This is a genomic window from Niallia nealsonii, from assembly GCF_002835805.1.
In the GTDB taxonomy this organism is placed as follows: Bacteria; Bacillota; Bacilli; order Bacillales; family Cytobacillaceae; genus Niallia; species Niallia nealsonii.
The window spans coordinates 57,672-115,342 of record NZ_PISE01000004.1 but is presented as its reverse complement, the minus strand read 5'-3'; the positions used below and the strand labels follow the sequence as shown (position 1 = coordinate 115,342).

The following is a 57,671-nucleotide window of genomic DNA, read 5'->3' as shown; positions in this document are numbered from 1 at the left end:
AATTAGAATCAGTTGTTATACCAATTATTATAGGAAGCTTGCATGTATAAAAAACATTCTGATTCATATAATACATGCTTTAAAGATAGGAGATACTGTGTAGACGATGGAGAAAGCAAAAATTAGTGTCATCCAACTATTTTCAATGATGTTTATATTTGAGTTGGGAACTGCTTTAGTTATTAGCTATGGCATAACAGCTGGAAAGGATGCCTGGCTTGCTACTCTTTTATCGATGGGAGGCGGCATGGTCTTATTTTTTATCTACTATTTATTATTTCGACAGTATCCAAAGCTTCCTCTCACAGGCTATATAAGAAAAATTCTAGGCAAGTATCTAGGGTGGATGATAGGTTTTCTATATGTTTTATACTTCTTGTATATTGCTGCTAGAAACATTCGGGATATCAGTGCTTTACTTGCAGCAACAACTTTAACTCAAACACCATTATTAGCCATCGCCATTCCCTTAGTCCTTGCAATCTGCTATGTACTGTATATGGGAGTAGAAGTGCTTGCAAGGACCTCTGAAGTATTTATTGTTATTTTGGTCTTCTTTGGACTGGCAGGGAATTTTTTTGTCTTGGTTTCAGGAAATGTAGAATTTCATAATTTGCTTCCTTTTCTTGAAAATGGATGGAAACCAGTTTTAACCACTGTTTTCCCTGAGACAATTATTTTTCCATTTGGAGAAATGATCGCATTTACAATACTTCTCCCTTTATTAAATAAACCAAAATACGTAAAAAAGGTCTGGCTTTCAGCTTTAGTATCAAGTGGAATTACCTTAAGTTGGACTGTTAGTTTAAATATTGCTGTTCTTGGAGTAGAAGGAATGAAAAATGCTACATTTCCCACTTTAGCAACAGTCGGTAAGGTTAATTTGCTGGATTTTATACAAAGGCTTGATGCTCTTGTGGTGTTTACTCTATTGATTACCGTGTTTTTTAAAGCATCTATTTTTATATATGTTGCAATTATTGGAATTACAGACTTATTTAAACTAAAAAGCCACCATCGAATTTTACTGCCAGTCGGGACCATTGTCATCTATTTATCGCTAAACATGGCTTCTAATTTTGTAGAACATTTAAATGAAGGAAAGCAAATGATCTATTCTATGCATATACCAATGATACTAATTATTCCTTTAATCCTATTGCTCGTTTCCTTTCTACGCAAAAGATTCACAAAAAATTCTAGTTAGAACGATTCGATTTACTTTTTATAATCATTACAATTTGATGGCTAATAACAATTAGAAAAAGTCCTGTCAACATCACATATTCTCCTGCATCCATTACCCGGAATGGATTTATTAGATGAGATAAAGATTGTGAGAGGCTAAAGTTCATGGAAAGATCTAATAATATGACTAGTGATACGGAACAAAATAGAATCATAAGAAAGATGCCTAATATTTTCATCTTTTATCCCTCCTTTGCTAAGCAATTTACTTTTATAGTATGGATAAAATGGAATGAAATAATCTAGGAATGAAAAGAATAAAAGTTTTCGTTTGCAGCTGCCACCGATTTGACCACCATCGTTCCCAATTTTTCTGCCGTACATCTGTACATCATTGCACATTAGTTAATACATAATAAAAAAGACTAGACAAATGCCTAGTCTCCTTCCATCACTTATATAAATAATCCAACAACTGTCGCCGTCAAAACGGAAGCTAATGTTGCTGTCAGAAGCATTTTTAAACCAAATTTTGCAACAATGTCAGCCTTTTCTCCATTAATGGCTTGAATGGAACCAGAGATAATGCCAATGCTTGCGAAATTAGCGAATGATACTAAAAAGGTAGAAACAATGCCGATTGTTTTTTCTGACAAGCTTGGAATAAGCTCTTGGAACTGGAGCATTGCCACAAATTCATTTGCTGCAAGTTTTGTCCCCATTACCGAACCCGCTGTAACCATCTCATTTGCAGGAATTCCCATAATCCAAGCAATTGGTGCAAAAAGATAGCCAAGCATTTCCGTAAACCCAATACCAAAAATACTATTAAAAAATCCATTAATTAATGCAAGCAGCCCAACATATGCTACAAGCATTGCCGCAACAATTAAAGCTACTTTTCCACCATCTAAGGCTCCTGCCGAAATAGCTCCAAAAACAGAATTCGAATTGGATACCTCTTTAATATTAATTGTTTCATCTTCATTCTTTTTAATAGGAGCGACTAATGTTGCCATAATAAGAGAAGATAAAGAATTTAAAAGCATCGCAACCAGCACATATTTTGCCGGAATCATATTTATATATGCTCCCATTATGGATGCCGAAACAGATGCCATTGCAGAAGTGCAGACGACAAATAATTTATTTGCATTCATTGTATCTAGATGTGATTTGACCGCAAGCAATGATTCTGATTGGCCAAAAAAGATAGAATTTATGCTGTTAAACGTAACAACCTTGGAAAGACCAGTTATTTTTGCCAAAGTTCCTCCAATATATTTAATCGCCAAAGGCAATACTCTTATATAGGTCAATAAAGATAATAGAGTAGATGTAAAAATAATAAGCATTAATACATTGATAAAGAAAACGCTAGAACCTTCTGGAACTAGTCCACCTGTTACAAAATTAACCCCTTCATATCCATAGTTTAATACATTAGAAACACCATTCGATACAGATTCAATTATTTTAAGACCTACTGTTGTTTTAAACATAATAATCGTAACAACAAACTCAAGCACCATTAGAATAATAATGGCTTTGTAGTTGATATTCTTACGATCATTTGAAAGAATAAATCCAACTGCTAATGTAATAAAAATCCCAATAATCCCAATAAATATTGACAAAACTAAAACTCCTCCTGGTTGTATTTTCGTGTGCAAGTATTTTATTCCCTACAAGTGGGAGCATCCAGTCGAATTCAAAGCAAATATACACAAAATATATTATTTTCAAATATTAATTATCTTAAATAATAAATTTATTACTTTATAATCCATTTAATATTCAATCAAATACATATCCAAATCAACTAAATCAATCCATTTAAAAATTATTTCACACAAGTTTTTATCATACTAAAGAAGAAGATGATTGTCATCTATTTAACCCAAAAAATAAAAAGAAAATAGCGGCATCTAACGCTCTCAAAAAGATAGCGTTTCACTCCTTATTGTCAGATTCCACAAACTAGAAAAACTCTAATTATATCCAACAAAAAAAGGCCTTAAAAAGCCCCTTCCTTATTTCCCTATTTTCTTCAGCGCTTCTTTTACTGAAGAATAAAATGCAATAGAGATATTTGCAAAGTTTTCTTTTTGTATACTGTTTTGAGCCATTTCTGTTTTCATGCCGGTTATAATCAGTTCTGTACCCATTAGGCTCAATAAATGAGATAACTTTATAATTCCTTGATGCATTGCTTCATCTTTATACTCTTTCTTTTCCCCCTAGCTAAAATTTTTACTTCCATTAAATATTACTTTCTCTAAAAAACCCTATATACTAATCTATATAAAGTGAAACTTCAATCAGTGGGGGTTTTCTTCATCCCCCACTGATTGTTAGTTGAACCAATCAGGCTTTTACAGGCAGTTATCCCCCACCTAGATTTCTCGTTTTCTCTTATAATCTTGAGGTGGGGGTCTTACTGCCCGTTAATGCGTGATAAATAAGTTTAGCTATTAAAAGTAGAGGACGAGTGCAGATGAAAAAAATTATGGGATTATTTTTTTTCGTATTATTATTTATTTTTTCATCAAATGTATCTGCAGAGGAAATGAAAGTAGAAAGCAAAATTTCTAAATTTAATACAAAAGAATTATTTAATGCAAAAAAAGACTTTAACGCAAAAGAATTGGTCATTAAATTTAAAGAAAATGTAAGTGAAAAAAAGAGATGGGAAATATTATTGGCTGCCCGTCTAAAGGAAGATTCCTATATAAAAGGATTTTCTCTCATTAAAACCACATCAGATGAAGATTTAAAACTATTGGCAGACACACTGCTAAAAAAGAAAGAAATTGAGTTTATAGAACCAAACTATAAAATTAAAGCTTCCTATACACCTAAAGATTCTAATTACAGCAAACAATGGTATTTAAAAAAGATTACCACCGAAAAAGCTTGGAATACAACAAAAGGATCTTCTGCTATTACGGTTGCTGTACTTGATGCTGGCGTGCAGACGGGACACTCTGAATTCAAAGGCAGAATTACAAATCCCTATAATGCAGTAACCGGCGGCAATTCTCTCACTGCAAGCAGCCATGGAACACATGTGGCAGGTATTATTGCAGCTGCTAATAATAACAAAGGAACAGTTGGATTAGCTCCAAATGTTAAAATTATGCCTATTGATATTTTTGATGGCGAATTTGCAGATACATATGATGAAGCAACTGGACTAATCTATGCAGCAGACAAGGGAGCAAATATCATCAATATGAGTTTTGGAAGTGAATACTATGCCTATGCAGAAGCATACGCTATTCAATATGCTGCATCAAAAGGAGTTGTATTAATAGCAGCTGCTGGAAATGATGCAAGTTTAGAAAACTATTATCCGGCTGGATATGATTCAGTTATCTCAGTAGCTGCTACAGATGAAAACGACCGCAGCTCTGATTATTCCAATTATGGAAGTTCCATTGATATTTCAGCTCCTGGTGATGATATTTATTCCACTGTTCCTAACAATAAATATGGATATATGTCCGGAACCTCTATGGCAACACCCATTGTATCTGGGACAGCAGCACTTGTATTATCGAAAAATCCGCTTTTATCTGCAACAGATGTAAAGAATATTTTGATTAAATCTACAAAAGACCTTGGGGCTAATGGATGGGATTATTTATTTGGATATGGCCGCATTGATGCTGAAAAAGCAGTCAAAAACACTCCAGCTCCTTTTGGTACTTTATCGGTAAACACCACATATAAAATAAAAGGAAATAATAAGCTGAATTTCTCTGTTCCTATTTATAAAGGAACAAAAGTAACGGTCAGAATCGAAAATTCACAGAAAAAAACGATTCGAACAATTATTTCCAATAAAAATTGGAATGGCGGGAAATTATCTAGTTCATGGGACGGAAAAGATAATAAGAATAATTTTGTAGCTGACGGCAAATATACGCTCATTGTAAAAGCTACAAATGGAAAAGAAACAGTCTATCAAACAAAGGATATCAAAGCAAGCCAGGAAATCAAACCTATTGTTACCATTAGCGAGAGTTCATCTATTAGTTTTTCACCGGCACTAAAAAGAAAAGGCACTGCTAGTTTCAGCTTAAATAAAGGGTCAAAAGTAGATGCCAAAATAATAGACGGCAACGGCCAAACAGTAAAAACCCTCCTATCTCAGAAATCACTTGCCACAGGAAAACACACTTTAACCTGGGATGGGAAAAGCAATAGCAATAAATTAGTAAAAGACGGCACTTATCAACTTGTCTTATCTGCTGTCGACGTTAACAAACGGAAGGCTGACCCTAAAAAGCTGAAAATGATTGTTGATACAAAAGGTCCTATTGTAAAAGAAAAACTTGCTTCTACCATTTTTAAACTAGACGGCCAAAAACAGCAAACAGCTACTATTGAATGGACAGAACAAGCAGAAGCTAGTGTCTTTATCAAAACAGAAAAAGGCACCACCGTAAAAAAACTAACCACTAGCAAAGTGGTCAAAGCAGGAAAAACTTTATTTTACTGGAATGGCCAAACAGATAAAAATACCATTGTTTCTGAAGGAAAATATTATTATTATTACGAAGCAAAAGATAAAGTTGGAAATATTACCAAGAAAAAGGGTGGCCTATTTACGATTCAAAATTGGCAAAAACCTATAATAACGACTAACTCCACTTTTTACTATAAAACAAACGGAAATCTATCTATTCCATTTACTGCTTCTAAAGAAGGTAATGCTATAGTCGATGTCTATAATAGCAGCACATTAGTTAAATCCTTGCAAAAACAGGTGGAAAAAGGGGAACAGTCTATTAGTTGGGATGGAAAAGATAAAAACGGGAAAATCTTGAACGATGGAACCTATCAGCTGAAATTCACATTAGTAGATAAATATAAACAAACAATAACTAAAACAGCCCAATTAATTGTTGGTCTTACACTATCACAATAGAGACACCCGATACTGTTCATAATAAAGTACGACAACGGCCAATGTAGATATTATATTGGAACTGGCTGTTTATAATTATTGGGATAAGACCAAACTAGATGATAAAAAATTGAATCTAACAAAAGGCACACAAACTATTACAAAAAACTAAATGAATCAAATTATTATCGCTATAAGCTAAACTATACAATGCTCTTGGAAATAATATGTTACTGAATATACGGATTTTCACTAAAGAATTGAGTTCACCTAACAATCAGTGGGGAACCTGTCCCTCCCCACTGATTGAATTTGAGCTTTATTCCGTCATACCCCTCCTCAAAAATCCTCTTCTATTTTACTCATTTTTTCTATTCCAAAGGAACTTCCATCAAGTTTTAAAAAGATTATGTTCATTTCCCTACAATTCCTTGTCCAAAGTTGCTGTTTCGTCTTTCGCTGCTCCTTGCTTTTTCTTGTATGTTAAATCTACCTAGGAATAAAAAAGAAAAGTGCTTTTCTAAAAGGACAAAAGCATGCGTGAAAACCAGTTGGAAAGTTTAATAGAACAATTCACTCCAATGATCCACCATATGATCCGCAAACTATCTATTTATAAAAACAAAGAAGAGTTTTTTCAAATAGGTTTAATCAGCATTTGGGAGACTACTCATACCTTTTTACCAGAGAAAGGAGAATACAAAAGCTATCTCTACCAACATATGCGAGGGAGGTTTTTAGATGAACTAAAGAAGAGCAATCTAGATCAAGCACGTATCGTTCACCCCGAAGAAGAATTCTGGACCCTTCTTGCATCCCCTCCCCTTTATAAAGAAGAAGAATATGCCATCCGCCAACTATGCAAACCGCTGACAGATTGCCAAACAAAATGGGTTATTTATACAATGGTTCATCAGTGGACAATAAAAGAAATTGCGGAAAAAGAAAAGGTATCTCTATCTGCCGTAAAAGGGTGGAAAAAGGGAGCTCTTGAGAAGCTTAGGGGGATATTAGGTTAAATTTGCTGAAGTTTTTTCCGTATCGTTCTGATTTTTATCTATGTTACTGCAGGTTTTTTCTAAATAGCTATTTTTCGACAAAAAACAACAGTACTCTTCTTCCTATTCTGGTAAAATTATAGATTAATAATAAAAGGAGGGTTTACCTATGGAAAAGTCTCCAGAAGAATTACAACAAGAAATAGCTGCTGGCAAAAAACATTACTCTGATGAAAAATTTTGGGCTAAATTAAAAAGATATGCAAAAAAAGCGGGCTCTGCTGTGGTATATGCCGTATTACTTTTGTACTTCACCTTGCAAAAACCAGAAGTTCCAGCAAAAACAAAAGCAATAATTATTGGCGCATTAGGTTATTTTATTCTGCCTCTCGACCTTATTCCTGATGTTGCTGCAGGTTTTGGCTTTACAGATGATTTAGGCGTACTCGGAATTGCCCTCCTGCAAGCAGCCATGTATATAGATGATGATATAAAGTCAAAGGCGAAAACAAAATTAGAAGAATGGTTCGGGAGCAATGTAGATACATCGGAGATTGATAACAAAATATAGCAAGAAGAGCTATTCTCCCTCTATATTTATCTCTAAATAAGGAGAATGTCCTATTGAAAGGAGTTCTCTCTACTGTTTCTATTCATCAGAAAGAAATCTATTTTACAAAATCCCTTAATGTTTATTAAAACAATAAAAGGCCTAAACCCTACCACTGCATTATGTTATTACAGTGGGGGTGGGCCATTATTTCTTACTTCCTAATGATCCTTAAAGTCATAATATTTCTTTAAATTTGTTACGATGCAAATACTAGCCTCTTTCTAAATCCCCAACAAACTTACCATTTTTAACAATAGTTTTCATAGTGAATTCCCCCTGTAGTTTATTATTTTTATTACCTTTGGACATATGAACCCACCTCAAAAACCTCGTTATATCCTATTCAGCTTTTAATAGCCCCTTTGTAAACAAACAAAGAGGCTAACTTTTTCATCAAATAATGATTTCTAGTTTTAATCCACTAAATTCTTAGTCTAGTAATTCAAATACTAAATCCTGTGCACCTTCCCATCGAACTTTTCTTCCAAATTCCGCTAACTGCTCTGCCCCTTCTTCAATTGTTAAAAAGTGATTTCCTGCCAACTGCCCTCTTGGACAAGCAAACCTATTGCCGCCATATGGCATATAAATCTCTCCTGAGTTTCCTTTTTCATCACCCGGATATAATAAAATATGTCCTGGTGAAGGATAGCTAGTTGCATTTTCAAAAGGAACGTCTATAGCAATATAATTAAGATCTGTAAATACAGCAGATCCACTCCAAGCTCCTTGAATCATTTGTACTGTAAGAGGCAATTGTTCCAATAGCCATTTGCATGATTCCGGAGTATTGCCTTCTTCCGTTCTTACAATAAATTCAAAATTTCCTGAAGTCATTTTTAAAAGTGTCATATAAAATCCTCCTATATAATATAAATATTTTTTAACACAAAATATAAGTTTAATTAATAAACTAAATAGTTATTATTCCTTTGCCATCTTTTACTTCAATTTCCGTACCAAAGGATGATGATAGGTGTTGAAGTTCACTAATAATTCTTTCACTTGCCTCTTTTTCAGCAATTTCAGGCGTTCCTTTTTTAGACCTAGGTTGGTCAAATCCCAAAGTAATGGGGTATAAAACAATATTATTTACATGGTTATCCGAAATATCAAAAGTTGCTATGATAGATTCATAGGTTTTGGGATTTGTTTCATTATTCATTACGCCTCCCGATTTCAATCGAAAATCATACCCATCCGCAGTACAATGTTCTTCATTAAAATTTCCGTATTTCTCGTAAAACTCAGTTGGTTGTCTTTCTATTAATTCAGCCTGGTAAAAAAAGTCACCCAGTCCATGAAAGATTGGTCGCTTTTTATAAATTTCAATCCCTCTTAAAACATGTGGACCATGGCCAATATACGCATGGGCACCTTCATCAATAACCATATGAGCAAATTCTCTTTGGAAATCAGTCAATTGTTCTTTTTGCAAACCTCTCATTTCATGTGAGTGACAACTTACAAGAACAATATCAGCTTGACGCAATGCCTCTGAAATTGATTTTTTTATGCGCTTTGCGTCAATTGGATCTACTACTGTATAAGTCCCGGGATCACCTGTTTCAAAGAAATAATCTCCAAATTGAAATATACCATCTTTATTATTCGAATTACGTTTATTAATCTCTGTTTGCTCTGCCACACTTTTTAAAACATTTAATTGTTCCTCATCTACTTTATGAATGGTTCTAAAGTGAAGAGGATTAATTCCAGGTCTACCAATAAAATCTCTTCTCTGTTCTCCAGCTGGATGCCAGTCACGGAAGGTTGTATTGACAGCAATAATCGCAACCCTTCCTTTAGAAGTTTCTAAATATCTTGGACGCGAAGCCTCGGCAAGATTTCTACCAATGCCGGCATAAACAACTTGTTCACGATTTAAATTTTCTATAGTTCTCAATAGACCATTATGTGACCAATCCAAACTATGATTGCTAGGGCAAGACATGATATTAAAACCAAGCCAACTTAAATCTGATAATACAGCAGGTTCAGCATTTATCCAATCACCCCCACTATGTTTTGAGGGGTAAATATCGTTCTCATAACTATGTATGGAAGTCTCTAAATTTGTAAATCTTACATCAGTCATCCCTAATATTTCCTTTAGAGCTATAAGTCTTTCATCTTCCCTAGGCAATCTCTGTGTGACTAAGGCATCACCAGTTACAGCAATAGATAACTTATCCATTTCTTCCCACCGTCCTTATAACAATATGTAGACTTTGGTTTACCATTTCAAACCAGTCTACTTTAGAAAAAAAAGTGACCTACCTTCCCCTGCCTATTTATCAAATTAGGTTAGTTTTGAAAATTTATTTTCCGATAAATAATCTGTAATTCCCATAACATCCTGTTCCCCTAAACCAGCTTCCAACGCTAAACGGAAAGCTTCCTCTACAGCTTTTGCTAATGGTGAAACCGTACCTGTATTTTTTACAAGACCTAAATCCTTTGTCATATGCTTAAGAGGAAAAGCTGCAGGATATTCATTTTTTAATATATTTTCAGTTTTGATTTGAGATATATCTGTCCCTACAGCACTTTCATTAATTATTGTCATCATCTCTTCTCTTGTTATTCCATGTTTCTCTGCAAAGAGAATAGATTCTGCTATGCCTTGAATAGTAATTCCTAATAATAGATTTATAGCTAATTTAGCAATACTCCCAGAACCGTTATCACCTAAATAGAGGGATTTTTTTCCTAGGATATTAAATACTGGCACTACCTTTTCATACACATCTTTTTTTCCACCAACCATGATTACAAGATTGCCTTCTTTCGCTGGCTTTACACTTCCAGATACAGGAGCATCTAAAAAATATGCACCCATTTTTTCACACTTGTCTGCTATAGATTTGGAAGTTTCAGGAGAGACGGTACTCATATCAATAAATAATTTTCCTTGAGCATTACCATTCTCAAATAATCCTCCTTCAGAACTATATATCGACTTTACTGCATCATCATCAGAAACCATTGTGATAATAACATCACTTAAGTAGACTACTTTACTTGGATCTTCACAAAAAGTAGCGCCAATATTCACAAGTGACTCAGCCTTTATTTTTGTTCGATTATATATAAATAATCGATGATCTGCTTTCACTAAATTCTCCGCCATTACTCTTCCCATATTGCCTAATCCTATCCAACCTATATTCAATATAATCCCCTTCTCTTTCAACGTATTTTATTACTTTACCAAAACAGCTAAATCAAGAAGCGTATGATAAAGGACATTAGTTCCGATTACACAATCCTCAGGTGAACTCCACTCTGCTGGATGATGACTTACACCATCCTTAGAGCGAACAAAAATCATACCCATTGGACAAAATCCATCAAAATTCCCTGAATCATGTCCTGCTCCACTAGGAAGACTAAAAACATCAACACTAGATTTTAAACAAGCATCTTTAATAATATTTTGGATTGACTCTGAACATAGCTTGGATTCTCCTTTTCTCCACACTAAAACTTCCATATTAATTCCTGATTCCTGACATATTTCCTTTGCTCTTAACAACACTTTTTCTTCAACAGTATCCCGTACATTCCCATTCAAGTCCCTTATATCAACTGAAAACTCTACCCTATCAGGTATTACATTGGCTCCCCCTGGAAAGACCTCTAATTTGCCCACAGTCCCTACAGTTGTTAAGGTTTTATTAGCTTCTTCATTTATCATTTGTATGATTTTTGCAGCAGCAACTAGAGGATCCCTTCTTAGATTCATAGGAGTAGTTCCTGCATGGCCAGCTTCCCCTCTTAATAGGATCCTTCCTCTGGATGACCCACATATACCTGACACAATTCCAACCGACTGCTGTTTTTGTTCTAAAACTTTGCCTTGTTCAATATGAAGTTCCACATGAGCTTTTACCGACTTCCTTGATCGTTGAGCCTCATGAACTTTATTTGGATCAAACCCATTTAACTTCAATACATCTCTAATTGTCATTCCATTACTGTCCATATAGTTAAGCGTTTCACTATTCCATTTGCCTGTCATCGCTCTGCTGCCAGAATAACCTGCTTTAAATCGACATCCTTCTTCATCTCTATAAGCAATGACCTCAATTGGATGTTCCGTTATAATACCTTGCTCTTTCATTACTTGTAATACTTCAATTCCACCTATGATTCCTAAGCTACCATCAAATTTTCCCCCTTCATAGACCGTGTCACTATGTGAACCAGTAAGAACGACAGGAGCACTAGGATTTTCTCCTTCCTTTCGCCCTATTAAATTTCCCGCGAAATCATATCTAACACATAATCCTGCTTCTTTCATATATGACTCTATTAGTTCTAGTCCTCTTTTGTCCTCCTCGGAAAAGGCAATGCGGGAAACACCACCAGAAATTCCTTTTCCTATATTACCCAGTTCTATCAAACGGCTGAAGAGACGGTCTTTATTAATCTTGATATTTATACTATCTTTAATCATAAGAACCTCCTATTTATTGTGTACAATATCACAAATTAAAATATATATTCCTGCATATGTTGATTTACTAGAAATATAGCAGGGCAGCACAATCTATACCGCCCTTTATATTTTGAAATTTCAGATAATAAATCCAATGACTAAAGTAATAATTATTCTTTCTTCTTCATGTCTTCCACTAGTATGTCTTTGTTTATTGGCGGGTTAAATTCTACTTTTTCATTTACAGCATTATAGTATTGTTCTTGATAAAGATAAATGTATGGTAATTCCTCGGCTACAATTTGCTGAATTTCCTTATATTGTTCCATTCTTTCTGCTGTATTTAAATTCGAAATGGCACTGTCTAAAAGTTTATCAACTTTTTGGTTCTTATAACCTAGACGTTCTGGATATCTTTCTGAATGGAAGGAATCCAAAGGTAAATATGGATCAAACATACTATTACCATAACCAACAAGCATTAAAGCATCATTTTTTCCACTATTTCTAATCTCTACATATTTACTATTTTCTAGTATTTGAATGTTAACTTTTATACCAGCCTCTTCAAGCATTCCAGCTATTATTTGACCTAGTTCAGCATCCATTAAATAACGTCCCTGTGGTACTTGAAATGTCAATTCAAGTGGGTTTCCCTTATCATATCCAGCCTCTTTTAATAACTGTTTTGATTTTTCCAAGTCATAACGGTAAGTATTATATAAGTCTTCATTTAGACCAGCAGTACCTGGAACAATAGAGGTTCTTGTAGGAGTTCCATTTCCTTGAAATAAATTTTCTACTATCGCTTTATTATCAATTGCATAATCTATTGCTTGGCGTACTTTTGGATCAGAAGTTGGAAATTGTTTATTTTGGTTTACTATAAGTGACATTACTTGGCTGGAGTCAGCTTCAATAACTTTAGTGCCTTTATTATCATTTATTCTTGTCCATTCAGCAGGTGGAACTTCTTGTATAAAATCAACGCCTCCAGTTAATAATTCATTCACACGGGTTGCAGCCTCTGGAAGTATTCTAAGTACCGCTTCATCCCAATTGGATACATCCCCTCTAAAATAATCATTAAACTTTTGTAAAGTTAGTTGATTATCTACAAGATATTCTTTAATTTGATATGGACCTGATCCTATTGGATGCTGTAAGAAGTAATCTATGCCATTTTTATCAATATAATCCTTAGGCAGAATACTAGCCCCCATCATTCCCAAGCGATTTAACAATGTTGGATCTGGTTCATTCGTTATGATTTCAAAATTAAAATCATCTTTGACTTTTACTTCCTTTATAGTAACAAACCTACTATTTTCTAATAAGGATTCATCGTTCATAACACGATCTAGGGTAAACTTGACATCCTCTGATGTTAATTCTTCTCCATTATGGAATTTTATACCATGGTTTAGAGTGAATTCCCATGTTGTATCATTAGTCCTTTTATACTCTGACACTAAATGGGGCAAAAATTCTCCCTTATCATTCATTCTGAAAAGAGTATCGTAAATATTCATGATGGGTGAACCGAGACTGCCATTATTTTGTGGATCAAATGTCAAAATTGTCCCTGATAAACCTACTTTGATAGTTTTAGAAGAACCATCTGCTTCTTCATTATTATCTACTTTAGTTGAGCTATTGCTGCTACAAGCAGTTATGAATAACATTGTCATCATCGCTATTAGGATTAAAAATGAACGTGTATTACTTAGCCTTATTTTCAAAAATATAACCACCTTATTTTAGTATTAGTGAATAATATAGGAACTTACAATTAAAGAACCTTTGCATGAGACTCCTTATTTAGAAAAGCTTATAGATTAATTATTTAATAGTTTAAGAGAACAGGGAGATTTAAGTTATCGCCTCAAGCGTTAATTCTCTATTTTTATTTTGTAAAATAGGGTAATGACAAGCTACAGAATGTTGACTATCATGCTCAATAAAGACCGGTTCTTCCATTTTACATTTCTCATTTGCATAGGGGCATCTTGTGTGAAATCGACAACCTATTGGTGGATTCGCTGGATTAGGCAACTCACCTTCTAATATAATTTGTTCCTTTTTGTCCCTATACGTAGGATCAGGTATTGGCACTGCTGATAGTAATGCTTTTGTGTACGGATGAAGAGGACTTTGAAACAATTGCTCCTTTGTTCCTAATTCCACTACTTTCCCAAGATACATCACAGCAACTCGGTCACTTATATGTTTAATTGCTGGCAAACCATGTGCAATAAATACATAAGTTAGGTTATAATCTCTTTGTAATTTAGTAAGGAGATTTAATATTTGTGCCTGTATTGATACATCTAATGCAGACACCGGTTCATCACATATAATAAGCTTCGGATTTAATGCCAGTGCTCTTGCAATGCCAATTCTTTGTCTTTGTCCCCCGCTAAATTCATGTGGATATCTATATGCGTAGCTTGGACTTAAACCAACAACGTCCATTAACTCTTCTACACGCTTTTTGAGTTCCTTTCCCTTAGCAATCTTATGTGAAATTAAGGGCTCAGAAATAATATCAAATACCTTCATTCTTGGATTTAAAGAAGAAAATGGATCTTGAAATATCATTTGGATATCTTTCCTCTGTTCCCTCATTTCTTTCTCCGATAAATCTCTTAAATTTTTTCCTTCAAATAAAATTTCTCCTTCAGTTGCTTCTATTAATCTTAAAATTGCATTCCCTGTAGTTGATTTTCCACAGCCTGATTCTCCTACAATTCCAAGTGTTTCTCCTGTATACACTTTTAAATTAATCCCATCTACAGCTTTTAAATACTGTCTTTCTTTGCTAAACCATTTTTTTGTAATATCATAATATTTTTTTAAACCTTTAATCTCTAGTAATGGCTGTTCTTTCTTCAAGCTCATTTAAAACCACCTCTCCTTCTTCGTGCAGCCAGCAACGAACTTGATAATTTACTTTTAATTCACGAAGATTTGGTTCCTGCTGAATACATTTTTTCATCGCATAAGGACATCTTGGATGAAACCGGCAACCTTTTGGCATATCAGACGGAGTTGGGACAGTGCCTCTAATAGCTTGCAATTCTTCCTTTAATTCATTAATTTTAGGTGTACTTTTCATTAGTCCCTTTGTATAGGGGTGCTTAGGATCAGCAAATAATTCGAACACTCCCCCCTGCTCCACAACTTGTCCTGCATACATTACGATTACTCTATCCACCATCTCTGCAACAACCCCTAAGTCATGGGTAATTAAGATTATTGCAGTATCTAATTCATCCCTGAGCTTTTTCATTAACTGAAGTATCTGTGCTTGAATGGTTACATCCAAAGCAGTAGTCGGTTCATCTGCAATAAGAAGCTTAGGATTACAGGATAGTGCCATCGCAATCATCACACGTTGTCGCATACCACCACTTAATTCATGTGGATAAGAATCATACACTTTTTCTTCTCTTGGTATACCCACTTTTCTTAACATCTCTATTCCTTTATTGCGTGCTTCTTTTCTTCCAACCTTTTGATGTAGTTTAATCGCTTCGCTAATTTGGAACCCAACAGTGAACAATGGATTTAATGAGGATAATGGTTCTTGAAATATCATGGAAATTTCATTACCACGCAATTTTCTTATTTCCTTATTTTTCATTTTAGTAAGGTCATGATTTCCAAATAAAATTTCACCATCTACTATCTTACCTGGTGCCTTTACAAGTCCCATGATAGAGAAAGAAGTTATACTTTTTCCACAACCTGATTCACCAACAATGGCTACTACTTCCCCTTTATTTACTTGAAATGACACACCGTCTACTGCTGGTATTTTCCCACTTTCAGTATAAAAGTAAGTTTTTAATCCTTTTACATCTAATAAAAGATTCATATAGCAGGTACCTCCCTAAAAGAATTCATTAAGATCGACCTCCTTGTTGAAATGGATCCATTACATCTCGTAGCCAATCTCCTAAGAAAGTAATCCCTATAACAGTAATCGTGATAGCTATACCTGGAAAAGTAGCAATCCACCAACTAGTAGATAAATATGCTTGCCCTTCACTTAACATATATCCCCAAGAAACGGTTGGCGGTTGTATCCCTAGACCAAGAAAGCTTAGTGAAGATTCTGATATTATTGCTGATGCCACATTCAAAGTTGATATTACAATAAAGGTTGAAAAAACATTTGGCAGTAAATGCTTTGTCATGATTGAACTTTTTTTCGTTCCTATTGAATGAGCAGCCCTTATAAAATCTCTTTCCTTCAGACTTAAAACTTCTCCACGTACAAGTCTTGTATAAGAAACCCAATCTGTAAATCCCATCACAAGAATTAATGTTGTTAAACTAGGTCCAAATACTCCGATAAGTACTAACATTATTAAGATACTTGGCAAGGCTAAGAATGCATCTGTAATTCTCATAATTAATGCATCAACCCAGCCACCAAGGAAACCAGAAATTATTCCTAAGAATGCCCCAATAGCTCCTGATACTATTACAGCACATATGCCAACAAGCAAGGATACTCTTGATCCATAAATGATTCGACTAAGAACATCCCTCCCTAGATTATCTGTTCCTAGAATAAATTCTAATGATCCGCCTTCCATCCAAAATGGAGGTTTCAAAATATTGGCTGAATTAACTTTAGCAGGATCATGCGGCGAAATAGCTGGAGCAAATATAGCCAATAAGATAACAAGTAATACTATGATTAATCCAGCCAAACCTGTTCTGCTTTTTAGCAAGAGCTTTGACCATCTTTTAATCGGACTAATTTTTTTTTCAATTTCATACGATACTTGTACTGGAGAGCTAATTTTCTGTGTATTAATAGTCAATATTTCTTACCTCCTTCTTATTCATATTTAATCCTTGGGTCAACGATTCGGTATAAAATGTCGCCAACCATATTCATAACAATTACTAATATCGATATTATAAAAACGCCAGCCTGGACAATAGACATGTCACGGGAGTTAACTGCTTGGACAAGCAGTTGACCTATACCTGGATAAGCAAAAACAGTTTCCGTTATTAAAGATCCTCCAATGAGAAAAGGTAATTGAACCGTCATAATAGTGATAATTGGAATTAAACAATTTTTAAATGCATGGCGATATATAACAACAGAATTTCTTAACCCCTTGCCAATTGCTGTACGGACATAATCTTGATTTAGCGCTTCAAGCATATTTGACCGGATTAATCTTGTCATTTCTGCTGCAGTTCCTCCACCTAGAGTCAATGCTGGTAAAATCATATGCCAAAACGTTCCGCTTCCAGAAACAGGAAATACAGGAAAGACTACAGCAAGTAATAGAATAAGCATCAGTCCTTGCCAGAAATTCGGCATTGCTTTTCCTAATACAGATGTACCTGTAATAAAAAGATCAACAAAAGAGTTTTTTCTAGTGGAAGACCAAACACCAAGTGGTATGGCAATAATTATTGCGATTAACATTGCTAATCCACCCAATTGTGCAGATGCTGGAAGCCTGTCCAGCACAATATCTAAAGCATCCATATTATAACGGAATGATTCGCCAAAATTCCCAGTCATCATGTTTTTAAGAAATATCCAATACTGCATTAAAAAGGGTTGGTTTAAACCTAAAGCTTCTCTTAAAGTAGCTACTTCTTCCTCCGTAGCAGTATCTGGTAACATTAGAGATACTGGATCTCCAGCTAAATAAACAAGTCCAAATACGATAAAAGAAATAATAAAAAGAACCGGTATAATCTGAAATAAATATTTACTTAAATACCTTCTCAATTGAACACCTCCAGGAAAACTAAATAATCAGAATTTGCATTTTTTAATAACAGTATTTATATCACCTCTCCACACTTGCATGTTGTTCTCTCTTTTGGATAATTCACTTACTCTGATTAAGTTGTGACCTAATTTTTTTTGAAGAAATTAATACTTCATCTTATTCTTCTATATATCATTAAACATTTTCCTATATAAGGAAATTAAGAAACTATTTTTTATATCTAAGATAATTCGCATCTTTTTTCTATTAAAATTATTATTCTATATAAATCCATTTTAATTTTTCGACATGGTTAAAACAGGTTGATTGGAGTGGAAGGTGCGAGACTCCTGTGGGATTAGCGGGACAGGTGAGACCCCGCAAGGCTGCTTCCTTTAGGAGGCTCACCGCCCGCCCCACGGAAAGCGAGCATCCTGAAACGGAAATCATCCTACTCCTTTAAAAGCAACAAAGTTTACGAAAATAGCCTATAAAAAAGAATGTCTGTTTCGATTTATTAAATTTGATATATATATTCCCTTTCTCAATGTTGTTAAAGTATTCTACCACTCTCCTAAAATAGTGACTAAAAATAGTACTAGTACTAATACTCCCTAAAATATCAGGATAAAAAATATAGTCATAACAGGAATCACTTTTGTTATTTTACCTCACTCCATAATGTTAATTTTTATTACCCGCTTGATTAATACTTATTATAGATAGCCTTACCGATAAATAAAAGAACTTATAATTCATAATATTCATAACTATTAGTTATAATACAGTAATAATCATGTTTTATGTAATTACCTTGTTAGGTTTCCTTACAGAAAAATTTATATTTATTATTTTTTATGTACAATAAGTTTATTAAAATTTGCTAGTAGAAGGGAGTAATAATGGAGCTTCGACAAATAGAATATTTTGCAGAAGTAGTTAAACACTCAAGTTTCACCAAAGCTTCAGAGTATCTTAATGTATCTCAACCTGCTATCAGTAAGGCAATTCGCAAACTAGAAGCAGAACTTAATGTCATGTTATTTAAAAGAACCTCTAAAGGTTTAGCATTAACTGATGCAGGAAAAATTGTTCTCAAAAACACTAGTTTTATCTTAGATTCTTTCAGCAATATAAAGCTAGAGTTGGAAGATACAATTAATTTAAAAAATGGGGAACTAAATATTGGTATTCCACCTATCATTGGGACAACATATTTCACTGAATATATTTCAAAGTATTTAACTCTATATCCAGAAGTAAACTTAAATCTATTTGAAATAGGCACAAATAGTATAAAGGCAGAATTGGAAGAGGGAAACTTAGATATTGGACTAATATGCAGCCAAATTCATTCAGAAAATAACTTAGTCATAAAAAAAATTATGAAGGATCCTCTAAGATTAGTTGTACACTCAGATCATCCGCTTGCTGCTAAGAATATAGTCTCTATTAATGAACTAAAAGATGAACCATTTATTATGTTAAGAAAAGATTTTTCATTACACACTAAAATAATTGAATACTGTTCTTTTTATAATTTTCAACCTAAAATTGTTTTAGAAAGTTCCCAAAAGGAATTTATGCTTGAAATGGTTAATTCTAAACTAGGAATATCTATACTTCCAGAAAAAACGTGCAATAATATAAACCAATTAGCAATTACTACACTCCCGTTAACAACAAGCAATTTAAATCTAGAGTTAGGAATTGCTTGGAAAAAGACCGAATATATGCCTTATGCATTAAGAGCATTTATTTCCTTATTTAACTAACGATATTTAAGATAGTCTATCTGCACTTTAGAATTATACTCACAAACCATCTTAATAACTATTTCAGTATAATTACAACTAAAAAAATTAGATATAATTTCCTAAAGTGTGTTTAATATTCTTTATTTAGATTCAGCAAATTATATGGCTTATTCACTTATATATAAATAAAATATCCTCTCGAGTAAAGGATATGGTTATTTCCATATAATTACTCAAGAGGATATTTATACATGCAATATTTATGATGCTTTCTGTTGTGTTACTTCCGTTTGCACTGCTTTTCTTTGGAAGCTTGGCACCATATTAAATAATATATTTAACACAATAGCTGTTAAGCTTCCTGCTACGATTCCGCTTTGTGCTAAGATGCGCACCGTTTCTGGCAGTTTCGCGAATATATCTGGAACAACGGTAACACCTAAGCCCATCCCTACTGAACATGCCAAAATAAGCAGATTGCCTTGTTTGTTAAAATCAACTTGGCTTAACATTTTCACACCATATGCGACAACCATTCCGAACATCGCAAGAGAAGCGCCGCCAAGTACTGGTGTTGGAATTAATGTAGTAATAGCAGCTACTTTTGGCAAAAACCCTAAAAGAACAAGAATCGTACCAGCTGCAAAAATAGCATTTTTTGTTTTAACACCTGTTAATTGTACCAAACCAACGTTTTGAGAATATGCCGTATATGGAAAAGAATTTAAAATTCCACCTAATACGGAAGCAAGTCCTTCAGAACGATAGCCTCTTGCTAAATCTTTTTCCGTTACTTTTTGTTTCGTAATATCTCCTAATGCTAAATAAACGCCTGTAGATTCAATTAAACTAACAATAGCTACTAGAATCATCGTTACAATAGAAGAAAGCTCAAAAGTAGGAGCGCCGAAATAAAACGGCTTAATGCCATGGAACCATGATGCTTCGCCAACTTTTGCAAAATCAACCATGCCCATCATGCTTGCGGCAATTGTTCCAACAATTAATCCAACTAGAATAGAAATGGTTTTTAAGAAACCAGTTGCAAATTTATTTAATAAAAGAATAAATGCTAATACGCTAAACGCTAAAATCAAGTTTTTAGGGTCCCCAAAGTTTTCGCTTCCTTGTCCCCCTGCCATATCATTGATTGCAACAGGAATTAATGTTAATCCAATAATTGTTACGACAGAACCAGTAACAATAGGAGGGAAAAATTTCACTAATTTACTGAATACAGAAGAAATAATGACAATAAAAATCCCTGAAGCAATAATTGCTCCATAAATTGCCGTCACTCCATGCTGTACGCCAATCGCAATCATCGGAGATACAGCAGTAAAAGTACAGCCAAGCATAACCGGCAAACCAATACCGAAAAACTTATTTTTCCAAACTTGCAGCAATGTAGCAATACCACATGTCAATAAATCAATTGATACTAAATAAGTAAGTTGTTCAAAAGAAAGATTTAATGCTCCACCAACAATTAATGGTACAAGTACAGCACCAGCATACATTGCTAGTACATGCTGCAAACCAATAGACCAAGTTTTTACTGGGCTATTTCCCATGATTAAATTCCTCCTGCGAATGCTTTTTCTAGTTGTCTGTCTTTTGCAAATTGCACTTTTCCTTCTTTTAATGCTTCAATTCTTGCCAATGATTCCAGGCGGTAGCCTTTAGCAATCAGATCATCTGCTCCTGGCTGGAAAGATTTTTCAATTAAAATGCCAATGCCGCTAACCTTAGCAGAAGCTTGTTCAACTAAACTTGCAAGACCTAATGCTGCTTGTCCATTCGCAAGGAAATCATCAATAATCAGCACATTGTCGCCTTTTGTTATATATTTATTAGAAACAGTAATTTCGTTTGATTCTTGTTTTGTAAAAGAATAAACAGTTGCTGTATAAAGATCTGTTGTTAATGTTAATGATTTTCTTTTTCTTGCAAAAATTACAGGTACATTTAATGCTAGACCTGTCATGATTGCAGGAGCAATACCAGATGACTCAATCGTTAATATTTTTGTGATAGCTTCATCCTTAAATCTTTCCGCAAATTCTAAACCAATTTCTTTCATAAGAACTGGGTCCATTTGATGGTTGATAAAAGAATCTACCTTCAACACATTTTCGCTTAATACGATGCCCTCTGATTCAATCTTTTCTTTTAATAGCTTCATTTTCTCTAAATCGCTCCTTCAAAAAAATAAGGGGACAGCAGTTTACTACGAAAGTAAGCCGCTGTCCCCTTATTTATCAGCCACTCAAAACTGGCTAATATATATAGGTGCTTACTCGTAGTCAGATAATTTACGGTTATCCGGTAGAAACTCGCAGGCCCTATTCCTGCTATTATACGAGAATATTATAAATAATTTTGTTTTAGACATTTGAATTATAACGGAATAATTGAAAAATGAAAATAGTTTTTTTAGCAAAAGGCGAAAATTACCTATAAAAATCAGTAATATTGTTCATATTTTGACCAAAAAAATGCTGGAATTATCTGATTTCTTCTAAAAAAATAGTATTTATAGATTTTTATTATTTCTTATTCGGAACCTTTTTGCTATATTTTGAACTGGTTAATAATATTTTGAAGTTTTTCTGAAAGTTCAGCCAACGATTGAGAAGATAAAGCAATTTCCTCCATAGAAGCCAGCTGTTCTTCGGTTGCTGCAGATATATTTTGTGTGCTCGCTGCAGATGTTTCAGCAAGTCCTTTTACTTCTTGTATGGATCCATTCACAAGTTCTGTTCCATTTGCCAATTGATTTAAGGCTTGTGTAATATCCTCTATTTGTACCACTACATCGTTTACTGAGATTTCAATTTTTTTGAAAGTACTGCCAGCGATATGGACAACCTCTAGTCCTGAATGAACTTCGGCAGATGCTTTCTCCATTGATTGAAGTGTATTATCTGTATCTTGTTGAATGAGAGCGATTAAGCTTGCAATTTGTTCTGTTGACTTAGCAGATTCTTCAGCAAGCTTTCTTACTTCATCTGCAACAACAGCAAATCCCTTTCCATGCTCTCCAGCCCTTGCAGCTTCAATAGCTGCATTTAATGCCAATAAATTTGTCTGTGCTGATATTCCTGTAATGACATTTGTGATATCGCTAATTTTGCTTGAACGCTCATTAAGGCTTTTCACAGCATGTGACAGACTGGAAACATTAGCATTTATTGAATTCATTTGATTGCTGACCTGCTCAATTGCTTGATTTCCTTCTAATGACATTTGGGAAGCATGGAGAACGCCTTGTGATGCTTTTTCGGCATTACTGGCAATCATTTCTGTGTGTTTTGTTATATCTTCTATTGCTATTGAACTTTCTTCGATTGTCTGAACCTGTTTATCTGAGCTGAAAACTAGCTCTTGAATGGTTAATGTAGTATGTTCGCTAGCCCTGCTGCTCTGCTCCGCACTTGCACTCAATTCTTCAGAAGCTGCAGCAACTTGCTGTGATGAATCATGGACAGTAGCAAGAGTTGCTTTCATTTTCTCTGTCATCTTATTAAAGGAATCCATTAACTGTCCCATTTCATCTTTCGACTGATAATTTCCTTTAACAGTAAAATCGCCGTTTTCCGCTTTTCCCAGCAATTCTTTTATTTCTTGTGTCGGTTTAATAATCATTCTAGCAATCAAACTTGCAAGAACGATTAAAAGAACAAGAGCAGCAATAATTACGGACCAGACAATTATTGTTACCTTCTTCAAGTATGCTTCATTTTGCTTATTTATATCTTCGGCAAATCCTATTTTCATATTTGAAAATTCTATAAGCAATTCAGTTACTGCCTTTCTGTTCGGTTCATTTTCTTCCAGGTATAATGCATAAGCTTCCGTATTTTTGTTTTGGAGAGCTAATTCTAATACTTCTCCTTGAGTAGCAATGAGATCTTCATTTTTTTCTTTGTATTCATTCATTAATTTTTTTTCCGCTTCTTTTAGCTCACTAGAGTCTATTTCACTTATAAGGGCATCATTTTCTTCATTTTTTGATGCGATTTGTTCATTTAATTCTTGATTTCTTGCTGCATCCTTTGTAATCATTAATTCAAGTATAGATCCCGTAATAGTGCGTGTATTAGTCCGAATTTGCATTAAGTTGCTGACAGGCACTAAATTTTTTTCATACATAATTTTTGAAGACGTTGCCATTTCTTTTATATAATTTAATCCAAACATACCAACTATCCCTAGTGCTAGTATACTAACGGTAATAATGGTAATTAATTTTTTAGCTATTGACAGATTTTTTAATGCTTGCATATTTTTCTCCCTTGATTATTATTTTTTAGCCCTTCTCCATAAAATTTATCGGCTATTTTTATCATTATATAAGTGTTGTTAAATCATATTTTTTCAGGAAATTTTCTCCTTATTAAATAGGTTTAAATACAATAAAAAAGGAAGAGTTCACCGTCCTTTATCAAGCACGGAAACCTCTTCCTAAAAACTTCTTTCTAAAATAAAGCGCTGCAATTTCTTTTCTTTAAAGCTTTAAATAGCATACAATCGATACAATAATTTTACAACTTGCGCTGCCAATACAAAATTTAGCTATTATGAAGGTTATACGACATGACTCATTCGCTTTTTCACATACTGATAATACAATCCTGTTATCGTCTGAGTGATAATAAAAAAGACAACAGAGTAGGAAAGTTTATAGCCATTTTGAAAATCTATAATATGCACCTTTGTCAAAAACCAATTTGTTCCATACCCAATAACTCCCCATATTAGCACATACCAAATGAATATTTGTTTCTTTATGTTAAAAAAATCATAAAAATAGATAAAAAAATAACCACTTGATGCTAGATTTAAAAAATAAAGAAAGTCAAAAATTTCATAATGGTTCGTATCATTTAAACTGTAAAAATCTATCAGCCCGGTTCCAATAATAATATCAAACAGCATACCGCTAACAGAGCCCCAAACCAAACTTAACATAGTAATATAACGAGGCAGCCTTTTTGGCAATATAAAGAAAATAGCCCACATCCCAATAAGCATTCCTAATATAATCCACTCATTTAAGTCAAATCTATCCCATAGTTTCATTAATTGGTTACCTCGTGATATGCTAATTTGCGATATGTTTTACATATATATACTGCAATAATATGCAATACAATAAAATAAATCCCATCATATGCCAAATTCCAGTTTTTATAGGAAATAATCTCATAATGATTGCATATAGCCATCATTATCAGCAAAAACAGAATGGAGACACATGCACTTAGCAGTTTGCTAAACAGAGACTTTCGTTTACTGATGGCATTTAAAAAAAGCAGGAGAACAAAAGGGATGGTAATATACCAAAATAAAGTATAAGAAATAAAGTACAAATGATGGGTTGTAACTTCTACGAGCTTCCATTCTCCTTCCAGCAGCCAAGAGTAATGAGTATTAAAAATTAGAATAACTAAATAAACAAAAGTATTATCAGCAATTGTTAAGTTTTTTTTCAACACAGCAAACAAGGAGGCAACAAGCCAAACGATTAAGAAGAAGAAAGTAAATTCCATATTTTTCCACCTTTATTCATTATGATTCGATTCACCTATTATTGTCATGTTATTATTGCCATTTTTATAAAAAATATCCGTTATTATCAAAAAAGCAGAAGTAGATGGATGTATGATGAATACGGTGAAAAGTGCAGCAATTCTAAACGGGAGAAAATAAGCATCTGGGAAAATTCTTGCTGAGTGGGAAAAAGAACAAAATATGTGATTCCTTTCATAACGGCTTGATTCTATTGTTGCCTGACAATCCCTATGATATAACTTACTTTGTAAGCAAGAATAACTGCTTACAAAAAAAATTATCCATAACGATTATGCCCTGACTAGCATGTTGAAAAAACTTTAGTAAATACACTAAACTATAACATGACTAGAAGGAGTTGGTAATCGTGAAGATAGAGGCATTAATCAATGAGCATTATAATCAATTGCTAGAGATGGACTTTCATATATTAAAGTACATTCTTCATAATAAAAACATATGTTATCAATTAGGAATTAACGAGTTGGCAGATAAATGCAATGTTTCCCGTTCTTCCATTTTGCGTTTAGCACAAAAACTAGGTTTCAGCGGCTATAGTGAATTCCGCGTATATTTAAAATGGCAAACCCAAGGTGAAGTTATTCAAGAAATGAATAGTACAGGAAATCTATATGACGATATACAAGAAACCATTAAATATACAAAAACAAAAGATTATGAAGCCATCTGTAAATTGATAGACACTTCTGAGCGCATATTTGTTTATGGAACAGGCAATCTTCAGTTGAATTGTGCAGATGAATTGCAGCGCATGTTTTTATCCATGCAACGGCATTTGTATGTGATAAGAGCACAAAAGGAGTTCGAAATCATTACCCAAAGCTTAACAGCCAACGATCTTATCCTTATTATTTCTTTCTCTGGGGATACACCTATAATATTCTCTGCTGTACAAACTTTAGTTGCCAAAGGAGTGCCTTTTGTCTCCATAACAAATCTAAAAAGCAATAGGCTAGCAACGATGACTCCTTATAATTTATATGCTATCAGTTCAGAAACAAAAATAAGCGATGAAGTTCACATCCATACATTCTCCTCTTTTTTTATTATCGGAGAAACATTATTCCGAAACTATGTAGATTATCGCCAGACATTATCCATAAGTAAAAAGAAAGATGAGGGACCTAATTAAAAGCAAAAAATAAACCAGAAATCAAAGCTTTAAATAGTTATTCCAGAGTGTAGACAAATTCAAAATTGCACACTTTTAGGCTGATTGAAAACGTCTGCGGCATCGCCTTGTGAGGAGCGGAATTACCAAGGTAGAGATAATGAGCATCCGACCAAGGCGAGCAACAAAGAAAGCGGGCATTTGTCAACATCCTCAGTTATCTATGCAATGGCTGCCTATTTAAAGTCACTTGGAGGCATTACAAAATGAAATTGTTAACATTAAATTGTCATTCTTGGCAAGAAGACAATCAAATAGAAAAAATTCAATACTTAGCAAATACTATTAAAGAAGAAGCCTATGATGTAATCGCCTTGCAAGAAGTAAGCCAATTAATAGAATCAACGATTGTAAAAGAATCTATTAAACAGGATAATTTTGGACATATTTTATTACAAGAATTGAAAAAGCTTGGTGTTACTGACTATTCATTTATTTGGAGTTTCTCCCATATCGGATTTGAAATTTACGAAGAAGGTTTAGCCATTTTAACCAAACATCCCATTATAGAGGATTATTCCTTTTTTATCACAAACGGAACAGACACAAGCTATTGGAAAACGCGAAAAATTATTGGGGCAAAAATCAACTATCATAATAACCCCATTTCCTTTTATTCCTGTCATATGGGATGGTGGAAAGACGAGGAAGAACCTTTTAAACAACAATTCAATTCTCTTCTTCAACAAGTGGATAAAAATGGATTATTTTTCCTTCTAGGAGACTTTAATAATAGCGCCACTTCCAAAGAGGAGGGCTATGACTATATGCTGAGCCAACATCTTTATGACACCTACACACTAGCAGCAGAAAAAGATAATGGCATTACCGTAAAAGGAAAAATTGCCGGTTGGGACACAAATAAACAAGATTTGCGAATTGATTTAATTATGGCCAACCAGCCCGTTCCAGTTGAATATTCCCACGTAATTTTTAATGATAGCAATAGATCTGTTATCTCTGATCATTATGGCGTAGAAATTAAATTAGGATTATAAAGTTTCTAAAAGAATAAAAAGGACAATCTCGTTTATAACTGATAACGAGATTGTCCTTTTTTTAATTGGCTGTTTTCTAAAAATGGTTGTTTTTTGGATAGTTTCCATGAGGAAATCCATGGTTAAAACAGGTGGATTGGAGTGAAAGGTGCGAAACTCCTGTGGGATTAGCGGGACAGATGAGACCCCGCAAGGCCACAGCCTGAGGAGGCTCACCGCCCGCCCCACGGAAAGCGAGCATCCTGGAATGGAAATCAACCTACTCCTCTAAAAGCAACAAAGTGTACGAAAACAACCTTTTAATTAGTTGCTTTAATAAGCTGCACCCGTCCTACCTGGCCATCTTCTAGTCGCACCTTAATTCCATGAGGATGAAAAGGAGACTTTGTTAAGATATCTTTTACAATTCCTGCTGTTCGTTTCCCTGTTCTTTGGTCTTGCTTCAGCACAATTTCCACAAGGACGCCTGGTGCTATATCTTTTCTATTCTGACCGTTCATTATACACCTGTACGTTTTCTTTGATTATTTGGCTTTTTCGTTTGCTGGCTGTTCATTTTTTGCATTTTATTGCTGCTATTCAAGTTTGATTTTCCACCTTGCGCTTGCTTCTTTTTGTTAGCAAGCTGCTGTTTCATTGCTTCCTGCAGACTAATTTTCTTTTTTCCTGTTTGTTCATTTGTATGATTATCGTTCAAGGAAATTTCCTCCATTATTGTAGAAATAGTTTCACTTCACCCATCATATCAAAGGTCAGTGAATACTTCCAATGCAAAATTTAGACAATAGATGGTATCTAGTTAAATCCATCCATTGTTTTTTGCTTTTGATATAGCTTCAATTCTATTTTTCACTTCTAATTTATTTAAAGCTTCAGAAATATAATTGCGGATTGTACCAGATGACAAATATAATGAAGCAGAAATTTCTTTCGCTGTTTTCCCCTCCGCCACAAGAGCCAATACTTCCCGTTCTCTCTCTGACAAAGGATTTTCTTTGCCCATATGCCCAAAAATCAGTTCTGATGCAAACTCTCTTTTCCCTTTAACAACTTGACGGATTGCCTCTGCTAATTCTTCACTTGGTCCATCCTTTAAAAGATATCCATGAACATTTGCTTTCAAAGCTCTTTCAAAATAGCCTGGCCTTGCAAAGGTGGTTAAAATAACTACCTTGCAATCAGAATTTCTTCTCTGAAGCTCTTCCGCCACATCCAACCCGCTTTTTAAAGGCATTTCAATATCTAAAAGGCATACATCAGGTTTTAACTTATTAATTAGCAAAAGCGCTTCTTCCCCATTTTCTGCCTGACCAACCACCTCAATATCCTCCTCAAAACTTAATAAAGTTCCAAGGGCTCCCCTTAGCATTCTTTGATCTTCCGAAATAATGATCCGAATCAAAATGCCATCCCCTCTTTTCTCTCTTTCACAATGATTGGAACCGTTATTTCTAGCAGCGTTCCATAATCTGAAGTTAACGATAATTCTCCTTCTACTAGCTGAAGACGTTCTTTCATTCCATTTAGGCCATTCCCTAACAAACTCTGATCGAAAATTCCTATGCCGTTATCTGAAATGGCTACTTCCACCTTTCCTTGTTTTAAAAAAATCTTAATGGAGCAATCCTTTGCACCGCTATGTTTTATAACATTATTAATGGCTTCCTTTAAACAAAGACTTAAAATATTTTGTGTTAAATGAGGGATTTCGCTGACCTTTTTATCCACATCCATCGAAAATGCTATATCAGCAGCTTCTAATATCGTTTGCACCTCAACTAATTCTTCTGCAATCGTAATGGCCCGCATATCCGAAACTAATTCCCGAACTTGCTTTAAGGCACTGCGAGATATTTTTTCCATTTCCTTCGCTTCAAGCTGGGCCTGTTCTGGTTTATGAACAGCTAATTTTCCAACAAGTTGACTCTTTAATGTCAACAAAGATAATGTATGGCCTAATGTATCATGCAAATCCCGAGCAATCCGCATTCGTTCCTCCCTTTTTACTAGCTGATTAATCTGCTCATTCGCCACATCCAATTGCTTTTCCAAGTCCATTCGTCTATTCATAGAACGAATGCCAAATGGCGACATTAGCATAATCACAAAAAAAGGAAGATAATAAATCATACTGCCAATAGGAGCATTGCCTAAATAATAAACAAGCGGAATAGTCTGCATCACAGCAAAAACAACAAGCGCTTGATAAAAATGACGTTTATTTGTATAGTAGCCGATAAAATTAGCAGGGAAAAATCCCATAAACAAAATATTAGGATTATAAAAGATGCTCAATAAAAAGATGATTCCCATTTGCACACCAATCCATAATGTGTAAATTTTCTTATCCATATACATATACAACTGGCGGTAGGAAACTAGGAATAGTGCCAACAACAGATAGCCAACTACAAGCTTTACACCTTTTGCTTGCGCTATATAAAATGCTGGCAAAATAAGATACACTAAAAACATATATGGAAAAAAACCATATCTTGCAGGAAATAAAACGATCTTTTTTTTAGCTTTCATACACCCTCCTTAAACAGCTTCTTGTTTTCTTCTTATATAAGTTGATAGTAGCATAAAAAGGAAAAGATACCCTATCACAAAAAGAAAATTAGTGCTGTCAGGAATATTGCCTCTAATAATTTCCCATGCCCCATCTGCAAAATGATAAGATGGAATCCATTTAGCAATTGTTTGCATTACATTTGGGAATACGTCAATAGGCATCCACATTCCACCGGAAATTGCCAATACCATATAAAGAAGATTGCTGACTCCAGATGCTGTTTCCACTTTTTTCATTGTTCCAATCACCGTGCCAATCGCCAAAAATGGCAAAGAGCCAAAAAGAATCCATATTCCAGAAGTAATCCACTGCAAGGAAGTAAGCTCTACCCCATTTATAAAAACACCGGCAATAAAAATAACCAAAATAGAAAATAGATGAATAACCGTTTGTGCCATCATTTTTGCCGCAAAATAAGTTCCTGTTGAAAGAGGCGTAGTTTTAATAAAACGTGTCCATCCTTCCGCTTGTTCCTGCACCATCTTTATCCCCAATGACATAATGGATGAACCCATCACACTAAAGGTCGTCATAGACATTAAATAATGGGCTTTCCACACCTCTTGATTTTCCTGTGGTGTACTGATCACCCTTGTAAAAAGAAAATAAAACAAAATAGGCATACATAAGGACCAAAAAATATAATATTTATTGCGGAACATTCGAAGCAATTCTGCTTTTGTCTGCATAAAAATGATGTTCATTTACATAACCTCCTTTTTTGCTGCCAGTTCTGAAAATGCCTCTTCTAATTTTCCTTGATGGACTTCGATTTGTTTCATAGATAGTTTGTTGGCAATTAAAACGTTAAGCAATTCATCTGCATCATCTGTTACAAGAGTAACACGGCCTTCCACTTGTTTTGCCTCTAAACAATAAGGCAGTTTACGATACATATCTAAAGAAACATTCTCTACTGCTTGAAAAGAAACCCTTTGGCTCGACAATCTGTTTTTTAAATCTGTCGGGGTCCCATCTTCCACAATAGAGCCATGGTTAAACAAAATGATTCTTTCTGCCACTTCATCTGCTTCCTGCAAATAATGAGTTGTAAAGATAATCGTTTTCCCACTGTCCTTTAAACTCTTTACTGTATCCCAAAAGTTCTTTCTTGCCGTAATATCCATGCCTACTGTTGGCTCATCAAAAAACAGTAAATCAGGGTTTCCCGCTAATGCCAATGCAAAATTCAGCCGCCGCTTTTGTCCCCCAGAAAGCTTCTCAGTTCGTTTGTTCCAGTCCCTTTTCTCAAATCCCGTGATTGCCAATAAGTCAGCCGTTCCCATCGGTTTAGGATAGTAGCTCTGCACTAAAGAAATAATTTCTTTCACCCTTAAACCATCCATCACACTTACTTCCTGCAGCATACAGCCAATACGCTCTTTTACCTCTTTTTGATTTGGACGAGTCCCAAATAACATAACCTCTCCATCAGTTGACCTAACTAACCCTAACATCATTAAAATAGTTGTTGTTTTCCCAGCACCATTAGCTCCTAATATCGCCACAACTTCTCCCTTATTTATGGAAAAAGAGATATTATCCACTGCCTTTTGATCAGCAAATACTTTTGAAACATTAGTCAATCTCACAATATTCTCCATTTATCCACCTCCGACGCTTTATACTTACATTCTATGATGATCTAAACTCGTTGATTAGTCGCAGATGTCATCAAATGGAAATGACAAATGTCATAAAATGAACCTTCACTCAGATACGTGGAATAAATAGGAAATAATAAATATATGAAAAAGTTAACTACAGAGAATGGAGTCTTCTCGCCTATTAAAGATAAAAGGTTAGTTTCATATTCTTTAAGAGCCTATAAACTTTAATTAATGTAGGCTGATTCCCTTTAATGATTGTTAGCTTAGGTTAATAATAGGAGATAAATTTCTCTTACCAACAGACATTTAAACAAGGAAATATTGCCTCCAAAAAAATTGCGGAAAATGTCTTAAAAAAAGGCTATATAAAAGAAATTGCATGTGGTAAATTTAAAAAAACACCTATGTGTTTTTTTAGATTTACACTAAATTCAGAGGGGAAGCTGAAAAGAAGATGAATGAACAGGAAGGAAAAAAAATAAGAAAAAAAAGCTTGAAGTTGAGGCGTTACCTTTTCGTTTATCTGGGAATGGCAGCGCTCTTTTTTATGGTTTTATTTGGCTCTGCTGAAACGGCCACAGCAGCAACTAAAAAGTTTTATCAGGGGAAAGGCTACAAGGCTGGATTATATGATGCATATGGAGACCAGCCCACATCTTTAAACTGGAATAGGCTGTCACCTTATACAGGAAGCTTTGCACCTGCTCTTAAATGGACCTATAAAACAGGTGATGCTGTTAGCGCATCTCCTGTTATTGGAAAAGATGGCACTATTTATATTGGTTCAGAAGATTCCTACTTATATGCAATAAAAAGCGACGGAAAGTTGAAATGGAAATATAAAACAAAATCATCGATCTCTGCTTCTGCAGCGATTGCTTATGACGGCACAATCTATGTAACATCAGGTACAACTTTATATGCTATTACATCCACTGGAAAAATGAAATGGTCCTATTCTATCCCAACGGAGCGCTCATCACAACTTTGGCTGAATTCTCCGCCCGCAATTGGTTCTGATGGCACTGTTTATGCTGGAGTATCTGGATTTTTTGAAGATGGTGCTAATTCTGTTGCAAAAGGAAAACTATTAGCCATTAAAGATGGAAAATTAAAATGGTCCTACACAGCATCCAGCATTGATGCTACACCTTCTATTGGAGCAAATGGATATATTTATTTTACCGATGTTTTTTATGGTTCCACAGGCAATAATGCTTTTATTTCAGGAAATGTATATGCATTAGATGCAAATGGTAAAAAGAAATGGAAATATGAAATTGGATCCTATACCTCATCCTCGGTTCTCATAGGTGAAAACGGCACTGTCTACGTTGGTTCAGAAGATGAGAACTTTTATGCGATCAACCAAAGAACAGGTAAAGTCATTTGGAAAACAAAACTAAATGGGGATATAACAGGTACAGCAGCTATGACTACAAGTGGCATCCTCTATATAGGAACAGCAGAGGGAAGTTTTTATGCAATTGATTCCAAAGGGAAAATAAAATGGCAGTATAAAGCAGCAGAAGGAATTACCTCCTCTCCTCTTATTGATGCAAAAGGGGTCATTTACTTTGGAAGCAAGGATAATTATTTGTATGCACTCGCCTCTAATGGGACGTTAAAATGGAAGGCAAGTACTTCTGGAGCTATTACTAGTTCTCCTTCTATTAGTCAAAAAGGCGATATTTATATAGGATCAGAAGATGGCAGAGTTTATGCCTATAATCCTTCTGGCAAAAAAACATACTCTTTAAGCGGCAAGGTATTGGATAGAAAAACGAAAAAAGTTGTTGCCAATGCAGAGGTTTATATTGCCGGATTTAAAACAAAAACAGATAGCAAAGGGGGTTTTCAAGTAAAAGGAATCCCTACTAGCAGCTATGTAGTAACCATGAAAAAACAAGGCTACTACACCTACACCAGCGATAATTATTCGATTAAAGGCAATTTAAGCAATAAAAACTTTTACATGGATCCAGGCGGGACATTAACTGCGAGCCCAACAGCAGGAGTTGCTCATACAACCATTCGAGTAAGCGGCAAAGGCTTGCCGATTGATGAATCGGGAGAAGTTTTTATTGACGCAAACAAAAATAAGATTCGTGACGATTCAGAGATTTATGCTTGGGCAAGGACAGATAAAAAAGGAGAATTTCCATCTGTTTCTCTTCTAATTCCGGAACAAAAAATAGGAAACTATGACATCCTATATACTTCGAAATCCCTTGAGGATGATCCAGACAGTGTGAAACCAGCCATTTTTGCATTAAAGACTTTAAAAACTACCATTAAAAGTTCTATTAGCAGTGGTGAACCCCATGTAACTGCTAAATTAAACGGATCTGGATTTGCAGCAGGAGAAAGAGGAAAGCTTTATTTTGATAAGAATAATAATGGGAAGTTTGAATGGGAAGAACCCAATCAGTGGGTAACAATGGAAAAGGGGTCTTTCAAAGACATTTCTATCCAAATACCAAATACAAAAACTGGGAAATATTCCATCCGCTATCAATCAGATTTAGGGACATTAACAGTCAATCCATTTACCTTTACTGTGACACCTACCAAAGCAAAAATGTCGATAAATCCTACTAGCGGTCCAGCACAAACAAAAGTGAAAGTGACAGGCAGCCTATTTGTCAGCGGGGAATCGGGTACGGTTTATTTTGATGCAAATAAAAATAAAAAATTAGACTATTCAACAGATCCATATGCATATGTACAGGCAGACAGCCAAGGAAAGTTTGAAAGTTCCGCCCTGTCCATCCCGGATAAAGCAGAAGGAAATTACAATATCTATTTTCAAGCAAGCAGCGATTCGTTAGACGTACAGCCAAGTAGTTTTCAAATTACAAAAACACAGGCGAAAATGACTTTATCCCCTGCTAAAGGAGTTCCTTATACCAAAATAAAAGTGCAAGGTACATTATTTCCGCCAGATGTTAATGGGTATATTTATTTTGATTTAAACAAGAACGAAAAGTACGACTATTCTAATGAACCATATACGTATATTACGACAACAAGCAGCGGAACATTCCAAGATGCAGTACTTACCGCTCCATCAGCACAAGCTGGAACGTATCCAATTAGATTTTCTGCAAGCAGCGGTTCAATATCTGTTCCAAGCGCTGCCTTTACATTAGAAAAATCCAATGCAAGCTTATCTATTTCTGTCGATAATGCAGTACCCCATGATTTAATTACTGTGAAAGGACAAAATTTCTTGCCTGGTGATTCTGGCATGATCTATTATGATATCAATAATAATGGAAAAAGAGATTATGATGTCGATGGGGAAACTTATCAACAATATATAACAATCAACAGTAAAGGAGAGTTTACGTTCTTTGATTTCCACGTTCCAGATACAGGAAAAGCTGGAACGTATAAAATTCGCTATCAATCCAATCAAGGTTCATTAGATGTTGAGCCTGCTTCTCTTGCAATATCGTTAACACCGGCAAAAATAGCAGCAAGTTCGACTAGTGTAAATCGAAACAGCAGCATCACTATTAGCGGAAATAGCTTCCCAAAAAATGAATATGGATATGTTTATATTGATTTAAATGACAATGAAACAAGAGACTATTATCCAAGTGAGCCTTATGCCTATGCTCAAATAGATGGGAACGGCATTATACCAGATTTGGCTCTGCAAATTTCAGCAGAAATGCCACTTGGAACATATAGCATCAGGTATGATTCTAGCTCTAGTTTTGGAGTCTTAAGAGTTCCTCCTATTACTGTGACGATTAAGTAGCAATCATCAAAAAAAATGAGAGACAGTAAATGGTCTCTCATTTTTTTGATTCTAGATAATTTAAAATTAATTAGCTCAATAGCCTTGCATGTAATGTGGAGAAAAAGGATATGCCTGCTGGTAGGCTGATGCTTGTGGCGCGTATCCGCTTTGATAATTTTGTTCATAATTTCCATAATGCGCTGGTTGCTGATTTCGATTGCAATTTTCAGGTGGTCCGATAAAGACAGATTCTTTAATCGGTGCAATTGCTTTTTTCCATGTGTTCACATCCATGCAATACGTATGTGCCATCAAGTCAGGCGGAGTTAGTCGCAATAGATCCGAACCCAAAATAACTTCAGGAGTTTTAGCATCAAATATTGCCAACAAGTGGGTATTATCCATTGTCGCCACTTCATAATGCCACCAGCCTTGCGGAACATTTGCAACTTGGCCAGGAGTTATCGGATAGTTTTGAATTTGTTTCGTAAAAGGATTCAACAGCGAAACAGTTGCAGCACCAGAAATACAATACACAAGCTCTGCAGCATTTTGATGAACATGAGGCTCTATCACATTATTTTTGCTGATATAAATATCCAGCAATGAAATATTTTCCAATGTATTTAGCTGCGCAATACCTAACACATTAATATAATTATTGCGGTCCTTCGTAAATAATCTGCTTTTATTCACATCTGCCGTAAACTTTGTTTTTGGCGATGTATAATCCATATATTTAGCCATCTAGCTTCTCACTTCCCCAAGTTTTTTCTGTTATTGTATGAACAGAGCATCAATAGGTGCCGTATCATTTCAGCTTTTCCTTACTTTCCATTTATTGTATACACTAAAAATTAACAGCAATAATCTAGTTTCACTCTCTTTTAAACCGTCTATATATACAGTAAATACTAAAGGAGGTTTTATTTAATGAACTTGGATAATCTTAAAGACAAAGCAATTGATGCCGCAAAAAAAGCGCAGAAAAATGAAAAAGTCCGTGAGAAGGAAAAAGAGATGGGTGTAAATTTAACAGAGAAAGTGAAAGAAAAATTAGGTAGAAAATAACCAAAACACCCTTTATGATATACGGAAATTTCCCATTTATCATAAAGGGTGTTTTCATTTTTTTAACTAAAAGGCAAAAAAGAAGCAAAAAAATTTTTTATATGAACACTTTTATTGTTGTCATATAGATATTTCTTAATAAAAAAGCTGTTCCGTAAGTTTCAAATTTATGGAACAGCCTTTTATATGGAAATTTCTAATTTACTTTTATACTTTTTGCACCACTTTTATTTCCATCTGCATCACTTGCATGCACTTTTAATGTAGAGCCTTTCTTTTGGGCTGCTATTTTTACTTTATAGTTCCCTTTGCTGTCTGCTTTCCCTGATCCAAGCTTTTTGCTGCCATTATAGACATACACGGTTGCATTCTTTTCTGCTTTACCTGTCACTGTTGTCGTTTTGCTTGTTACTTTATTGACACTTGGTGTACTTGGTGCTGTTTTATCCAGCACCTTAACGGTTTTTGTGCCGCTTTTATTTTTTGCTGCATCTAATGAATAAACACTTATTGATGTTCCTGCTTTTTGTTTTACGATTTTAATCGAATATTTTCCATTGCTAGGCACTGTTGCTTCACCTATTTTTTTGCTGCCTACATATGCATAGACCTTTGATTTTGCCTCTGCTGTTCCAGTTACAGCAGTAGACTTATCTGAAACTGAATCTACACTTGGAGTTTTCGGTGCTGTTTTATCTAATACTTTTACTGTTTTATTGGCGCTTATATTCCCAGCTGTATCAACTGTATAGACACTTATCGATGTTCCTGCTTTTTGCTTTGATATTTTAATGGAATATTTTCCGCTTTTTGCTGTTGTTTCACCTAATTTTTTGCTTCCTGCATATGCATATACTTTTGTGTTCGACTCTGCTTTTCCGGTAATAACTGCAGATTTATCTGAAATTGCGTCAACTGTTGGTGTTTTGTCTGGGAAAGAAGCTTTTAATCGATAATCAGCTTTTGTAACTCCACTCCAGTAATACGGATCTATATATAAATAATATTTTCCTTTAGACAGCTCTTCAGAAATGTTTAGTGTTCCTCCTTTATCGCTAGTGCTAGAAGAATCTATATAATTTCCTTGACTATCATAAAGCTGTAACTGGAAACCACCTGTTATTTTATCTAGTGTAATATTGGCAGCTCCATCACGATTTGTTGTAAATGTATATACATCTCGATCTACATTAGAGTAACTGCTAGAAGAGTAATATTTATTGGAAATAAGAGATAAAGCAGTCTCTTTTGTATCATTTGGCTCAAATGAACTGCTGTTTCGGTTAATGCTTCCAGGATATGTTGCTTTTAAGCGATAGGAGGCACTTGTAATTCCATCCCAATAATAAGGCTCAATGGCTATATAATATTTTCCTTTTGTCACTTCCTCAGAAATAACAAGTTTTCCACCTCTTGTACTGCTAGACTCTGACTCTATATAATTTCCATATTGATCATACAGTGCCATGGAAAAGCCGCCTGTCGTTTCATCAAGCGTTATATATACTTCTCCGTCTTTATTTGTTGAAAAATAGTATATATCTCTATCTAAATTAGAATCACTTTTAGAAGTGTATAATTGACCCGATTTAATGGACAACCCTGTGTCAAAAGTATCATTTGGTTCAAAAGTGGAAGCATTTCTTTTAAAAGAACCAGGATAAGTGGCTTTCAGCTGATAAGATGCACTTGTAATTCCACTCCAGTAATACGGTTCAATTTTTATATAGTATGTTCCTTTCGTCACTTTTTCGTAAAGAGACAGTTTTGCACCTCTCGAACTGCTACTCTCAGAATCTATATAATTTCCATTTTTATCGTAAAGCGACATAGAAAATCCACCAGTAGTATTATCAAGCGTTATATATACTTCTCCATCTTTATTTGTTGTAAATGTGTATGTATTTTCAGCACTTTCTGAGGCAATTGATCCTTTTACCGCAACGCCTGATGAAATGCTATAGTCTTTTGCATGCGCTAATTCACCTGAAAACAGACTAAAAATAATTAGAAAAAAAGCTGCACTTAAAATACGTTTCATTAAATTTCCCCCTACCCATATTTTCTTCCTTCTTTTATTTGTTCTCCGCTATAGTTAGCATTCTCTCTCTGAAACAAACAAATATCCCTTATATAGATTAACTAGTTTATTTTACCACAACTACTCCTAATTTCATCCAATAACATTTCAAAAATCAGAACTTTTCAACTGTATTTTTGTCATTGTTTTACCAGAAAGTAGCTATCTCGAAGAAAATAGAAGCAATATATATAAAACTGAACTAATCTCTCCCTTTCCATCAAATTAAAATGCTTTCTTCTTAATCTTATTAATGTTTCATTTTCCTTGCCTTCGTCTATATATACAGTAGAAACCAAAGGAGGTTGTTCTAACAGATGGTAGAGCGCAATGATTTAAAAAACAAAACAGTCGACCGTGTAATTGAAACGCCAAAAGAGGAAAAAGAAAAGAAATCAAATAAAGAAAAAGAAAAGGATAATTAAAAAATAAACCCCTTAGCACAGAAAAGCTAAGGGGTTCTTCATACTGCTTTTATTCAGAATGTGTATATTCGTCAAACTTTTTGTTCATTTCCTCGCTCGGTGCTTCCGTTAACAAGCTGACTACCCAAATGGCAACTAATCCCACAAAAAATCCTGGAATAATTTCATACAAATTATTAACAAGCACTGGAATATTAGCCCAAATGATAACAGTGACTGCCCCGCCAATAATTCCTGCAAGAGCTCCCCATCTATTCATTCGTTTCCAGTACAAACTCAATAAAATAACAGGTCCAAATGAAGCGCCAAAACCTGCCCAAGCATAGCCGACTAATGAAAGAATCGTGCCGCTTTTATCAAGTGCAAGGATAACAGAAACAACAGATACCGCAAGAACTGCAAGCTTGCTTATAAGCAATAGTTCCTTATCTGTTGCAGATCGGCGGAAGAATGTTTTGTACACATCTTCTGTTAAAGAACTTGCCGTAACAAGCAGCTGGGAAGAGATAGTGCTCATAACTGCTGCCAGCAATGCCGCCAATAGGAAACCTGTAATAAGAGGATGAAACAATATCTCGCTCAGCTTAATAAATACTGTCTCAGGATCAGATAAATCAAGTCCTTTCTTTGAATAATAAGCCAATCCTATAAAGCCAGTAAACATAGCCCCTCCCACTGAAAAAATCATCCAGCTCATGCCTATGCGCCGCGCTTTTTTAATTTCTTTTACAGAGGAAATTGCCATAAACCGCACAATAATATGAGGCTGTCCAAAATAGCCTAATCCCCATGCTAGTAAGGATACGATTCCCAGTACTGTAGTTCCTTTAAAAATATCAAATAATTTCGGATCTATCCCTTTGATTTCACTAAATGCTGGCCCAATTCCACCAACTTCCATAATCGTAACAGCAGGCACAAGAACAAGTGCAATAACCATAATCATCCCTTGAACAAAATCTGTCCAAGTTACGGCTAAAAAGCCGCCAAATAATGTATAAGCAATAACAACTGCCGCAATAATCCAAAGTCCTGCCTGGTAATCTAGATTAAAAGTTGTCTGAAACAGAACACCACCTGATACCATTCCAGAAGAAACATAAAATGTAAAAAATACAATAATAACGAGTCCTGAAGTTAATCGCAGCATATTGGATTTATCCCCAAAACGATTCTCCAAATAAGCTGGAATAGTCATAGAATTATTGGCATGTTCTGTGAAAGTTCGGAGTCTAGGTGCAACATACAGCCAGTTTAAATAAGCACCTATTGTTAAACCAATGGCAATCCATGATGCGCTTAAACCTTGTATATACATAGCGCCAGGAAGGCCCATTAAAAGCCATCCGCTCATATCCGCTGCACCTGCACTCAATGCCGTAACAGCAGGACCAATTGACCGTCCTCCTAACATATAATCGGATAAATTCGACGTGCGTTTGTAGGCAAAAAAGCCAATCACCAGCATGCCGACCATATAAATACTGATAGAAATTAGAATCTGTGTATCCAACCTTCATTCTCCTTTGCCTTTGCTAAAAAATATCTATCTAATTAGATTAGCCTAAACTATTAATATAGCAGAAAGTTTTCAAAATTCCATATCTTTTTTTCGAAAATAAATTGTTTCTTGAAATGGTAGCTTTATCTTATTTTTTTGAATCATTGTAAATTTTTGTAAAAAAATAGCTATATGGAAGAAAAACGCAGCACCTCCCCTAAAAAATGAAGCAAAACATTAAAAAACTGCAGCAAAATAAATAACATTCACCATTTTTCGTATGAAACAAAATTAGGATAATAGTCGGTTGCCTATTTTATCCAATTTTTTTATCCTATTTAAGGGAGAAATAAAATCGTTTAAGAGAGGAAGAAATTTAATATGATGAAAAAATTTTTTATGTCAATTGTAATGGTTTTTGTATTGCTTATTAGTGGATTTGCTGTAACTCCACAAAAATCAGAGGCTGCAGGTTTTGAGGTATTTAAATATAAAAGTGGATATTTTACAAATTATGTAGATACAAAAAACTATTATGAGAAATGGAGTAATACAAAGAAAATAGCTTTAACAAATGGATCTATTAAATCAACTAGCTCAGCAAAGGGAACTTATAAAGTATACATACAAATTAAAAAGAATAATAAGGGCTCTTGGCAGACAATTAAAACCATAACTGCAAACAAAAATGGCACTACTAGGTTCGAGTCTCCAAAGTTCTCACCGAATGACGGCTATAGATTTCATTTGGTAAATCAAGGCACAAAAAAGAAAGTTACTTATTCTATGTCATGGGCTCCAATGGGGTATTAAAAATAATACCCATTTTAAAAGGCTGATTGAAAAAGGAGCTCCTCATCGCTCTGTTTATAAGTAAATAAAAGAAGGCTGCATAGAGCGCAGCCTTCTTAGTTTTTCACGTGTCGATTTTTTTCAAAAAATAGCTTCCACTGTCCTGAGATGGCTAAATCACCTTTTACTTGAAAAGCATCCCCTGCTATTAAACTAGTATGCCTGCCATACTTCCAGGAGTAGGGCCAGGCATACTAATGCAGGTGAGCGAGCCTGTTCTATCTCCTTCGCAATAGAGTGGTCTCCTTGCAAGATTTGTGCATCTCTTTCTGAAATAAATACTTTAGCGTTCGGAAGATTTTCCTTTAAAGCATCTAACTCTCCTATATGGTCTCCATGGGCATGTGTTAAAACAATTTTTGTGATTGGTTTATTTAAACTTTCCGCTGCCTCTAAGGTTTTCTTATAGCTGAAGGGAAGTGCAGCATCAATTAATAGGAAACACGTTCGGAAAAAAAGTTAATTGATTCAAGTAGTTTTGCTTTGTTATTCTCAACTCTTTTCACTCCTTATTATGAAACTAATATCATTAGTTTTCACAAACAGAAATGTAAAAATCATTATTTGCCTACCGTTTAAAACCGAAAGCCCATAGCGATAGAACATTTGCTCAATAGCTAAAGGCTTTTTGTTCTTTAAACCACTTTATTTCTTTTCCGCAAAACTACAAACAAAAAAATGCAGCAAATGGAACAAATAAGAGCTAGAACACCAATCATTCCATAACCCACCTGCAATCCAAGAATATTATTTTTCCCGCCCCCGACAGAATCAATAATAAAACCGATAAAGAAACTGCCGATTACACTAGCAATCCCCATTAATGTAACGGTAAATGTAATAGCTGTTCCCGTTCCTTTCGGATACAGTTTCGTCAATAATGCCATAACAGTTGGATAGATGGGAGCAATTCCAACACCGGCAATTGCAAAAAGAATAGCCCCTTTTTCTCCTACTATTACTGCAGATAAACTGCATATACCGGAAAAAAAGGAAAAAATCATGATCGATAAAGTATAGCCAATTTTATCTGTAATAGGCCCAAATAATAGTCTAGCTAAAGTAAAGAACAGAAAAAATAACGACAGCATCTCCGCAGCATCTTTCAAACTCCAGCTATATGATTTGACCAAAAAGTTAACAAGCCAATTGCCAACAGAAACTTCTGATACAATTCCAAAAGAAAGAATGGCTACAATCAGCCATGCAACTGGGTCGCGAACAAGGGAATAGTACGAAATTACTTCTTCTTTTTCTGCATGCTCTTGTGGAAACTTTCCTAATAAGGACGGAATAATAGGCAAAAGAGAAACCGACAACATAATAAAATACATTCCACGCCAGCCAAGCTCTTCACTTCCTGCCTCCCATGTCATCATCGACGAGGCAAAAATAGGGGCTACTATTGAACTTAACCCATAAAAAAAGTGAGAAAGATTCATCATCATTCCAGTATTTTTTGTAAAAATGCGAGCTGCCATAATTCCTAGACCAATTTCAAGCATGCCGTTCCCAATGTATAAAAGAAAATAAGAAGCAGACAGAAAAAAGTAAGCATGAGAAAAATACATACATACACCTGCAAAAGCCATTGAAACAAAAGCAATAATCCCTGTCCATTTAATGCCAATTTTATTAGATAATGCAGATGTAAAAGAACATGCCAAAAGATAACCAAGAGAGTTTAAAGCAAGCAAAAAACCAAGCTGAGCTTCACTCAAACTAAAATCAGTCTGAATCTTTGGTATAGCAGGACCCTTTATGTTTTCAGATAAACCAAAAATAAGGAAGCCGCCAAAGACTATTGATAATAAAACATAATAATTAAAATTTATATTCTTGTTCAAACTTTTGGATTTAACTTTATAATTTGGATCTTCCATTCTACTCCTCCTGTCGTCATTTAAAGTTGCTAAACACTATTAATATACGAGAAAAAATGATTTAATCCTTCTCTACATTTTCCCTACAGTGAACAAACATACAAGCAGCCGCATTTATTTAATTTTCCAAGAATACGAAGTAGCTTCCTATGCAATTCCTAGATCTGTTTATAAATAACTAAAAGAAGGCTGCTCCTTATGCAGCCTTCTAGTTTAACGCGTATCGATTTTCATTGAAAAATAACTATCTAGAGAAAAAACGCAGCAAAAACTGCAGCACACTCTTAAAATTCTGAAGCAACAATAAACAATCTACTCTTTTAACCCGCGCAAAAATGCATCCACTAAAAAAGTAAAGCTTTGATCTATATCTACCGGCATACCGAATCCACCTTTTAAGTCGATGAACGCAAATCCATGCAATAGGCTGCGAAACCCTCGAATAGCATGGATTAAGTTCTCTTCAGCTAAGTGAAATGGACTCAGAACTTCCGTAATTAGTGCAATAATTTTATCCGCCATATGAACGATATCCTTTTGTTTTGGATTAGGGGCCTCGATTGTTAATTCATATAGTCCGGGATGATTTCTTGCAAATTCGATGTAAGATTGGCTTAAAGCATGGATTGCTTCTTTTTTCTCCAATCCTAGTGTAGCCTGTTTTAATTCAGCATAAAAATTTTCGAGTGCTAACAATGTTAATCGATTAAATAATTCCGGCAAACCGCTGATATGATTATAAAGAGAGGGTGATTTTATTAGTAGGCGTTTTGCTAAATTCGCCATCGTTACTTCCTGCAATCCATTTGCATCTGCAATCTCTGCTGCAACTCTAATAATATCGTCTAGTACAATTCCTGCTCTTGGTGACATTTCTCCTGCTCCTTCTATTTAGATAATAACTTCTTTAATTGATTCTGTGGGTTCTTCAGCAAATCTCCATGCCCTACTGCTAAAAGAGAAATATCATAGGATAATATTTTTTCGGCACTTTTTAAAGCTGCTTCCTTATTCCACGTTGCCATCGTAGGAAAAGGAAATAATATTTTCCATTGTCCTGAAATGGCTAACCCTCCTTTTGTTTGAAAAGCATCTCCTGCTATTAAACTATTATCCCTATTATCTAGAAAAGCCATACTGCCAGGGGTATGACCAGGCATACTAACACATGTGAAGGAACCGATACGATCCCCATCCTTTAGCAGAACATCTGGTTTTGTGCGGATATTCTTTGGCAATCCGCCTTTAAGCTTATGTGGTTCTTCTTCCTTTAGAATAGAGTGGTCTCCTTGCAGAATTTTTGCATCCCTTTCAGAAATATATACGATCGCATCAGGAAGATTTTCCTTTAACGCATCTAAAGAACCAATATGGTCTCCATGGGCATGTGTTAAAACAATTTTTGTAATAGGTTTTTTTATATTTTTCGCTGCCTCTAAAATGTACTTATAGCTGAAAGGGAGTGCCGCATCAATTAATGTCAATTCATTTTCCTCCTCTATAAGATAACAGTTCACAGGGAATATATTTGGAAAAAAAGTTAACTGATACAAATGATTATGCTTTGTTATTCTCATTTTTTCACTCCTTAAGATAAAACTAATGATATTAGTTTTATCTTAACTAATATCATTAGTTTTTACAAGAGGAAATTTACTTATAAAAAAGAGACTGGCATTCGCCAGCCCCCTTTCTGTGCAATTTTACTTTTTTCCTTTACAAGTTTTCTAAGGCGCAAGTTTCTATTTCAAATCCTAAATCTTCTATCAACTGATGATCTGCCTCCACCTGCTGCCCTTGAGTGGTTAAATAATCGCCAACAAAAATAGAGTTGGCTGCATAAAGGGCCATTGGCTGCAAGGACCTGAGGTTTATTTCCCTTCCTCCTGAAACCCGAATCTCTTTATTGGGACAAATGAAACGAATTAAAGCCAATACTTTTAATGCTTTCAACGGTATGGTAAGAGGTAAATTTCCTAATGGAGTGCCTGAAATGGGATGAAGAAAATTAACAGGAATACTGTCTATTTCCAATTCCTTTAATGCAAAGGCCATCTCCACAATTTGTTCATCTGTTTCTCCCATGCCAATAATTATTCCAGAACATGGAGAAATATTTGTATTTTTTATTAGCTGGATTGTATCAATTCGCTGGTCATATGTATGGGTTGTTGTAATATATTCATGATGATTCTTATGTGTATTAATATTGTGATTATATCGATGCACCCCCGCTTCTTTTAGCCGCTCAGCTTTTTCTTTAGTTAACAGCCCTAAACAAGCGCATATTTTTAAAGAAGTAGTCTCAGTAATTTCTTTCACTGCTTCCGCAATTTGTTCAATTTCCCTATTTGTAGGTCCCCGCCCACTTGCCACAATACAATAAGTGCCGGCTTTTCTCCGAATTGCTTCTTTTGCACCCTCTATAATGGTTTCTTTATCAAGAAGAGAATACTTTTCTACTGCTGCTTCTGAAACAATCGACTGGGAACAATAACCACAATTTTCTGGGCATAGGCCGCTTTTTGTATTCAACAGCATATTTAATTTTACTTTGTTTCCATAAAAATACTTCCTAATTTGATAAGCAGCATTCATTAGCTCAAGAATCCGCTCATTCTCTATTTGCAGAATCCCTAAACCTTCCTCTATTGTAATAGCATTTAATTTTAATGATTTTTTGACTAGGTTTTCTAAATCTAAACTACTTTTCATCTTTAGCCTCCTTTTGCGTTAACCTAATATAATTATAGGTTAACACATTTAAATAACAAAAAACAGTCTCAGCTTCCATGTAGTAAATTTGCAAAATAGAGATATAGTTTTTGTCGAATAATAGCTAGATCGAAACAAATCGTAGCAAACACCATGAAAACTGTAGCAAAACCCTACAAAATGCAGCAATCGGACGAAATAAAATGAATACAGCAAAAAAAGGTATGGCAATTTAATCTGCCATACCTTTACTTACGAATACTTAGCAAAATAATGAGAAAATAAATGATCTATCTGCTTCTCAATTGGAATAGGATTCCACATAATTGGCGCATTTTGTTTGCAAGCCATCAAGATCGGAAAAAAGAAGGCGGCATGGATCTGCATCATCATCATGGTTAGAATATCTGAATCCTCTACACCAGTAATTTCTTGAATCGTCATCTTGATTTTATTTAAACCCATTGTTTTCATAAAATTTTTATACTCTAATTGTGATTCAAAAGAAATATCGCCTTTGCCAAGAATTTCTTGAAGTAGTTCTGGATATACCATAATAGAGTTTATATATTGAAGCAAAAAAGTTTTAAATCTTTCCTTTGGCGGCATCGAATACTCATCTAAAATGGAAAAAGCTTCTTGAAAGGAAGCAAGAAGGACTTTTAATGTTTCATTGATCAATTTATCTTTTGATCCAAAATAATAATTAATCAGCGCCAAGTTTACATCGGCTGCTGCGGCTATTTTACGCAATGTTATCTTTTCTAGTCCTTCTGTTTTAATCAGCTCTAATGTCGCATTTAGTATGTTTGTCTTTGTAGTCCTATCTTTTTCGGAGCTTTTTGTCATCGTTTGACTCCCCTATTTCTAAACTAAAATCAATAAAATACGTTTATTTTACTATAACGATAATATGCTTTAGCGTTTGGGTCAAGGGACAGCACTTTTATTATTGCAAACATTTGCAGCAATTATTTTTCTTGACAGATAAAAAGAAACCCGTTAAATTCATGTTAAACATTGTTTTAAACACTGTTTAATTTTTAATATTCAAACAAAATGTTTAGCAATAAAGAAAAAGAAAGTTGTGTGAAAAAATGTCCAATCCTAACAATGGGAACCCTTCTAATGCTTCCCAGGAGTTTTCTATTAAAACAATCATTGCACCCCTTCTTGCAGTTATTGTTGGAATGATTATGGTTATTTTAGACAGCACTGTTGTCAATGTTGCCATTCCAAATTTAGTCGATTATTTTGATACAGACCTTAAAACCATTCAGTGGACAGTTACTGGCTATACATTAGCTCTTTCTGCAGTAATCCCACTTGCAGGGTGGATGACAGATAAATTCGGAGCCAAACGGATTTTTCTTATTACCATTGCCTTATTTACAGCGGGATCCGTATTATGTTCTCTTGCACAATCACCAGTTCAGCTGATTATTTTCCGGATTATTCAAGGCATAGGCGGAGGAATGGTCTCTCCAATTGGGATGGCTATGGTATTTAAATTGGCTCCCCCTGACAAAAGAGGAGCCATCATGGGAGTTCTAGGAATTCCTATGCTGCTTGCTCCAGCACTTGGTCCTGTATTATCAGGCTGGCTTGTAGAATATGTAAGCTGGCATTGGATATTCCTAATTAACTTGCCAATCGGTATTGTCGCAATGTTCGTTGGCATGAAGTTTCTTCCTGAATCAGAAAAACATGCTGCACCACATCTTGATGTAATTGGCATGATTCTTGCTCCGATTGCGTTTGCCATGCTCGCATATGGAGTTAGTGAAGGTGGAACAAGCTGGACTTCTAAGTCGGCTATTATCGGTTTAACAGTTGGCGGTATTGCATTGCTTCTATTTATTTTTGTAGAACTGCGCCAAAAACAACCATTGCTTGAGCTACGTGTATTCCGTTCTTCTGACTTCACAAGAGGAATTCTGCTTGCTTGGCTAACGCAAATCGCCTTATTTGGCTCCATGATTATCACACCATTATATCTGCAGCAAGTAAAAGGCTATACAGCATTAGAAACAGGGCTGATCTTATTACCTCAAGCATTAGCTTCTGGAATCTTTATGCCAATAAGCGGTCGTTTATTTGATAAAATTGGTGCCCGTCCTCTTGCGCTAACAGGTCTTGGCATTATTTCTACTGGACTGTATTTGTTGGCACAAGTAAAAGTGGATACAAGTTTAGGAATGATTCTTTTATCCTTATTCTTAATGGGAGCAGGCATGGGACTTACCATGATGCCTGTTAATACACATGTGTTAAATGCAGCTCCCCGCAAATTAGTCAGCAGAGTAACGCCACTGACAACAGCAGCTCAACAAGTTGTCGTTTCCTTTGCTGTGGCTGGTTTAACAGGCTATTTAACATCACATATCACAACACATATGAAAGATGTTGCCAAAGGAGTAACCCCTGCTGAAGCAGTGACGGCAGGATTTGCAGATACCTTCTTCCTTTCTGCATGTCTCGCTGTGGCAGGATTCTTATTCAGTCTCCTTCTGCGCAAACCAAAGAATAAGCCTGAAGATAAGCCTGATCCTGAGGAAAAAGCAAATCCTGCATTACTGGCAGGACATTGATAATAAAAAGGAGGGAGACTAGGTTGATCTCCCCCCTTTTTATACCTGCGATGGTTATTTAGTCGTTTTTGTCGAATAATAGCTAGATCGAAACAAATCATAGCAAACACCGTAAAAACTGCAGCAACGCAGCAAAAAAGTATGGCGGGTTATTTCCGCCATACCTTTTTATTACTGTACTTTCTCTTCCCAGCCAAACATTTCACCATCTTCTCCGTCTACTTCCAATCCTGGATGAATAAATGGCATAAAAGCTGCTGGATTTTTTGATTTTTCCGTAATTTTTTTAATATGTTTGCCGATAATAAATTGCTCTTCGGCTCCTACCAAACCAAATGGCAGTTCACTAGCTCTTCCAAAATAGATAGAACTTGTTTTGCCGCTTGATAATCTTACTTGTTTGCTGTTGATTAAATATGGCTTATCTCGTAGTGAAGTGTAAATGGTTTCCCAATCTTTTATTGTTTCAAATTGGATTTTCGATAAATGTTCCCCTGCCACAGAGATAAGGATAATATCCGGCTCTAGGTAATCGATTAGTTCATGCCATAATGGGGCACCTGTTTTTTGCAGCTCCAATTTCGTTTCTTTCGTTAAGTCGCCCCATGTAGGATTCGTAGCTAATGGTGTGCAGATATCTGTATGAAGGGCGGTATTTTCTTTTCTGTTGTAAAAACTAGCATCTAGGCCATTTAACATATTTTCAAAAGCCGGATTATACCAGGCATTGTATGGGTCGTCGTCAAAATATTGATTGAGTGCAGAAATATACTGCTGATTGAAATGATAATAATGGTCTTGTTTCATAGATTGAAACCTTTGGAAAGGGTCTGGTTCAGGGAAGTCTCTCCTTGATGGGTTCAGACCAACTGTAACGATGCGAATAGAGGATTCTAGATATTTTTTGATATTGCCAAAATACATAATTGGCATAGAAGGTTTAACTAAATACGATAATTCCTTTTTGCTTTCATATAAGTCCCAATACTTTTTAATCAATGTGGTTTGTTTTGCATGTTGAATAACAATAAAAATCATCCTTTCATTTTGATTGCAAGCAACTAACTAAGTTATTTAGCTGTGCTTGCCTATTTATTCGCCATTAAAGTAGCAAACTCCTCCTCCTTTTACTACTATTTGCAATTGTTTTTATTTCCATGCGAAAAAGCACAGCAAAACAAAAAGCTAAACCTATCTTTAGGTTTAGCTTTTCTTTACTCTCTATATCTTCTTCCCTTTTTCCCATTCTCGTTCTCTTTTTTTTCCTTTTTGATAAGCTTAGTCAGCCCATATCGAATTCCCTTAAAAACAATATATACACCAAAAAACAGCAGGAATCCGTAAATGCCTACCACAGCATCAGCAAATTCCATATGGCCCCTTCCTGTTATACCTTGCTGGATTTCAATCGCAAACACTAGCACTAAGACTAGGGTGAATGTATAAATAAAAGAAATGCTTGTGATGCTCCATTTGGCCAACCGCTTAAAAGCAGCTTGCACGATAAAAAAAGAAACGATGCCAATAATGCCGATAATCCACAAATGCAAATCTTTATCGGTCGCCTGCCAGCCAATTTGCGCTGCTGCTACCATAATGACATCATGAATAATATTGACTATCTCTGCAATAATTTTAAATAAATCTGCCATTATAACCTCCGAAAAAATTCAAATCATTCTCATCATTTTTAAATACTTGGATAAACAATCTAACACACGATATAGAGTGAACCTTCAATCAGTGGGAGTGTTACTGCCCGCTAATACGAGATACATTTAAGCAATTCATTTACTACATTATTAACTTATATACCCTAATTTTCAAGCAACAGCTACAGCGCCCAACCGAATCACCCCACCTTTTTTAACTAACTATCTCCTTATAGATAAAATAATTAACATAAATTCCAAAAATACGAACAAAATAACTTTGCTACATAAATTCCCCATTCAAGTCCTGTGACAGAAAGAAGGTCCTATTCTCATGCTAAAAGAGCATATTTCGTTAGGTCAAATATTTGCTGTTGTTTTGAGCTTTAATTTAGGGAGCTCACTTGTACTGGGAATAGGGATTAAAGGGAAAGAGGATGCATGGCTGGTAGTATTTTCTTCATCTTTACTTGGTATCATCATCACGATATTTTTTTATTATCTAATAGAAATGCTGCCGAAAAAAAACCTTTATGAACTTTTCGCGTACTGCTACAATCGAAAAATTGCTATTATATTAAGTTTTATTTATATAATTTATTTTTTTTACCTTGCTTGCAGAGTAATTAGGGATTTTACTGAACTTACTTCTTCTATTATATTGCCGCTTACTCCAATAGAGATAATTACATTATCATTGACCCTTTTAATGGGATATATTCTTTATATGGGAATAGAAGTGTTATCTAGAACTACAGAAGTATTATTGCCTTATTCTATTGTTTTTTTAATTACATTAGCTATTTTCCTATATGCAAGTGGCAATATTATATTTTCTAAAATCACTCCCATACTAGCACAGGGGATAAAACCGCTTATGAAAGTGATATTTCCTTACGAGCTTGTTCGTCCGTACGGACAAATGGTAGCTTTTACTTGTGTATTTCCACTCGTAGCGAATTTTAGAACCGGCAAAAACATCGTGTTGCTAGCGATAACTATTTCTGGCTTATTTTTAACTTTATCTACCTTATTAATAACACTATCATTAGGAAGCAATAGCGTTTCAAAAGTTAGTTTTCCACTTTTAAGTGCTACCCGCCTCGTTTCTATAGGTGGATTTATTGAGCGCATTGATGCAATTTCTGTATTTATTATTATGCTTGGCATATTAGTAAAAAGCGGCATTTTTATCTATGCAGGTATGATGGGACTTGAATATATCTTCAAGATTTCATATCGCTATTTTACAATTCCTATTATTTGTATTATTAGTATGTTTACTATTTTTATTGCTAGAGGTATTTCTGATCATATTTTAGAAGGATTTATGATTATTCCATACTTTTTAAGTATACCTCTTGAGTTTGCTTTACCTGTTTTTCTTGCCGCATCCTTATTAGTGAAAAGGAAACTAAAGAAGTAGGGATTACAATATGTTTAGAGCAATAGATTTGATTTTTAATAGCAACAATAGAAGAACTAGGACAAGCACGCATGATCAAGCTACAAGTCCCAAAACTTTCTCTGCTGCAATTAAAAAACTAGAACAGCAGCAGACACAAATAATCCATTTAATTATTATACTACCTGGAATGTCCAGCCCCCCGACTAATTATTCCTCACTATAAGTGTAAATGCTGGTGATTCCCTCCTGCTTTTTCTATAATTAATTTAAATAGTCAAAAAGGGAGGATATTATGAATACTTCAATTCCAGAAATTACACTTAATGATGGATTAACTTTACCTGCTGTTGGCCTTGGAACCTATGATCTAAGAGGAGCGGCAGGAGTTCAAGCGATGACTAGTGCAATTGATATGGGGTACCGTTTGCTTGATTCTGCCTTTAATTACGAAAATGAGGGAGCAGTCGGAGAAGCTATTCGCCGCAGTTCTGTCTCTCGAGAGCAGCTTCTTGTTACTTCAAAATTGCCTGGCCGCCATCAAAAATACGAAAACGCAATCTATACTATCCAAGAATCACTATACCGTTCCAAGCTAGATTACTACGATTTATTTCTTATCCACTGGCCAAATCCTAAAACTGATTTATATGTAGAAGCATGGCAAGCATTAATTGATGCACAAAAATGGGGATTGATTCGCTCCATCGGTGTATGCAATTTCTTGCCTGAACACCTAGACCGCCTCAAAAAAGAAACAGGAGTAGTACCTAGTGTCAACCAAGTAGAACTGCATCCATATTTCTCTCAAGAAGAACAGCTTGCCTATGATAAAGAAAATAAAATCGTCACAGAATCATGGAGTCCATTAGGCCGGGCCAATAATGTCCTCCAAAATGAAACCATCCAACAAATCGCAAACATGCATCAAAAAACGATTCCACAAATCATCTTGCGTTGGCATATTCAGCTTGATGCTCTGCCAATCCCAAAATCAAGTTCACCGCAGCGCCAATTGGACAATCTGAATATATTCGATTTCTCCTTAACAGAAGAAGAAATGAAACTGATTTCAAGCTTAACCCGACCAGATGGACGAATTGCGAATCAAGATCCAGCGGTATATGAAGAATTTTAAGTATGCTCATAAGTTATTGGATGCCATCAAGTTTGCTTATACAATTATTTTCCTACTTTAGATTTATTGAAACAAATTAAAAACGGTGACGACAGGTTATTTTCTAACCAGCCGTCCCCGCCTTTGATTTATAAAGTGAAACTTCAATCAGTGGGGGTTTTCTTCATCTCCCACTGATTGTTAGTTGAACCAATCGGGCCTTTACGGGCAGTGATCCCTCACCTAGATTTCTCGTTTCCTCTCATATCATCTTGAGGTAGGGGTCAAAAGCCCGTTAATGCCGGATAAAGGGTTAATTCCCTAGTTCATTATCTATTATTTCGAAAAAATCTTATCAATATCATCTAGCATAATATTGGCTGCTAAAACACCGCCTGCTGTATTCCATGTAGCATCATCTACTTTGTATGCTTTTCCATTTTTAACAGCGTTTAAATTTTTCCAAAGTGAGTCATTTGTCCATTCTTTCTCCGTTGCCGCTGCATCTGTATCACCTTCTGGTGCATAGGTAAAGTAGAATAAAACATCTCCATCCATATCAGGAATAGCTTCTTTTCCTACTTCAACTGCTAGATTTCCAAGTTTAGAATCAGCTTTAAATAACTTTTCTTGTTGTGCTGTTCGTTTAAATCCTAGCTCATTAAAAATAACTCCTGAAAATGAATCTGTATAATAAATGCGAGTGATTCCAGCCATAAAGCGCACTACAGAAACTTCTTGATTTGTTTTATCGCCTAGTTTTTCTTTTAGTGCTGCTACTTTATCTTCATACTGATCTAAGACCTTTGTTCCTTCCTCTTCACGGTTTACAGCTTTAGCGTATAATGAAAAGTTTTCTTTCCAGTCGCCTCTTAATGTTTCTGCAAATACCGTTGGTGCAATTTGACTTAATTTATCATATATCTTCTCTTGGCGAATTTTGTTTCCAATAATCAAATCTGGTTTTAAGGCAGCAATCTTTTCTAAGTTTACTTCACTTTCCGTACCAACTACTTCAACATCTTTCATATCGTCTTTAATATGATCATACCAAGGATTTCCAAGCCATGACTGTACTGCACCTACAGGAGTGATTCCTAAAGCCAAAAGTGCTTCTGTTCCTTCATTTGTAAGTATAACTACTCGCTTCGGAGTTCCTTTTATCTCCGTAGTGCCCATTGCATGTTCAATCGTATAGCCTGTTTCTTTCTCACTTGACTTCTCTTTTGTTTCATCGTTTTTATTACCGCAAGCAGCTACTAAAAATACTGCTAAAATAGCAAATACAGATAATATTTTTCTAATATTTTGTCTCATCTTCTTCCATCCCTTTATGTAGTGTAGTATGATAATATACGTATGCAATTGATAATAATTATCAAGTTCATTTGCACTAATAGTAAAACAAGGAATGTTTACTGTCAATATAAAATTATGAATATTATGACTTTTATTCTATTTATAACCAAATTTAAAAGGACATTTATGGTGAAAGCTTATGATTTTAAAGAATAATCTATCAAAATTTATTAGCCTCATTTTTATCATGCTCATACTTTTAATATTTGTCGGCATAAGTATCGTATTTGGATATGCAGACACCTCAATTCTTACTGCTTATGAGGCTTTTACCCAATTTGATAACTCGAATGCACATATTATTATTCAAACAGTGCGATTGCCAAGGGCTCTTATTGCTGTTGCTGTTGGCGCTTCATTAGCAATAACTGGGGTATTAATGCAGACATTGACTAAAAATCCACTGGCATCCCCTGGCATTTTAGGCATTAACTCTGGTGCAGGCTTCGCAGTTGTTTTAGGCCTTACCTTTCTTCATTCTGCTAGTTTACAAACCTTTACTTGGATTGCATTTATTGGAGCCGGTATAGCTGCAATTGGAGTTTATGCCATTAGCTCTGCAGGACATGGCGGCTTAACTCCTATGAAGATTACATTATCTGGGGCAGCTATTGCCGCTCTATTCTCTTCCTTTACCCAAGGGCTGCTTACAACAAACGAAGCCGAATTTGAACAAGTATTATTTTGGCTGGCAGGTTCCGTTCAAGGAAGAAAACTAGAATTATTAATAGCCGTTTTGCCGTATCTAGTCATTGGCTGGATCGCGGCATTAGTCATTGCGCCAAAAATGAATGTATTAGCAATGGGGGATGATGTGGCAAAAGGCCTTGGCCTCAAATTAGGGTTAATAAAAATCCTAGTTGGAGTTATTGTCATATTATTAGCCGGAGGAGCAGTTGCTGTTGCGGGGCCTATCGGATTTATCGGGATTGTCATCCCACATATAGCGAGAAAAATAGTCGGTACAGATCATAGATGGCTCATTCCTTTCTCTGGCATACTTGGCAGCATTCTTTTATTGGCTGCAGATATAGGAGCCCGATATATCCTCATGCCTCAAGAAGTTCCAGTAGGTGTCATGACCGCCCTTATTGGAACGCCATTCTTTATATTTATCGCCAGAAAGGGGTGGAAAAACTAATGAGCAATTATCAAGGCTTCCGTGCTTTCAATGGAAAACTGTCTTTTTTGCTGGATAAAAAATCAGCAATAAAAATAAGCATTTTATTTCTTCTTACAGTACTAGTATTTATTATTAGCGCTGGACTTGGGGGCATGGCTATTAATCCATTGGCTGTCCTTCATGTTTTTTTTGGTGGCGGAACAGATTTAGAAAAATTAGTTGTCCTAAACTTTCGGCTGCCCCGAATCGTATTAGCGGGAATTGCCGGGATGGCATTAGCCGTTGCTGGAGGCATGCTTCAAGGTATGGTGAAAAACCCTTTAGCATCGCCGGATATTATTGGTATCACAGCAGGAGCCAGCACCGCTGTAGTCGGTTTCCTATCTATCTTTAGTGATAAAAATCACGCTTTAACAGTCAGCATCCAATGGTTGCCTGTAGCAGCATTCTTTGGAGCAACCATTATAGGATTTACTGTCTATCTTTTATCTTGGAAAAACGGAGTCACACCGGTGCGGCTTGTACTTATTGGCATTGGGATATCCGCTTTTATGCAAGCATTGACTACCCTTTTTATGATACTCGGACCGATTTACCGTGCCAGCGAAGCTAATATTTGGATAACAGGAAATGTTAGTGGCGCTTCTTGGGAACAAATATGGATAATGCTTCCTTGGTCCATTGTATTTTTAGCAATAGCCTTTGCTGTTGCCAGGCATGTAAATATCCAAGAGCTTGGAGAAGATATTGCTGCTGGAGTCGGAAGCCATGTACAAAAAAGCAGATTTCTGCTACTGCTTATTAGCACTTGTCTAGTTGCTGGAGCCGTTGCTTTTGTAGGGGGAATTGGTTTTGTTGGATTAATGGCCCCACATATTGCCCGTCGTTTGGTTGGTTCTTCTTTTGGAGCACTATTGCCAACTTCTGCTTTTATCGGAGCATTAGTATTGATGGTAGCCGATTTAATTGGAAGAACCGCATTTTCTCCTTTAGAAGTTCCAGCAGGTGTTTTTACCGCTGCAATTGGAGCGCCTTATTTTATCTACTTACTATTTAAATCAAAATAATGAGAAAGGAGAATCAATTATGACGGAAACCATTCAGACACAGTCATTAACGCTGGGCTATGGTGATTCTATTATTATTAAAGAATTGGATATAGCCATTCCAAAAGGGGAAATCACCGTTTTTATCGGTGGAAATGGCTGCGGCAAATCCACTTTATTGCGCTCCATGGCACGTTTATTAAAACCCAATCAAGGAAATATCCTACTTGAGGGAAAGTCTATTTCCAAATTGCCGACAAAAGAGATTGCTAAGAATTTATCTATATTGCCTCAATCTCCAACTGCTCCAGAGGGACTTACCGTACTGCAGCTTGTCAAACAAGGACGATATCCATATCAGAATTGGCTGAAACAATGGTCCAAGGAAGATGAAGAAAAAGTAATGAATGCACTAAAGGCAACAAGAATGCTGGAATGGAAAGATAAACCAGTCGATGAGCTTTCTGGTGGACAAAGACAAAGAGCTTGGATTGCCATGACATTAGCCCAAGATACAGAAATTATACTATTAGATGAGCCGACTACCTATCTAGATCTAACCCATCAAATTGAGATTCTTGATTTATTATTCGAACTTAATGAAACAGAACAAAGAACAATTATTATGGTGCTGCATGATTTAAATCTTGCCTGCAGATATGCTCATAATATAATCGCAATACGCAATCAAACAGTATATGCTCAAGGAAAACCAGAAGATATCATCAATTCGGAGCTCGTCAAGCATGTATTTGATATGAACTGTCAGATTACTATTGATCCCCTTTTTGGTACTCCATTGTGTATACCTTATGGAAAAGGGAGACGTATTGTCAGAAGGGCAGAGCAGCTCAATGCATAAGAAAAGTGGATGCTAGTAAGATCTAGCATCCACTTTATCACGTATTAATGGGTTTGTGCCCTGACGGATTGAATTCCACCTTATTTCGTTACACTAATTCTCCCATTATTTGTTTTAAGCTTTACGATATTATCTCCATTACCAATAACAGCATCGCCTTCATATTTATCCAGAATATTAACGCGGCCGTTATCTACCTGAACATCAAAAGCAACATTTGTCGGCTCTTTTTCTGTTTCTATTTCAATGCTGCCATTATCTGTTTCCAGTTGAATAGACCGGTCTAAATCAGCTGTCTTGATAGAAATCCTTCCATTATTTGTTTTTCCTTTAATGTTGCCGCTGACATCATCTAGTGTCAGCTTTCCATTATCTGTTTCCACATTCACATTCGAAGAAATTATCTTTTTTAAATCCACTCGACCGTTGTTAGTCTCTGCATCTAATCGCTTTACATTCAAATCTTTTATTTGAACATATCCATTATCATTATTGACTGCTAAAGAATCATATTGTTTTTCCGGCAATATTACTTTTAATGTAAGAGATTTTGTAAATAAATCAAAGTGAAAAAATCGGAAGTCTTCCTTTTTCATACTGACCAAAAGTGTATCT

General features: G+C 35.2%; 52 protein-coding genes, 1 pseudogene and 1 riboswitch (2 of these 54 cut by a window edge). Of the genes and pseudogenes, 17 read left to right on the top strand and 36 right to left on the bottom strand.

The window, feature by feature from the left end; genetic code table 11:
- On the top strand, positions 1-6 hold the final stretch of the coding sequence (locus CWS01_RS02420; RefSeq protein ID WP_101175459.1) for a GerAB/ArcD/ProY family transporter. 1,095 nt of this gene lie to the left of the window's left edge; the window shows 6 of its 1,101 coding nt (coding positions 1,096-1,101); its start codon lies beyond the left edge, outside the window; it ends in the stop codon at positions 4-6.
- Positions 7-106: 100 nt separating this feature from the next.
- Positions 107-1,207 carry a GerAB/ArcD/ProY family transporter gene (locus CWS01_RS02415; protein WP_101175458.1) on the top strand — a complete coding sequence of 367 codons (1,101 nt, stop codon included), beginning with the start codon at positions 107-109 and terminating at the stop codon, positions 1,205-1,207.
- On the opposite strand, the gene CWS01_RS02410 is transcribed toward CWS01_RS02415, so the two are convergent.
- The 3 genes from CWS01_RS02410 to CWS01_RS22215 all read right to left on the bottom strand — a co-directional run bounded on the left by CWS01_RS02410 (position 1,200) and on the right by CWS01_RS22215 (position 3,398).
- Positions 1,200-1,427: a hypothetical protein gene (locus tag CWS01_RS02410; RefSeq protein WP_101175457.1), complete on the bottom strand. Its 228-nt coding sequence runs from the start codon at positions 1,425-1,427 to the stop codon at positions 1,200-1,202. The two genes, CWS01_RS02415 and CWS01_RS02410, sit on opposite strands and share 8 nt — an antisense overlap.
- Before the next feature lie 216 nt (positions 1,428-1,643).
- Positions 1,644-2,825, bottom strand: coding sequence for a NupC/NupG family nucleoside CNT transporter (locus tag CWS01_RS02405; protein WP_101175456.1), 1,182 nt, complete (start codon positions 2,823-2,825; stop codon positions 1,644-1,646).
- A 396-nt stretch (positions 2,826-3,221) separates the two neighbouring features.
- A complete protein-coding gene (locus CWS01_RS22215) occupies positions 3,222-3,398 on the bottom strand; it encodes an STAS domain-containing protein (protein WP_157827524.1) in 177 nt (58 codons plus the stop codon).
- Between the two features lie 287 nt (positions 3,399-3,685).
- Here CWS01_RS22215 and CWS01_RS02400 point away from each other — a divergent pair, with 287 nt between their 5' ends.
- From CWS01_RS02400 to CWS01_RS02390, 3 genes are all read left to right on the top strand, one after another.
- Positions 3,686-6,124 (top strand): S8 family serine peptidase, encoded by a 2,439-nt coding sequence (locus tag CWS01_RS02400; protein WP_101175455.1) that lies wholly within the window; start codon positions 3,686-3,688, stop codon positions 6,122-6,124.
- Between the two features lie 515 nt (positions 6,125-6,639).
- Positions 6,640-7,122 (top strand): sigma-70 family RNA polymerase sigma factor, encoded by a 483-nt coding sequence (locus tag CWS01_RS02395; RefSeq protein ID WP_101175454.1) that lies wholly within the window; start codon positions 6,640-6,642, stop codon positions 7,120-7,122.
- A 148-nt stretch (positions 7,123-7,270) separates the two neighbouring features.
- Positions 7,271-7,672: a YkvA family protein gene (locus CWS01_RS02390; RefSeq protein ID WP_101175453.1), complete on the top strand. Its 402-nt coding sequence runs from the start codon at positions 7,271-7,273 to the stop codon at positions 7,670-7,672.
- A 471-nt stretch (positions 7,673-8,143) separates the two neighbouring features.
- On the opposite strand, the gene CWS01_RS02385 is transcribed toward CWS01_RS02390, so the two are convergent.
- The 9 genes from CWS01_RS02385 to CWS01_RS02345 form a co-directional block, all read right to left on the bottom strand.
- Positions 8,144-8,566 (bottom strand): DUF3830 family protein, encoded by a 423-nt coding sequence (locus CWS01_RS02385; protein ID WP_101175452.1) that lies wholly within the window; start codon positions 8,564-8,566, stop codon positions 8,144-8,146.
- Positions 8,567-8,627: 61 nt separating this feature from the next.
- Entirely contained in the window at positions 8,628-9,911 is a 1,284-nt protein-coding gene (locus CWS01_RS02380; protein ID WP_101175451.1) for a CapA family protein, read from the bottom strand.
- Positions 9,912-10,016: 105 nt separating this feature from the next.
- Positions 10,017-10,889: an NAD(P)-dependent oxidoreductase gene (locus CWS01_RS02375; protein WP_101175450.1), complete on the bottom strand. Its 873-nt coding sequence runs from the start codon at positions 10,887-10,889 to the stop codon at positions 10,017-10,019.
- A 30-nt stretch (positions 10,890-10,919) separates the two neighbouring features.
- Complete coding sequence (locus CWS01_RS02370) at positions 10,920-12,176, bottom strand: Zn-dependent hydrolase (protein WP_101175449.1); 1,257 nt, start codon at positions 12,174-12,176, stop codon at positions 10,920-10,922.
- A 152-nt stretch (positions 12,177-12,328) separates the two neighbouring features.
- A complete protein-coding gene (locus CWS01_RS02365; RefSeq protein WP_101175448.1) occupies positions 12,329-13,900 on the bottom strand; it encodes an ABC transporter substrate-binding protein in 1,572 nt (523 codons plus the stop codon).
- Positions 13,901-14,030: 130 nt separating this feature from the next.
- Complete coding sequence (locus CWS01_RS02360; RefSeq protein ID WP_101175447.1) at positions 14,031-15,059, bottom strand: ABC transporter ATP-binding protein; 1,029 nt, start codon at positions 15,057-15,059, stop codon at positions 14,031-14,033.
- Positions 15,022-16,038 carry an ABC transporter ATP-binding protein gene (locus CWS01_RS02355; protein WP_101175446.1) on the bottom strand — a complete coding sequence of 339 codons (1,017 nt, stop codon included), beginning with the start codon at positions 16,036-16,038 and terminating at the stop codon, positions 15,022-15,024. Before CWS01_RS02355 ends, CWS01_RS02360 begins: the two co-directional genes overlap by 38 nt.
- 28 nt (positions 16,039-16,066) lie before the next feature.
- Positions 16,067-16,996 (bottom strand): ABC transporter permease, encoded by a 930-nt coding sequence (locus CWS01_RS02350; RefSeq protein WP_101175445.1) that lies wholly within the window; start codon positions 16,994-16,996, stop codon positions 16,067-16,069.
- A 17-nt stretch (positions 16,997-17,013) separates the two neighbouring features.
- The gene (locus tag CWS01_RS02345) at positions 17,014-17,931 is read right to left on the bottom strand and encodes an ABC transporter permease (RefSeq protein ID WP_101175444.1); all 918 of its coding nucleotides are present in this window, start codon (positions 17,929-17,931) and stop codon (positions 17,014-17,016) included.
- 885 nt (positions 17,932-18,816) lie between these two features.
- Here CWS01_RS02345 and CWS01_RS02340 point away from each other — a divergent pair.
- Positions 18,817-19,689 (top strand): LysR family transcriptional regulator, encoded by an 873-nt coding sequence (locus CWS01_RS02340; RefSeq protein ID WP_101175443.1) that lies wholly within the window; start codon positions 18,817-18,819, stop codon positions 19,687-19,689.
- 242 nt (positions 19,690-19,931) lie between these two features.
- Here CWS01_RS02340 and CWS01_RS02335 read toward each other — a convergent pair whose 3' ends face one another.
- The 5 genes from CWS01_RS02335 to CWS01_RS02315 form a co-directional block, all read right to left on the bottom strand.
- On the bottom strand, positions 19,932-21,245 hold the full coding sequence (locus CWS01_RS02335; RefSeq protein ID WP_101175442.1) for a nucleobase:cation symporter-2 family protein: 1,314 nt from the start codon (positions 21,243-21,245) through the stop codon (positions 19,932-19,934).
- A gap of 2 nt (positions 21,246-21,247) precedes the next feature.
- On the bottom strand, positions 21,248-21,856 hold the full coding sequence (locus CWS01_RS02330; RefSeq protein WP_101175441.1) for a xanthine phosphoribosyltransferase: 609 nt from the start codon (positions 21,854-21,856) through the stop codon (positions 21,248-21,250).
- A gap of 98 nt (positions 21,857-21,954) precedes the next feature.
- A riboswitch (purine riboswitch) is annotated at positions 21,955-22,056 on the bottom strand.
- Positions 22,057-22,245: 189 nt separating this feature from the next.
- Entirely contained in the window at positions 22,246-23,958 is a 1,713-nt protein-coding gene (locus tag CWS01_RS02325; protein WP_101175440.1) for a methyl-accepting chemotaxis protein, read from the bottom strand.
- Between the two features lie 303 nt (positions 23,959-24,261).
- Entirely contained in the window at positions 24,262-24,756 is a 495-nt protein-coding gene (locus tag CWS01_RS02320; RefSeq protein ID WP_101175439.1) for a hypothetical protein, read from the bottom strand.
- Positions 24,756-25,226, bottom strand: a complete 471-nt coding sequence (locus tag CWS01_RS02315; RefSeq protein WP_101175438.1) for a hypothetical protein — start codon at positions 25,224-25,226, stop codon at positions 24,756-24,758. The genes CWS01_RS02320 and CWS01_RS02315 overlap by 1 nt, the downstream gene beginning before the upstream one ends.
- A gap of 389 nt (positions 25,227-25,615) precedes the next feature.
- Here CWS01_RS02315 and CWS01_RS02310 point away from each other — a divergent pair, with 389 nt between their 5' ends.
- Together CWS01_RS02310 and CWS01_RS02305 are read left to right on the top strand one after the other, a co-directional pair.
- Positions 25,616-26,401: a MurR/RpiR family transcriptional regulator gene (locus tag CWS01_RS02310; protein WP_101175437.1), complete on the top strand. Its 786-nt coding sequence runs from the start codon at positions 25,616-25,618 to the stop codon at positions 26,399-26,401.
- Positions 26,402-26,646: 245 nt separating this feature from the next.
- Positions 26,647-27,438 carry an endonuclease/exonuclease/phosphatase family protein gene (locus CWS01_RS02305; RefSeq protein ID WP_101175436.1) on the top strand — a complete coding sequence of 264 codons (792 nt, stop codon included), beginning with the start codon at positions 26,647-26,649 and terminating at the stop codon, positions 27,436-27,438.
- Between the two features lie 299 nt (positions 27,439-27,737).
- Here CWS01_RS02305 and CWS01_RS02300 read toward each other — a convergent pair whose 3' ends face one another.
- The 6 genes from CWS01_RS02300 to CWS01_RS02275 form a co-directional block, all read right to left on the bottom strand.
- Positions 27,738-27,938, bottom strand: coding sequence for a YwbE family protein (locus tag CWS01_RS02300; protein WP_101175435.1), 201 nt, complete (start codon positions 27,936-27,938; stop codon positions 27,738-27,740).
- Positions 27,938-28,150, bottom strand: coding sequence for a hypothetical protein (locus tag CWS01_RS02295; protein ID WP_101175434.1), 213 nt, complete (start codon positions 28,148-28,150; stop codon positions 27,938-27,940). Before CWS01_RS02295 ends, CWS01_RS02300 begins: the two co-directional genes overlap by 1 nt.
- Positions 28,151-28,237: 87 nt before the next feature.
- Entirely contained in the window at positions 28,238-28,840 is a 603-nt protein-coding gene (locus tag CWS01_RS02290; protein ID WP_101175433.1) for a response regulator transcription factor, read from the bottom strand.
- Positions 28,837-29,970, bottom strand: coding sequence for a sensor histidine kinase (locus CWS01_RS02285; RefSeq protein WP_101175432.1), 1,134 nt, complete (start codon positions 29,968-29,970; stop codon positions 28,837-28,839). Before CWS01_RS02285 ends, CWS01_RS02290 begins: the two co-directional genes overlap by 4 nt.
- Before the next feature lie 9 nt (positions 29,971-29,979).
- The gene (locus tag CWS01_RS02280) at positions 29,980-30,717 is read right to left on the bottom strand and encodes an ABC transporter permease (RefSeq protein WP_101175431.1); all 738 of its coding nucleotides are present in this window, start codon (positions 30,715-30,717) and stop codon (positions 29,980-29,982) included.
- On the bottom strand, positions 30,718-31,617 hold the full coding sequence (locus tag CWS01_RS02275) for an ABC transporter ATP-binding protein (RefSeq protein ID WP_101175430.1): 900 nt from the start codon (positions 31,615-31,617) through the stop codon (positions 30,718-30,720).
- A gap of 460 nt (positions 31,618-32,077) precedes the next feature.
- Between CWS01_RS02275 and CWS01_RS02270 the strand changes: the two genes are divergently transcribed.
- Positions 32,078-35,392, top strand: a complete 3,315-nt coding sequence (locus CWS01_RS02270) for an outer membrane protein assembly factor BamB family protein (RefSeq protein WP_101175429.1) — start codon at positions 32,078-32,080, stop codon at positions 35,390-35,392.
- A gap of 75 nt (positions 35,393-35,467) precedes the next feature.
- Here the strand turns inward: CWS01_RS02270 and CWS01_RS02265 are convergent, their stop codons facing one another.
- Complete coding sequence (locus CWS01_RS02265) at positions 35,468-36,121, bottom strand: cupin domain-containing protein (protein WP_101175428.1); 654 nt, start codon at positions 36,119-36,121, stop codon at positions 35,468-35,470.
- A 186-nt stretch (positions 36,122-36,307) separates the two neighbouring features.
- Here CWS01_RS02265 and CWS01_RS22210 point away from each other — a divergent pair, with 186 nt between their 5' ends.
- Positions 36,308-36,445: a hypothetical protein gene (locus CWS01_RS22210; RefSeq protein ID WP_157827523.1), complete on the top strand. Its 138-nt coding sequence runs from the start codon at positions 36,308-36,310 to the stop codon at positions 36,443-36,445.
- A gap of 196 nt (positions 36,446-36,641) precedes the next feature.
- Here the strand turns inward: CWS01_RS22210 and CWS01_RS02260 are convergent, their stop codons facing one another.
- On the bottom strand, positions 36,642-38,486 hold the full coding sequence (locus tag CWS01_RS02260) for an Ig-like domain-containing protein (RefSeq protein ID WP_101175427.1): 1,845 nt from the start codon (positions 38,484-38,486) through the stop codon (positions 36,642-36,644).
- Between the two features lie 513 nt (positions 38,487-38,999).
- Positions 39,000-40,427 carry a sodium/proline symporter PutP gene (putP, locus tag CWS01_RS02255; protein WP_407938525.1) on the bottom strand — a complete coding sequence of 476 codons (1,428 nt, stop codon included), beginning with the start codon at positions 40,425-40,427 and terminating at the stop codon, positions 39,000-39,002.
- Positions 40,428-40,832: 405 nt separating this feature from the next.
- On the opposite strand from putP, the gene CWS01_RS02250 reads away from it, so the two are divergent.
- A complete protein-coding gene (locus CWS01_RS02250) occupies positions 40,833-41,264 on the top strand; it encodes a hypothetical protein (RefSeq protein WP_101175425.1) in 432 nt (143 codons plus the stop codon).
- Between the two features lie 287 nt (positions 41,265-41,551).
- Here CWS01_RS02250 and CWS01_RS23380 read toward each other — a convergent pair.
- The 6 genes and pseudogenes from CWS01_RS23380 to CWS01_RS02220 all read right to left on the bottom strand — a co-directional run.
- Positions 41,552-41,735 (bottom strand): annotated as a pseudogene (locus CWS01_RS23380) (MBL fold metallo-hydrolase); the annotation flags it as partial.
- Between the two features lie 203 nt (positions 41,736-41,938).
- Complete coding sequence (locus CWS01_RS02240; protein WP_101175424.1) at positions 41,939-43,186, bottom strand: MFS transporter; 1,248 nt, start codon at positions 43,184-43,186, stop codon at positions 41,939-41,941.
- 312 nt (positions 43,187-43,498) lie between these two features.
- The gene (locus CWS01_RS02235; RefSeq protein ID WP_101175423.1) at positions 43,499-44,059 is read right to left on the bottom strand and encodes a TetR/AcrR family transcriptional regulator; all 561 of its coding nucleotides are present in this window, start codon (positions 44,057-44,059) and stop codon (positions 43,499-43,501) included.
- A 14-nt stretch (positions 44,060-44,073) separates the two neighbouring features.
- A complete protein-coding gene (locus CWS01_RS02230) occupies positions 44,074-44,763 on the bottom strand; it encodes an MBL fold metallo-hydrolase (protein WP_101175422.1) in 690 nt (229 codons plus the stop codon).
- A gap of 139 nt (positions 44,764-44,902) precedes the next feature.
- Positions 44,903-45,901: a biotin synthase BioB gene (gene bioB / locus CWS01_RS02225; RefSeq protein ID WP_101175421.1), complete on the bottom strand. Its 999-nt coding sequence runs from the start codon at positions 45,899-45,901 to the stop codon at positions 44,903-44,905.
- Positions 45,902-46,153: 252 nt separating this feature from the next.
- A complete protein-coding gene (locus CWS01_RS02220; RefSeq protein ID WP_101175420.1) occupies positions 46,154-46,750 on the bottom strand; it encodes a TetR/AcrR family transcriptional regulator in 597 nt (198 codons plus the stop codon).
- A gap of 248 nt (positions 46,751-46,998) precedes the next feature.
- Here CWS01_RS02220 and CWS01_RS02215 point away from each other — a divergent pair, with 248 nt between their 5' ends.
- Positions 46,999-48,492 carry a DHA2 family efflux MFS transporter permease subunit gene (locus CWS01_RS02215; protein WP_101175419.1) on the top strand — a complete coding sequence of 498 codons (1,494 nt, stop codon included), beginning with the start codon at positions 46,999-47,001 and terminating at the stop codon, positions 48,490-48,492.
- A 171-nt stretch (positions 48,493-48,663) separates the two neighbouring features.
- Here CWS01_RS02215 and CWS01_RS02210 read toward each other — a convergent pair whose 3' ends face one another.
- Together CWS01_RS02210 and CWS01_RS02205 are read right to left on the bottom strand one after the other, a co-directional pair.
- The gene (locus tag CWS01_RS02210; RefSeq protein WP_101175418.1) at positions 48,664-49,530 is read right to left on the bottom strand and encodes a hypothetical protein; all 867 of its coding nucleotides are present in this window, start codon (positions 49,528-49,530) and stop codon (positions 48,664-48,666) included.
- 176 nt (positions 49,531-49,706) lie between these two features.
- Positions 49,707-50,144 (bottom strand): hypothetical protein, encoded by a 438-nt coding sequence (locus CWS01_RS02205; RefSeq protein ID WP_101175417.1) that lies wholly within the window; start codon positions 50,142-50,144, stop codon positions 49,707-49,709.
- 334 nt (positions 50,145-50,478) lie between these two features.
- On the opposite strand from CWS01_RS02205, the gene CWS01_RS02200 reads away from it, so the two are divergent.
- Both CWS01_RS02200 and CWS01_RS02195 read left to right on the top strand, forming a co-directional pair.
- Positions 50,479-51,570, top strand: a complete 1,092-nt coding sequence (locus CWS01_RS02200) for a GerAB/ArcD/ProY family transporter (protein ID WP_101175416.1) — start codon at positions 50,479-50,481, stop codon at positions 51,568-51,570.
- 274 nt (positions 51,571-51,844) lie between these two features.
- Positions 51,845-52,687 carry an aldo/keto reductase gene (locus tag CWS01_RS02195; protein WP_101175415.1) on the top strand — a complete coding sequence of 281 codons (843 nt, stop codon included), beginning with the start codon at positions 51,845-51,847 and terminating at the stop codon, positions 52,685-52,687.
- 315 nt (positions 52,688-53,002) lie between these two features.
- Here the strand turns inward: CWS01_RS02195 and CWS01_RS02190 are convergent, their stop codons facing one another.
- Positions 53,003-53,983 (bottom strand): ABC transporter substrate-binding protein, encoded by a 981-nt coding sequence (locus tag CWS01_RS02190; protein WP_101175414.1) that lies wholly within the window; start codon positions 53,981-53,983, stop codon positions 53,003-53,005.
- Positions 53,984-54,164: 181 nt separating this feature from the next.
- Here CWS01_RS02190 and CWS01_RS02185 point away from each other — a divergent pair, with 181 nt between their 5' ends.
- From CWS01_RS02185 to CWS01_RS02175, 3 genes are read left to right on the top strand one after another with little or no spacing between them, the layout of a single operon-like run.
- Positions 54,165-55,166, top strand: a complete 1,002-nt coding sequence (locus CWS01_RS02185) for a FecCD family ABC transporter permease (protein ID WP_101175413.1) — start codon at positions 54,165-54,167, stop codon at positions 55,164-55,166.
- Positions 55,166-56,215, top strand: coding sequence for a FecCD family ABC transporter permease (locus CWS01_RS02180; protein WP_101175412.1), 1,050 nt, complete (start codon positions 55,166-55,168; stop codon positions 56,213-56,215). The genes CWS01_RS02185 and CWS01_RS02180 overlap by 1 nt, the downstream gene beginning before the upstream one ends.
- 19 nt (positions 56,216-56,234) lie before the next feature.
- Positions 56,235-57,056, top strand: coding sequence for an ABC transporter ATP-binding protein (locus CWS01_RS02175; protein WP_101175411.1), 822 nt, complete (start codon positions 56,235-56,237; stop codon positions 57,054-57,056).
- 80 nt (positions 57,057-57,136) lie between these two features.
- Here the strand turns inward: CWS01_RS02175 and CWS01_RS02170 are convergent, their stop codons facing one another.
- Positions 57,137-57,671 carry the 3' portion of a DUF4097 family beta strand repeat-containing protein gene (locus CWS01_RS02170; protein WP_101175410.1) on the bottom strand. 269 nt of this gene lie beyond the right edge of the window, so the window shows 535 of its 804 coding nt (coding positions 270-804); its start codon lies off the right edge, out of view — the gene reads right to left on this strand; its stop codon occupies positions 57,137-57,139.

Excerpts from the sequence above, each read along its gene's own strand:
- CWS01_RS02270 (WP_101175429.1), top strand. The coding sequence starts at position 32,078 with ATGAATGAACAGGAAGGAAAAAAAATAAGAAAAAAAAGCTTGAAGTTG.
- CWS01_RS02250 (WP_101175425.1), top strand. The coding sequence starts at position 40,833 with ATGATGAAAAAATTTTTTATGTCAATTGTAATGGTTTTTGTATTGCTT.
- bioB (WP_101175421.1), bottom strand. The coding sequence starts at position 45,901 with ATGAAAAGTAGTTTAGATTTAGAAAACCTAGTCAAAAAATCATTAAAA.
- CWS01_RS02415 (WP_101175458.1), top strand. The coding sequence starts at position 107 with ATGGAGAAAGCAAAAATTAGTGTCATCCAACTATTTTCAATGATGTTT.
- CWS01_RS02235 (WP_101175423.1), bottom strand. The coding sequence starts at position 44,059 with ATGTCACCAAGAGCAGGAATTGTACTAGACGATATTATTAGAGTTGCA.
- CWS01_RS02320 (WP_101175439.1), bottom strand. The coding sequence starts at position 24,756 with ATGAAACTATGGGATAGATTTGACTTAAATGAGTGGATTATATTAGGA.
- putP (WP_407938525.1), bottom strand. The coding sequence starts at position 40,427 with ATGGTCGGCATGCTGGTGATTGGCTTTTTTGCCTACAAACGCACGTCG.
- CWS01_RS02390 (WP_101175453.1), top strand. The coding sequence starts at position 7,271 with ATGGAAAAGTCTCCAGAAGAATTACAACAAGAAATAGCTGCTGGCAAA.
- CWS01_RS02380 (WP_101175451.1), bottom strand. The coding sequence starts at position 9,911 with ATGGATAAGTTATCTATTGCTGTAACTGGTGATGCCTTAGTCACACAG.
- CWS01_RS02210 (WP_101175418.1), bottom strand. The coding sequence starts at position 49,530 with ATGATTTTTATTGTTATTCAACATGCAAAACAAACCACATTGATTAAA.
- CWS01_RS02275 (WP_101175430.1), bottom strand. The coding sequence starts at position 31,617 with ATGGAGAATATTGTGAGATTGACTAATGTTTCAAAAGTATTTGCTGAT.
- CWS01_RS02185 (WP_101175413.1), top strand. The coding sequence starts at position 54,165 with ATGATTTTAAAGAATAATCTATCAAAATTTATTAGCCTCATTTTTATC.
- CWS01_RS02175 (WP_101175411.1), top strand. The coding sequence starts at position 56,235 with ATGACGGAAACCATTCAGACACAGTCATTAACGCTGGGCTATGGTGAT.
- CWS01_RS02220 (WP_101175420.1), bottom strand. The coding sequence starts at position 46,750 with ATGACAAAAAGCTCCGAAAAAGATAGGACTACAAAGACAAACATACTA.
- CWS01_RS22210 (WP_157827523.1), top strand. The coding sequence starts at position 36,308 with ATGAACTTGGATAATCTTAAAGACAAAGCAATTGATGCCGCAAAAAAA.
- CWS01_RS02205 (WP_101175417.1), bottom strand. The coding sequence starts at position 50,144 with ATGGCAGATTTATTTAAAATTATTGCAGAGATAGTCAATATTATTCAT.
- CWS01_RS22215 (WP_157827524.1), bottom strand. The coding sequence starts at position 3,398 with ATGCATCAAGGAATTATAAAGTTATCTCATTTATTGAGCCTAATGGGT.
- CWS01_RS02180 (WP_101175412.1), top strand. The coding sequence starts at position 55,166 with ATGAGCAATTATCAAGGCTTCCGTGCTTTCAATGGAAAACTGTCTTTT.
- CWS01_RS02240 (WP_101175424.1), bottom strand. The coding sequence starts at position 43,186 with ATGGAAGATCCAAATTATAAAGTTAAATCCAAAAGTTTGAACAAGAAT.
- CWS01_RS02335 (WP_101175442.1), bottom strand. The coding sequence starts at position 21,245 with ATGGGAAATAGCCCAGTAAAAACTTGGTCTATTGGTTTGCAGCATGTA.
- CWS01_RS02400 (WP_101175455.1), top strand. The coding sequence starts at position 3,686 with ATGAAAAAAATTATGGGATTATTTTTTTTCGTATTATTATTTATTTTT.
- CWS01_RS02355 (WP_101175446.1), bottom strand. The coding sequence starts at position 16,038 with ATGAATCTTTTATTAGATGTAAAAGGATTAAAAACTTACTTTTATACT.
- CWS01_RS02265 (WP_101175428.1), bottom strand. The coding sequence starts at position 36,121 with ATGGCTAAATATATGGATTATACATCGCCAAAAACAAAGTTTACGGCA.
- CWS01_RS02340 (WP_101175443.1), top strand. The coding sequence starts at position 18,817 with ATGGAGCTTCGACAAATAGAATATTTTGCAGAAGTAGTTAAACACTCA.
- CWS01_RS02215 (WP_101175419.1), top strand. The coding sequence starts at position 46,999 with ATGTCCAATCCTAACAATGGGAACCCTTCTAATGCTTCCCAGGAGTTT.
- CWS01_RS02300 (WP_101175435.1), bottom strand. The coding sequence starts at position 27,938 with ATGAACGGTCAGAATAGAAAAGATATAGCACCAGGCGTCCTTGTGGAA.
- CWS01_RS02200 (WP_101175416.1), top strand. The coding sequence starts at position 50,479 with ATGCTAAAAGAGCATATTTCGTTAGGTCAAATATTTGCTGTTGTTTTG.
- CWS01_RS02410 (WP_101175457.1), bottom strand. The coding sequence starts at position 1,427 with ATGAAAATATTAGGCATCTTTCTTATGATTCTATTTTGTTCCGTATCA.
- CWS01_RS02280 (WP_101175431.1), bottom strand. The coding sequence starts at position 30,717 with ATGAACATCATTTTTATGCAGACAAAAGCAGAATTGCTTCGAATGTTC.
- CWS01_RS02190 (WP_101175414.1), bottom strand. The coding sequence starts at position 53,983 with ATGAGACAAAATATTAGAAAAATATTATCTGTATTTGCTATTTTAGCA.
- CWS01_RS02305 (WP_101175436.1), top strand. The coding sequence starts at position 26,647 with ATGAAATTGTTAACATTAAATTGTCATTCTTGGCAAGAAGACAATCAA.
- CWS01_RS02325 (WP_101175440.1), bottom strand. The coding sequence starts at position 23,958 with ATGCAAGCATTAAAAAATCTGTCAATAGCTAAAAAATTAATTACCATT.
- CWS01_RS02195 (WP_101175415.1), top strand. The coding sequence starts at position 51,845 with ATGAATACTTCAATTCCAGAAATTACACTTAATGATGGATTAACTTTA.
- CWS01_RS02385 (WP_101175452.1), bottom strand. The coding sequence starts at position 8,566 with ATGACACTTTTAAAAATGACTTCAGGAAATTTTGAATTTATTGTAAGA.
- CWS01_RS02395 (WP_101175454.1), top strand. The coding sequence starts at position 6,640 with ATGCGTGAAAACCAGTTGGAAAGTTTAATAGAACAATTCACTCCAATG.
- CWS01_RS02295 (WP_101175434.1), bottom strand. The coding sequence starts at position 28,150 with ATGGAGGAAATTTCCTTGAACGATAATCATACAAATGAACAAACAGGA.
- CWS01_RS02285 (WP_101175432.1), bottom strand. The coding sequence starts at position 29,970 with ATGAAAGCTAAAAAAAAGATCGTTTTATTTCCTGCAAGATATGGTTTT.
- CWS01_RS02360 (WP_101175447.1), bottom strand. The coding sequence starts at position 15,059 with ATGAGCTTGAAGAAAGAACAGCCATTACTAGAGATTAAAGGTTTAAAA.
- CWS01_RS02315 (WP_101175438.1), bottom strand. The coding sequence starts at position 25,226 with ATGGAATTTACTTTCTTCTTCTTAATCGTTTGGCTTGTTGCCTCCTTG.
- CWS01_RS02330 (WP_101175441.1), bottom strand. The coding sequence starts at position 21,856 with ATGAAGCTATTAAAAGAAAAGATTGAATCAGAGGGCATCGTATTAAGC.
- CWS01_RS02260 (WP_101175427.1), bottom strand. The coding sequence starts at position 38,486 with ATGAAACGTATTTTAAGTGCAGCTTTTTTTCTAATTATTTTTAGTCTG.
- CWS01_RS02230 (WP_101175422.1), bottom strand. The coding sequence starts at position 44,763 with ATGAGAATAACAAAGCATAATCATTTGTATCAGTTAACTTTTTTTCCA.
- CWS01_RS02370 (WP_101175449.1), bottom strand. The coding sequence starts at position 12,176 with ATGATTAAAGATAGTATAAATATCAAGATTAATAAAGACCGTCTCTTC.